The organism is Clostridium oryzae (genome assembly GCF_002029235.1).
Taxonomy (GTDB): Bacteria; Bacillota; Clostridia; order Clostridiales; family Clostridiaceae; genus Clostridium_AE; species Clostridium_AE oryzae.
The window spans coordinates 1-57671 of record NZ_MZGV01000019.1 but is presented as its reverse complement, the minus strand read 5'-3'; the positions used below and the strand labels follow the sequence as shown (position 1 = coordinate 57671).

Here is a 57671-nt window from a genome sequence, read left to right as displayed (position 1 = left end):
ATCAATTTTCCAGCTTGTAAGTTTTGCTGCCAATCTTACATTCTGTCCTTCTTTACCGATAGCTAATGAAAGTTGGTTATCATCTACAACAACCTTAGCAGCTTTAGCTTCCTCATCAATGCTTACATCAATTACCTTAGCAGGGCTTAACGAATTCGCAATATACTCTTCAGGAAGTTTATTCCACTTTATTATGTCTATTTTTTCATTTTTTAATTCATTTACAATATTCTGAACTCTTGCTCCTTTAGGACCCACACATGCTCCCATAGCGTCCACATTCTCATCATTGGAATATACTGCTATTTTAGTCCTCGAGCCAGCTTCTCTAGCTATACTCTTGATTTCTACAACTCCTTCATATATTTCCGGAACTTCAAGTTCAAATAATCTTTTAACGAGTCCCGGGTGAGTTCTCGATACAACTATCTGTGCTCCCTTTGTTGTATTCTTTACTTCAACGATATACAGTTTCAATTTTTCATTGAAGTTATACTCCTCCCCCCTCATTTGCTCTGAAGATCCCAATACTGCTTCTATCTTTCCTAAATCTACAAACACGTTACCTTTGTCTTTACGAATTACAGTTCCAGTTATTATATCAAATTCTTTTTCAACAAATTCATTATATATTATATTTCTTTCAGCTTCTTTTATTCTCTGAACTACCACCTGTTTAGCTGACTGAGCCGCTATTCTCCCAAAAGATTTTGGTGTAACTTCTATATCCACCATATCCTCGACTTCATATTTTTTGTTTATTTCCTTAGCATCTTCTAAAGATATTTCATTTACACTATCCTGTAATTCTTCTACTACCTTCTTTTGTGAATAAACATGTATTTCACCTGTATCCCTATTTAAACTAACTCTCACATTTTGAACTGCTCCATTATTACCTGCATAATTCTTCTTATAGGCAGCCACTAGTGCATCTTCTATAGTTGTAAATAATAATTCCGCGCTAATTCCTTTTTCTTTAACTATTTCCCTTAATGCAAGTATAAATTCCTCATTCATTGGTAATCTCCTCCTTTAAACTCCCCTCTAAACTTATTTTCCTTATCTTTTTTCTGTCAATCTTAATTATTGAATTTTCTTCTTTAATATATATGTCTGTTTCGTCAAAACCATCTAGAATCCCAGATATTTTTTTTCTGCCTTGCGCTTCTGGTTTCAACCTTACCACCACTGGATAACCTGTATACTTTTTCATATGTTCTTCAGTATACAAAGTTCTGAACATTCCTGGAGAAGATACTTCTAAATAATAACTTTCCTCAATAGGATCCTCAACATCTAACATATCACTTATAGGTCTGCTTACTTTTGCACAATCATCAAGAGATATCCCGTCATTGTTATCAATATACACCCTTAGATAATTTTCCCCATCTTCTTTTACAAATTCTATGTAATATAGTTCATAGCCCAAGTTATCAACTATAGGTTTAATAAGCTCATTAATTTTTTTTAGTTCTTTTTCATTTTTCAAAATATTACCTCCGATTACGTTGTAGATTAACTATAATATAAACGTTGATATTTATCTATTTTTAGCAATTAAAAACGCAACATACGTTGCGTCAAAAGTTAAATAGAAAGAGCGGGTATTACTAAATCCCACTCATAAAAAGTTAAAGTATACAGATTCATCAAGGATATTCTAACATAGCGAAACATAAATTACAAGAAAAAATTCCACTATACTTGTAAACTGCTAAAATAATGTAAGCTGCTTATTCTCTGTCAAACTGCTATAAGCAGTTATAGTTTTCGATATTTCAATTACAGATTTATATTATTTTTATCTAGCACGATTTAATAATCTTTTATCATTCTTAATTATATTATCCCCCGTAATATTAAGTTCATCCATTTTTTCATTGGATAATTTGTTATTAGATAGACAAATAAATCAACTAATAAACCTATTTGAAGGTTAAAGAAAACTTCTCCTACATTTTTTCTATCTCTGCCATCAATGCATCTATAAGTTCGTTCTCTTTTACTTTTTTAATAATTTTTCCTTTTTTGAATATTAATCCTTCACCTATACCTCCAGCTATACCAATATCAGCTTCTCTAGCTTCTCCTGGTCCATTAACTACACAACCCATTACTGCTACTTTAATATCCTTATTTATACTGTCTAAGCGTGTTTCTATTTCCTTAGCCAGTTTAATCAGATTTATCTGAGTCCTTCCACAAGTAGGACAGGAAACCATATTTACGCCGCCCTTAACATATCCAAAGACTCTCAGGATTTCCTTACCTGTTTTCACTTCTTCCACCGGATTATCTGTAAGAGAAACCCTTATCGTATCACCTATACCCTCAGCCAACAGTGTGCCAATACCTATACTTGACTTGATTGTTCCCCTCCATGCAGTACCTGCTTCTGTAACTCCTAGATGAAGAGGATAATCCACTTTGTCCGAAACAAGTCTATAGCTTTCTATCATCTGCATAACATCTGAAGATTTTATCGATATTACGGTATCATAGAAATTCATCGATTCCAATATTTTAACATGTGAAAGTGCACTTTCTACAAGAGCCTGTGCAGTAACTCTACCATACTTATCTAAAATGTGCTTCTCAAGTGAACCACTGTTTACTCCAACTCTTATAGGTATTGATTTATTCTTTGCAGCTTCTACAACTAACTTTACTCTGCTGATATCCCCTATATTTCCTGGATTTATTCTTAACGCTGAAACTCCATTTTTAACAGCTTCTAAGGCTAGCCTATAATCAAAATGTACATCTGCTACTACTGGTATAGATACAGCAGAAGTTATGTGCTTAAGTGCCTGAGCAGCTTGCATGTCCAATACTGCACATCTAACAATATTGCAACCAGCAGATTCTAACTCCTTTATCTGCATAATAGTAGACTTTTCATCCCTAGTATCAGTATTTGTCATAGATTGAACTGTTATCGGAGCATTCCCTCCAATAAAAATATTTCCTATTTTTATCTTTCTTGTACTCACTCTATTCATTTATATCAACTCCTACAATTTTACAGGGAAAAATATATCTTTCATAAATACTACTACCATTAAAACCATTAGTAATATAAAACCAATATAATTTACAACTGCTACCTTTTTATCATCTATTTTTTTTCTGCTGATTATTTCAAATAAAAGCATGAAAATCCATCCTCCATCCAATGCAGGGAATGGTATAATATTAAATATAGCAAGCTGTATACTAAAGAAAGCATATACTAGCATAAATGTCCATACACCTGACTTAGCAGCTTGAGACGATAGCCTTATCATCGTGACAGGTCCACCTACATCGTTAGCTGACATTTTTCCTTGGAATAGTGTGCTTAAAGCTATAAAAGTCTGTTTAACAAAAAATATGTTTTCTCTATAACCGTAAGTTATTCCCTGACTTAAAGAGGGTTTCTCTATATAAACCGGATATATTCCTACCATATACCTATTGGTTTTTTTATCAAAAGATGGAGTAAGAACGTATTTTTTTTCTGCATTATTTCTTTTTATTTTTATATCTAATGGCTTATTTTTATTATTTCCAACAATTATAGATATATCATCCCAAACTTGTACTTTTTTATTATTTATACTAACTATTTGATCACCATGTTTTAGTCCAGCCTTTTGAGCGGCGGAATTATTTACAATTCTATCTACAGAAGTAGACGCAAATCCTCTGCCCATACCTATTATAGTAAAAAGCAATACTGCTAAAATTACATTCATTAGTGGACCAGCAACTATTATGCTTAGTCTCCTAATAGCAGATTTGCTTGAAAAAGACCTCGGATCATCTACACTTTCTTCTTGACCCAACATCTTTACATATCCGCCTATAGGAAAAGCTTTTACAAGATATGTAGTTTCTCCCCCTTTTATGCCGACTATTTTAGGTCCCATTCCTAGAGAAAATTCTTCCACCTTAACTCCGTTAAGCTTTGCTAGTATAAAATGTCCAAACTCATGCGCTATAATCAATACACTAAGACCAAGTAAAGCAATTATTATATACACCATACAATCCTCCTCATATAAATCTAATTTCAATCCCTATTTATATTTTTTTATAATATAATCAGTAACTTTGCTTTGCATATCTAATATGTTATCAAGATTCACCTCCGCAGATGAAAAGAACTTATCTAGGCATTCTTTTACTATATAACTTATTTGACCAAAATTTATCTTATTATTTAAATACAAGCTGACAGCTGTCTCATTAGCAGAATTTAATATTCCTGGCATGAGACCTCCCTGCTTTCCTGCTGCAATTGCAATACCAAGGCAAGGAAAATTCTCCATATCGGGCTTTTCAAATGTAAGCTTACCTATCTCTGTTAAATCTATTTTGTTAATTACGCATTGCTTCCTATAAGGAAAATTCAACGCATACTGTATGGGTAAACGCATATCTGCAGATGCCATCTGGGCAATTATGCTGCCATCCTTATATTGTACAGCAGAATGTATTATGCTTTGCGGATGTACTACCACTTGAATATCTTCATAACACTGATTGAATAACCAATGAGCTTCTATTACTTCAAGTCCTTTGTTCATAAGCGTTGCTGAATCTATTGATATTTTACTTCCCATATTCCACTTAGGATGATTTAACGCTTCCTCTACAGGTATATTAGCTATATCATTAAACTTTCTGCCTCTAAAAGGCCCACCTGACGCAGTGAGAATTATTTTATCCACATCTTTTATATTATTCCCTTGTAAGCATTGAAAAATTGCACCATGTTCTGAATCAACAGGTAAAATGCGCACATTATTTTTCTTTGCTGCCTCCATTATTATTTCTCCTGCTACAACCAGTGTTTCTTTATTCGCAAGAGCTATATCCTTTCCATGATTTATAGCCTCAAGTGTAGGTTTTATTCCTATCATCCCAACAACAGCAGTTACTACAATGTCTACATCCTCTAATGTGCTTATATCTATAAGTCCATTCATACCCAGCAGAACTTCTGTATTTTTATTATACATCCTGCAGTAGTTACTAACCTTCTTATAAGCATTTTCCTCCATAAGAACTGCAAATTTAGGTGAAAACTCTTCTATTATTTCTATTAGTTTATCCCAGTTTTTATTTGCAGATACTGCAAACAGCTTGAATTCCTCATTTTGTCTACGTATTACATCCAAGGTTTGAGTGCCAATGGAACCTGTTGCCCCAAGCAAAGTTATATTTCTCATATTAACCTCCATTTATAAGCATTGAAAGCTCATATGAAATTCATACAAGCTTTTCTTTACTCTCCTATACATTGAAAATTTCTTTTATATGCAAAGGTAGTTTTATTATTTTATTGAACATATACTTATAGCTTCACAATAAACGTTAAATAGTAATAGATTGTAACTGAACTATACAATATACTATCGAATCTGTCAAGTATTCCACCATGTCCAGGTATAAGATTACTAAAATCTTTTATGCCCGCATATCGCTTCATTGAAGATGCTACTAAATCCCCAAATTCTGATAAAAAACTTGCTATAAGTCCTAGAATCGCATAGTGATATAATGGCATTATGTAAGTTATATTAGCCTGAATTACAGCTCCAAAAATTACTGTTAGCAGTGCACTTCCGATACATCCTCCAATGGAACCCTCTAAAGTTTTATTAGGACTTATCTTCGGACTAAGCTTTCTTTTTCCAAAATTCTTACCTATATAATATGCAAACGTATCACATCCCCAAGATGTCAAGAAAACAAGCCACACAAGTATATTACCATGTTCTTTTAGGTTAACTGATGCAATAAAGCTAAAAAATATAGGTACATAAATCAATCCCAGTATTGTTATAGCTACATCAGTATAATTATATTTACTCTTTATGATTGGTAGACATAATAATAATAATGTAGCTATTATTATCATAGGAGACAAAAATTCAGTATTTCTATATTTTATAAAAAGTAGATAATATACTACAATAAAAATAAACGCTGCAGAATTTACAGGCTTATACCCTTTATTCTTAGCAACCTTGAAAAATTCATATATTCCAATTATTGAGAGTAGCAAACATAAAGCCTGTAAGAACCATCCGCCAAGAAATACAAATACAATTAAAGGTGAGATTATTAGTGCGCCTATATATCTATTATTCATATCTAATCACCACAATCCTCATTATTTAATTCCTCCAAAACGCCTATCTCTTTTCTGATAGTCTTTTATAGCATCTTGTAAATCTTTTGGAGAAAAGTCCGGCCAATTTATATTAGAATACCAAAACTCTGAATAAGCACATTGCCAAAGCAAAAAATTACTTATTCTTTTTTCACCACTAGGTCTTATTATCAAATCTGGGTCAGGAATGCCAGCAGTAAAAAGAAATTTGTCAATCATATCTTCATCAATCATATCTATGCTCATTTGTCCATTTTTAACCCTAGCACATATTTTTTTTACTGCATAAATTATTTCATCTCTTCCTCCATAATTTAATGCTAAAGACATTACTACACCTTTATTGTTTTTAGTTTTCTCATAGGCTTTTTTCAACTCGATTTGGCACTTTTCAGGCAATTTTTCTATATTACCTATACTATTTACTACGACATTATTTTTATGTAATTCATCCACTTCTTTTTTTAGATATTCCAAAAGAAGTGACATCAAAAGATCGACTTCTTCTTTAGGCCTTTTCCAGTTCTCTGTGGAAAAAGCATATAGTGTAAGATACTTAACACCAATTCTGTTGCATTCTTTAACTATGTTTCTAATTGCCTCAACACCAGCTTTATGTCCCATAAATCTTGGCAAATTTCTACTTTTTGCCCATCTTCCGTTTCCATCCATTATAATTGCTACATGCTGAGGTATATTTTCTTTAATCTTTACCTCTTTGTCTGTATTTTTATTAAAAAATTTAAATTTCAAATTAATCACCCTGTTCTGTGATTTAGTTTTATGTAAATTAATTATATATATACATAATTAATTTGTAATTTTATAATTAAAACCTGCTTAAAGCAGGTTTTTAAAAGCCTATATAAAATAAATAACTTCAATCTATTTTATTCTTCACAGCATCACCAATAACTAGATTCTTTACATATCCATAGATCTAACAATTACATAATAAAAACTTGTACTCCACCTTAGGCAATGTCATTCTATTATATAGCCTTAAATTGCCATAATTTCTTTTTCCTTTGCTTCAATTATCTTATCTACGTCTTTTATAAACACATCCGTCTTTTTCTGAATATCGTCTTCAGCTTTTTTAGACTCATCTTCAGATAGCTCGTTTGATTTCTTCATAGCTTTAATTCTATCATTGGCATCTCTTCTTATGGATCTTATTGCTACCTTAGCATCTTCGCCAGTCTTTTTTACTTGCTTTACAAGATTTCTTCTAGTTTCCTCTGTAAGTTCAGGTATTATAAGTCTTATTACTGTTCCATCACTAGATGGGTTTAAACCTAAATCAGATTTGAGTATAGCTTTTTCAATAGCTTTTACAGCCGCCTTTTCCCATGGTTGTATAAGCAATACTCTCGGTTCAGGAGCCGACACATTAGCAACTTGGTTTATTGGAACCATACCACCATAATATTCAACCTCTACTCTGTCAAGTATAGTTGGATTAGCTCTACCTGCTTTCATAGTTGAGAGTTCACTTTTCATAGCAGTTACTGATTTAGACATTTTTGCCTCTGCATTTTTCAAAATATCTTTAACCATAATTCCCCTCCATATTATTTTGAAATTAAAGTACCTATTTTCTCACCTGTTATAGCCTTCTTTATATTTCCCGGATTGTCCAAGCCGAATACTAATATCGGAATATTATTATCCATACACAAAGAAGTTGCTGTAGAATCCATAACTTGAAGACCTTTTTCTAGTACATCTATATAATTCAAATTATCATATTTAACAGCATCTTTATATTTATGAGGATCTTTATTATAAACACCATCAACTTTTTTAGCTAAAAGAATCACATCTGCTTCAATTTCAGCAGCTCTCAGTGCAGCCGTAGTATCAGTAGAAAAATAAGGATTTCCAGTACCTGCAGCAAAGATGACAACTCTTCCTTTTTCGAGATGACGCATTGCTCTTCTTCTAATATATGGCTCTGCTACTTCTTTCATTTCAATGGCAGTTTGAACTCTAGTCATTATACCCATAGATTCAAGTGAGTCCTGTAATGCTAATGCGTTAATGCAAGTAGCAAGCATACCCATGTAATCAGCAGTAGTCCTGTCCATGCCTTCACCGCTTCTGCCTCTCCATATGTTTCCTCCTCCAACTACAGCTCCAACTTCTACTCCCATGTCTACTAGTTCCTTAATTTCAAGGCTTATTCTTTTAGCGACCTCAAAATCTATACCGTAGCCTTTGTCTCCAGATAAAGCTTCACCGGATAGCTTTAACATGATTCTTTTATACTTAGGTTCCATATAAGATTCCTCCATTACGAATATTCATTTTTATTTTTTACTTTAAAAAAGAGAACACGCAGTGTTCTCTAATTTCTATTTAACCTGCTGCATTTGTTTTTTAACTTCTTCAGCAAAGTCCTCTTCAACCTTTTCTATGCCTTCGCCTCTTTCAAAACGAACAAATCCAGTAACTGTTATTGGGCATCCAGCTTCCTTCGATTTCTTATCAAGATATTTCTTTATAGTCAAGTCTGAATCTTTAACCCAAACTTGTTCTACAAGACAAACCTCTTTATAATACTTCTGAATTCTACCCATAACCATTTTTTCAACTATCTTTTCAGGTTTTCCTTCATTTAAAGCTTGAACTCTATATATTTCTTTTTCTTTTTCTATAGTATCTGAATCCACAGCACTTGTATCAAGAAATAATGGGTTTGCAGCCGCTACCTGCATAGCTAAATCCTTAGCAACTTCCTTAAGGATGTTAGTGTCAGCTTCGCTAGCAATCTCAACTAATACTCCTATTCTTCCATTACCATGTATATAACTCTGAACAACACCCTTATCTACAGAAAACTTCTTAAATCTTCTAAGATTCATGTTTTCACCAAGTTTAGCAATAAGTGCCGTAACAGCATCTTTTACTGTAACATTAGCATCTGCTATATACTTTTCTTCTACTAACTCTTCAACAGTTTTAGCTGGTGTAGTTGCAACCTGCTTAGATAAATTAGCAGCAAGTGTTTTGAACTCATCATTTTCAGCAACGAAATCAGTTTCGCAATTAAGTTCTACTAATCCTCCATTTTTAGAATCATCAGAAATATATGCACTGATAACTCCTTCTGCAGCTACTCTTCCAGCTTTTTTAGCTGCTGCTGCTAAACCCTTTTCTCTTAATACTTCTATAGCTTTATCCACATCTCCATCAGTCTGTGTCAAAGCCTTCTTGCAGTCCATCATTCCTGCTCCAGTTCTTTCTCTTAACTCTTTTACAGCTTGTGCAGTAATCATGAATTAATCCTCCCTATGCAAATTTAAAAATATTTTGATGACTATTCAGCCAATTGTTCTCCCTGTCTTCCTTCTATTATAGCATCAGAAATTTTAGAAGTAATCAATTTAACTGCTCTTATAGCATCATCGTTTCCTGGTATTACGTAATCAACTTCATCTGGATCACAGTTTGTATCAACTATAGCAACAACAGGTATTCCAAGTATTTTTGCTTCTGATATAGCATTTTTCTCTTTTCTTGGATCAACTACAAATAATGCTCCGATATTGTTATCATTCATATTTTTAATTCCACCAAGATTTTTTTCAAGTTCTTCTTTTTCATGTTTAAGTTTAATTACTTCTTTCTTAGGAAGTACATCAAACACTCCGTCTTCTTCCATTTTGTTAAGTTCTGCTAACTTGTTTATTCTTGTTTTGATAGTTTTAAAGTTAGTTAGCATTCCACCTAACCATCTATTTTTAACATAATGCATACCAGCTCTTTCTGCTTCTTCACCGATAGCTTCCTGAGCCTGCTTCTTTGTACCAACAAATAATATGTCTTTACCTTCAGCAGAAACGCTCTTTATGAACTCATAAGCATCCTCTATTTTCTTTACAGTCTTTTGAAGGTCTATTATATAGATACCATTTCTCTCTGTAAAGATATATGGAGCCATCTTAGGATTCCATCTTCTTGTTTGGTGTCCGAAATGTACACCTGCTTCTAATAATTGTTTCATTGATATTACTGACATTTTATTCCCTCCTAGGTTTTCCCTCCACTGCCTTCATACCTACAGAACACCTTAAAAGGCACCTTTCCATAGATTGGGCAATGTGTGTATTTTTTATCACTTTTAGTAGTATATCATAAGGAAAGTATTCCTTCAATGCTTTTTTTATATTTCTATATATAAAATACTATTTTCAGTAAATTATATCTTTATCTATCTTATTTTTTTTAATTCATCCATCAGTTTATCATTAAGTATTTTTATATGCGTGCCTTTCATTCCAAGTGATCTTGACTCTATTACGCCAGCACTTTCAAATTTTCGCAAAGCGTTGACTATAACCGAACGAGTGATTCCCACCTTATCGGCTATTTTTGATGCTACTAAAAGGCCCTCATTTCCATCAAGTTCATTAAATATATGTTCTACTGCCTCGAGTTCAGAATAAGACAGTGTGCCGATTGCTAATTGTACAATAGCCTTACTTCTAGCTTCCTGTTCTATTTCATCACTTTTCGCCCTCAATATTTCAAGTCCAACGATTGTGGCACTATATTCAACTATTACTAAATCATCATCAGTAAAAGGCTCACCAAATCTAGCCATTAGAAGTGTACCTATTCTTTCTCTATTTCCCATTATAGGTACAATAGTAGTAAGCTTATCACTATATTCGTCTTTATCTTCATTTTCAAAAACGTACATACCGTTTCCTGTAAGGTTTGCTTTAGTTTCTGTAATATTTAGAAGGTTTGTATTATAACTGCTTGGAAATCTCATTTCTCCATCAACACTATCTTTAGGAATTTCATACTCTAAATCTCCCGAAAAATTATACCCTAATATTTTGCCTTTTCTGCTAACTATATATACATTGCAGTTTAATACTTCCCCCAATAATTTGCAAATATCATTAAAAACTACCGGTTCCTTACCAGATTTTTGAATTATCTTATTTAGTTTTCTCGTTTTTTCCAATAAAGTAGACATTTATTTTATCTTCCTTCCATTAATAATTATTACTTTAACTGTGCTTCCATACTTGCGAAGATTCGTTATAATATTTTAAAATTTCAGAATTGTTCTTCCAATAAGTTATGTTAGCATATCGCCTACTTTTTTTCAACTGATTTGTCACTCTCTATTTTTTCTTCATATTTACATTCGTTATTCGAGCACAAAATATATTCGCCTTTAGTCTTACTATATTTTTTAACCATATAGCTTCCACAGTTAGGACAACTTTTATCTACAGGTTCAAACCAGCTGACAAAGTCACAATTCGGATAATTACTGCATCCAAAAAACTTATTACCTTTTTTGCTTCTTTTAGCCACAACCTGACCTCCGCATTTAGGACATTTTGCATCTATTTCTTCTACAATGGCTTTTGTGTTCTTACATTCAGGGTATCCAGGACAAGCTAAGAAGTCACCGAAACGACCATGTTTTATTACCATCATTTTACCACATTTCTCACATTTTACGTCACTTACCTTATCTTCAATGGTAACCTTATTAATTTCTTTCTCTGCTATATCTATAACTTCCTTAAGCGGCTCAAAAAAATCATTAACAATTTTCTGCCATTTTTCTGTTCCCTCTTCAACTCTATCAAGTTTATTTTCCATATCTGCAGTAAATTCAACATCAACAATACTCTTAAAATGTTCGCACATTATATTATTTACTATATTACCGAGCTCTGTTGGTGAAATTATCTTTTTTAATTTTTCTACATATTTTCTGCCTAGGAGAGTAGATATTATTGGAGCATATGTACTAGGTCTTCCTATACCATTTTCCTCTAATGTCTTTACAAGCGATGCTTCAGTAAATCTAGCTGGAGGTTGTGTAAAATGCTGTTTCCCATCTATTTTATTTTTATCTAGTATATCTCCCTCTTCAACCTTAGGTATATTAGTAGCATTTTCCTCCTCTTCAAGCGTATAATCATATATTTTCATAAAACCTTCAAAGTCTACTATAGAACCGTTAGCTTTTAGTATATATTGACCATTTTCAATTTCTATAACTGTAGCATTTAATATACATGAAGCCATCTGACTAGCTACGAACCTCTCCCAAATAAGTCTATATAATTTCAGTTGATCGTTACTAAGACTTTCACTAAGTTCTGCCGGTGATAACGCTGTATAAGTCGGTCTTATTGCTTCATGAGCATCTTGTATATTCTTCTTGCCCTTATAATTTCTTATCTCCTTCGGTACATACTCTTCTCCATATGTATTTTTAATGAAGTCTCTCGTATCTTTCTGTGCTTCTTCAGATACACGAACTGAATCTGTTCTCATATAGGTTATAAGTCCTACAAATCCTCTTCCCTTTACTTCAATACCTTCATATAGCTGCTGTGCTATAGACATTGTTTTCCTAGTAGGAAAATTCAGTTTTTTGTTGGCATCCTGTTGAAGTGTACTAGTTGTAAAAGGCGGTAACGGATTTTTTGTCTTCTTGCTTTTCTTAATGCTCTTTACCTTAAACTCTCCATTTTCTAATTGCGAAATAATATCGTTGCATTGCTGCTCGTTTTCTATTTCTATTTTCTTTCCATTCTTTGAAAATAGCTTTACCTGAAGAGTTTCTTTTTTACCATGTTTTTTTAATAAACACTCTACAGTCCAATATTCCTTAGGCTCAAATTTTTCAATTTCCTTTTCTCTATCACATATCATTTTCAGCGCTACGGATTGCACTCTTCCTGCACTTAGACCCCATTTTACCTTTTTCCACAGTATTGGACTTATTTCATATCCCACAAGCCTATCTAAAATTCTCCTTGCCTGTTGAGCATTGACTAGGTTTTCATTAATTTTTCTAGGGTTCTTTATTGCGTTTTTTATTGCATTCTTAGTAACCTCGTTAAATTCTATCCTGCAGGTAGCATTTCCATCTATTTTTAATATATTAGCCAAATGCCAGGATATAGCTTCGCCTTCTCTATCAGGGTCTGTAGCCAAAAAGATTTGATCGCTTTTTTTTGCAGCCTTTTTTAGTTTATCTAAGAGTTCACCTTTACCTCTTATTGTTATATATTTAGGAGCGTATCCGCTTTCTATATCAACTCCCAATTGACTTTTGGGAAGATCTCTCACATGTCCCATAGATGCCTCTACGATATAATTGGCACCCAAGTATTTTTTTATCGTCTTTGCCTTTGCAGGTGACTCAACAATCACTAATTTTTGTCCCATTGCATCCCTCAGCATCACTGCTGAAGTTTCACCCCCTACCTTAATATTTTATATATCATTTACTTTAACATAGTAATCTCCTGAAACGCATCTGACTAAATCATCAAGTTGCATTTCCAATAATAACTCATATAATAATGTAATGTCAATGTTAACAATCTTTAATATATCATCTATATGCATTGGATTGTCCGATAATATATCATATATTTTTTTCTTGGATTTACCTTCTATTCTATTGACACCGCCTAATGAATTTATATTTTTGGACGGCAACCCTAATATTGGAAGTATATCATCTATTTCTGTAACTGTCAAAGCTCCATCTCTTATCAGCTTGTTACATCCAGCGCTGCTCTTAGAAAAAATTGATCCTGGAACAGCTCCCACATCTTTCCCCATTTCCAATGCTAATGATGCTGTGATCAATGATCCGCTCCTCTCAGCAGCTTCTACTACTAGAATATAATCACTAAGTCCACTTATTATTCTATTTCTTATAGGAAAATTATACGAAAGTGGTCTTGTTCCCGGAGGGAACTCCGAAATTAAGCATCCATTACGCTTTATATTATCGTATATATTCTTATTTTCTGCTGGATATACTGTATCTATACCACATCCAAGAACAGCAGTAGTAAAACCATTGTTTTGTAAAGTCGTTTTATGGGCTACTGCATCTATTCCCCTTGCTGCTCCGCTTACTATATTGATTCCATTCTTACTAAGTTCTCTTGAAAAAAAGGCAGCTGTGTCTATTCCATAATTAGTACACTCTCTAGCACCCACGATTGCCACTGATTTTAGCCTATTAGCTGTAATAATATCCCCATAATAATATAACATATATGGATAATCTGTTAAATTTCTTAATTTATCAGGATATTGTATATCATTTACCGTTACAGTGTTAATATCATTTTTAACTAGATAATCGTATAACTTATTCAACCTGTTTAAATTCCAAGCTTTATAAAGTTTATCTATTATATCGCTTTTCTCTCTCATATCTATATTCTGCTGCATAAGCTTAAATATTCTAACTACACTGCCGTATTCATTAAGCAGCTTTGCTTTTGTATTGTTATTAATATAGGCTGTATTAAACCATATATCATATATATTGATAAAACATCACATCCTTTTATTGTTTATTTTTTCATTATTTCCAACAATAAAATCCTTATGCATAGTTTAAAACAATTAATTATGTCAATGATTATAGTTATAGACCTCTGTCTAGCTTAAACTAACGAACTAACTCATCCTACAGCGAATATATATTTTATAAATATCATAAAGGAGTGCATTCTATGGCAATAAAACTTATAAGTTCTACCCTATTAGGTATTTCTGGTATGCTTGTCTCTGTTGAGATTGATATAAGTAAAGGCCTTCCTTCATTTAATATAGTAGGTCTTCCTGATACCTCTGTTAAAGAAGCTAGGGCAAGAGTTTACTCTGCAATAACAAATTCTGATTACAGTTTTCCATTGGGAAGAATAACAGTAAATTTAGCTCCAGGAGATATACGCAAGGCAGGTACATTATTTGATTTACCAATAGCACTAGGTATTCTATTAGCTACTGACCAAATATTCATGGATAGTAGGGAAGATTACTTAATAATTGGTGAACTATGCCTTGACGGAAGTATAAATAGGGTAAACGGCGTACTTCCGATAGTTATGGAAGGATATGAAAATAACATAAATAACTACATAATACCTTACGACAATGCTAATGAAGCAAGCATTTTAAAAAGTGTGAATATATACCCATTTAAAAATCTAAGAGAAGTAGTTAACTTTCTATACTACAAGGATAAGAAGCCCTACAAATGCGATGAAAAACCAGTTCAAAATACCTGCGATATAGATTTTTCAGATGTAAAAGGACAGGAAAGCTGCAAAAGAGCTTTAGAAATAGCTACTGCAGGAAATCATAATACGATTCTATTCGGTCCTCCTGGCTGTGGAAAGTCTATGATGGCAAAACGGATATCTACAATAATGCCTTCACTTTCTGAAATTGAAGCATTAACAGTAACTAAAATATACAGTGTTTCGGGTCTTTTAAATCCATCGGGAGATATAATCAGAACACCTCCGTTTAGAGCCCCCCATCACAGCATAACTAAAGCAGCTCTTATTGGGGGCGGAGCAAAATTGTATCCTGGTGAGATTTCTTTGGCCCATAACGGTATATTGTTCTTAGATGAATTATCAGAATTTGATAGAAGCACACTAGAATTATTAAGAGAACCACTTGAAGAAAATACTATAACTATTTCTAGATCCACTGGTACAGTAAAATATCCAGCAAACTTCTTATTTATCGCAGCGATGAATCCATGTCGCTGCGGATACTATCTTAGCGGTGTAAAACAGTGTCACTGCACCGAACCAGAAAGGAAGAGATATATAAATAAGTTTTCAGGACCATTTTTAGATAGAGTAGATATATTTTCTTTTGCCCACCCTAATAAGTACAATGAACTTGTTTCAGATTCCCATGAAGAAAGTTCAAAAGATATAAAGAAAAGAGTTCAAACCGCTAGAGATATACAGGCTCAACGTTATATCAATGAGAACATAAACTATAATGGTAATTTAAATGAAGCACAAATAAAAAAGTACTGCAAAATTAGCCAAAGTTCTTTAAGAATTCTAGAAAAATATTTTAATAAATATAATATCAGCGCAAGAAGCTATAATAAAATTTTGAAAGTTTCTCGTACTATTGCTGATTTAAATGGAAGTGAAGCAATTAAAGAGGATCATCTAGCAGAGGCAATTCAATATAGACAGTTTATAGACACAGTGTCTACATAGAGGTCTACAGCTATGATAAATAACAAAACTATAGGCAGCTACGGCGAAATGTTGGCAGAACTATATCTAACTAATAAAAATTATAAGATTGTAACTAAAAACTATCGAACAAGATTCGGTGAGATAGACCTAATTGCTGAGAAAAAAGATCTGCTTATTTTTTTCGAAGTCAAAACCCGCTATTCTACAAATTATGGTAAACCATTGCAATCCATTGATATAAAAAAAGTTCAATCTATAATTAAAAATGCCAAATTATTTATAATGGAATGCAGATCATTTAATAAAAATATACGATTTGATGTGTTAGAAGTCTTCCTTAATTATAAAGATGATAAATATAAAATCAACCACATAAAGAATGCGTTTCAATTAACATAGTAAAAATAGAAAAGGTAATTTTTTCTCAGTTATAGAGTACAAAACTCTACAAATTCCTTTACGCAGAAAAAGCGGGCGTTTTGAAAGAACTACTAATTTTCTTTCAAAATGCCCGTTAAAAAACTTCTTCTATGTATAGGTGTTACACCATATTTTTTAATAGCCTGTATATGACCTTTGCTGCCATAACCTACATTACTTTCAAAGGCATACTCAGTATACACATTAGAGTATTGATGCATAAGTCTATCCCTATATACTTTTGCAATTATTGAAGCTGCTGCAATAGCTGCACTTTTAGTATCACCCTTAATAACATGTATGTTTTTAACTTTATCGTAATCCCTTATAGGATAACCATCAGTCAAAACTAAATCTGGTGTGACTTTTAGTCCTTCACAAGCGTCAATAAAAATTTCATTATTACATACAGCTATTCCTTTATCATCTATTTCAGTATTCTCCCTAAGTGCAATCGAAAAACTCAAAGCCTTTTCAATAATTTGTTTTTCTAAAAGTTCTCTCTTTTCTGGACTAAGCTTTTTTGAATCATTTAGTCCCAATATAATGTCGTCATCACTTATAGGTTCTTTTAATATTACAGCTGCAGCTACAATTGGGCCTGCAAGGGGACCGCGTCCTACTTCATCTATTCCAGCTATAGTAGTATGTTCAGCAAAACTATGATCAAAGTTATACATCTTTAATACTCTGTTCTTCTCTGTAACGTATATATTATAATTTCTAATAAGTCTCTCGCCGAGCTTTTTAACATTATTCCGTTTATCATTATTAAGAAGCTTTGATAGATTTCTAATATTATTTTCATTCCTTATGTAAATTTTATCCAATTTATCTATATACATTTTTATATCATTATACTTTAGTTTTGATAATTCACTATATTCATAAATTTCCAAATATGAAACCTCATTTTTCCGGAAGTTCAATACATATTCTTCCAATTTTACCCGCCCTAAATTCATCTAAGATAATATTACCTATTCTGTGGTAATCTACTGCTCCTCCAGAAATAACTGCCCCTCTCTTAATTCCTATATTATATAAGTTCTTCTCAGCATCATCGCTTAATTCTGTTAGCTTGTATCTTTCCATAAGCTTATCTGGACATATTTCTGAAAGTCTTTTTACTAATTCATAGGCTAATTCTTCTACATCAATTATTTCATCTTTTATAGCTCCAGTAAATGCTAAATTAAGTGCTACATTCATATCGTCAAACTTAGGCCATAAAACCCCTGGTGTATCCAAAAGTTCCAAGCCCATTTTAGTTTTTATCCATTGCTTATTCTTAGTAACACCAGGTCTATCTCCTGTTTTAGCTATGTTGTTTTTAGCCATCTTATTAATAAATGACGACTTTCCCACATTAGGAATACCAACTACCATAGCTCTTGTAACGATATTTACTATGCCTCTATTTTTCTGTCTCAAAATCTTTTCTTTCATTATCTCATCTATAGCACCTTTTATTCCATTTAACCCCTTGCCTGAAACACAGTTAACGGGGATAGCATCTATATTATTAGATTTAAGATTATTACACCATTTCCTCACTATTGATTCTTCACATAAATCACTTTTATTCAGCAAAATGAGCCTAGGCTTGGATGAACACAGCTTATCTATATCTGGATTTGCACTGGCCTTAACTATCCTAGCATCTCTTATTTCTATAACTAAATCTACAAGTTTTAAATTTGCCTGTATTTCCTTTTTAGTTTTTAGCATGTGTCCTGGAAACCAATTTATATTCATATTTAACCTCCTCCACGTTAATAAATAATAATTATGCTCGTGTTCATTAAATCCAATTTCCCGCCGATAAGAATATAATTATGTTCACTTATAAGTATTCGCTTTAAAAGCAATGTTTATCCTATACAGTAAAAAATAGGACCCTATGCGGTCCTATTTAAAAGCATCTTAAGCTCTAAAAACAATTTTAGATTAATTCTTTTACTTTTGAAGCTTTTCCTACTCTGTTTCTTAAATAGTAAAGTTTAGCTCTTCTAACTTTACCTCTTCTAACAACGTCAATCTTATCAATTATTGGTGCGTTAAGTGGAAATGTTCTTTCAACACCAACTCCATAAGCTACTCTTCTTACAGTAAATGTTTCTCTAATACCGCCATTTTGTTTCTTTATAACAGTACCTTCAAACACCTGTATTCTCTCTTTGTTGTTTTCTTTAATTTTTACATGTACTTTTACAGTGTCTCCAACACCAAACTTAGTAAGATCACTGCGAAGCTGCTCAGCTTCAATAGCTTTTATTAATTCGTTCATGTGCATTCCCTCCTAATAATAATTAACGTTCATACCATTATATTAACGATAGCGGAACGTCCGTAATAGCACATAGCATATTATACTATAAAAAACTACCATAAACAATATTTTTTATCAAATTTATAATTTATCGCGAAATTCTTTGATTATCTTCTTTTCCTCAGCTGATAATTGATATTTTTCCAGTAAATCTGGCCTTCTCTGTTCTGTTATCTCAATTGATTTATATTTTCTCCATTTTCTGATATTTTCATGATGACCAGACATCAATATCTCTGGGACTTTCATTCCTTCATAATTTAACGGTCTCGTATACTGCGGGTATTCCAGAAGTCCATCATAAAAAGATTCATCTTTAAAACTCTCACTGTTGGACAATACCCCGGGAATAAGTCTACATATACAATCAACTATGGGGATACAAGCAGCCTCTCCACCCGTAAGCACAAAATCTCCTAGAGATATTTCTTCATCTATGTATTCATATATTCTCTCGTCAATTCCCTCATAATGACCGCACAAAAAGATTAGTTCTTCTTCAGAAGATAAATCTTTTGCCATATTCTGGTTAAAAGTTTTCCCTCTAGGCCCAAGAAATATAACCTTTCCTTTATTTTTCTTCTTAACATGCTTAATACAATCTACTACGGGCTGAGCAGCCATAACCATACCTGCCCCTCCTCCGTAAGGATAATCATCAACCTTTCTATGTTTATCCAACGTAAAATCTCTTATATCAAAAAGTTCTAAATCAATAATCTTATTAGTAATAGCTCTTCCCATAATACTATGATTAAAAACGTTAAACATATCAGGGAATAATGTAAGTATGCTAATCTTCATAATTCCATACCTCTACAGGCTTAATAGTGATAACGGAATTTTCAATATCTATATTTTCTACTACTGATTTAATTGCCGGCACCATAAGTTCTTTTTCGCCTTTTACCCAATATACTTCATTGCTTCCTGTAAATATTACATTACTAACATCACCTAACTTTTTACCGTTAGTATCAACAACTCTACAGCCAACAATATCCGCTACATAATAGCTGCCTGTGGGCAACTTGGCTGCGTTCTCCCTATAAATTTCTAATTTTTTTCCTTTTAGTCTTGCCGCTGCATCCATGGTATCTATACCGTCAAGTTTTAAAATAATTTTATCGTTTTGAAGTTTGCACCATAATACATCTCTTTCTTCGCCATCCAGTAAAACCTTTTTGATCTTTTTAAATTTCTGAGTATTATCAGTAAGAGGAAACACTTTAAGCTCTCCCTTTACTCCATGAGTATTTATGATTTGGCCTATTGTAAGCGTCTCTTTCACGTTTAGAAATCACTTCCTTTATAAGAGTTTAAAATTTAATAAAAGGAGCATCTCAGAAAGATGATATCCCCAATTAATAAAAGAGCTAGGAAAAACCTAACTCTAAATCATATAATTTCAACTACTACTCTTTTATTTTCTTTAATAGCAGCTGCCTTAACAACAGTTCTAATAGCTTTTGCTATCCTTCCCTGCTTACCAATTACTTTTCCCATATCCTCAGGTGCTACTTTTAATTCAAGAATAGTTGACTGCTGACCAGCAACCTCATTTACAGTTACCATATCAGGGTTATCAACTAAAGCTTTAGCTATTATTTCAACTAATTCTTTCATTGATATTCTGCATATAGTCATATACTGTATGCAGAGTTCACCTCCCTATCATTACTTTGATAGTTTTCCAGTAATACCAGCATTATCAAATAATCTCTTAACTATATCTGATAATTGCGCACCATTTTTTATCCACTGTGTAGCCTTTTCCTCATCAACTTTTACAAGTACAGGCTCTACAAGTGGGTTATAATATCCTATTTCTTCGATTACTCTTCCATCTCTTGGAGATCTGGAATCAGCAACAACTATTCTATAAAATGGAGATTTCTTAGCACCCATTCTTCTTAATCTTATTTTTACCATTAATTTCACCTCCTTTAACGTTATACTATTTATCTAATGAAAGGAAACTTACCTAACATGCCCTTTTTAGAACCTTTTTGCAAGCCCTTCATCTGCTTCATCATTTTCTTCATAGAGTCATACATCTTTAATACTTTATTAAGCTCCTGAATAGTAGTACCAGAACCATTAGCAATTCTTTTTTTTCTTGAAGTGGATCCAGCTACAAGTGAAGGATTCTGTCTTTCTTTTTTCGTCATAGACTGGATAATTGCTTCTACTCTTTTCATTTCACTTTCACTTTTGCTTAAATCTAACCCTTGAAGTTGTTTTGAATTAACACCTGGAACCATTTCAATAAGTTTACCTAAAGGTCCCATCTTTTTCATCTGAGCCGTCATTTGAAGAAAATCTTCTAAATCAAGCTCCTGATTCATTACTTTGTTGCTCCATTCTTTAGCTTGTTTCTCATCAAATGCTGTCTGAGCTTTTTCTATTAGCGATAGCACATCCCCCATACCAAGTATTCTGGATGCCATTCTATCTGGGTGAAATACTTCAAAATCATTCATTTTTTCACCAATGCCTACAAATTTTATAGGCTTTTTAGTGACTTCTTTTATTGATAATGCAGCACCACCTCTTGTATCACCATCTAACTTAGTAAGGATAACGCCACTTAGGTCTAGCTTATTATTGAAATCTTCTGCAACATTTACTGCATCCTGACCGGACATAGCATCAACTACGAGAAGAATCTCATTAGGGTTCGTATTATCCTTAATACTCTTAAGCTCTTCCATTAATTCTTCATCTATACTTAATCTACCAGCTGTATCTACAATGACTACATTGTTTCCTTCACTTTGGGCATGTTCAATAGCAGCCTTAGCAATATCTACTGGATTCACTTTGTCTCCCATTGTAAATACTGGTATATCTATTTGCTTTCCAATTACCTGAAGCTGTTTTATTGCCGCAGGCCTATATATATCACAAGCTACTAATAAAGGTTTTTTATTAGTTTTTCTGAAATGAAGTGCCAGCTTACCAGCCATAGTAGTTTTACCTGCACCTTGAAGACCTACAAGCATAATAATAGTTATATTATTACCAAACTCAATTTTGCTCTCAGTACCACCCATAAGAGTGACTAGCTCATCATTTACAATTTTTATAACTTGCTGACCAGGAGTTAGACTTTCCAAAACTTCATTGCCCAAGCATTTCTCACTTACAGAATTTATAAAGCCTTTAACAACTTTAAAATTAACATCAGCCTCTAAAAGAGCAAGCTTAACTTCTCTCATAGCATCTTTTATATCTTTTTCGGAAAGTTTCCCCTTACCTCTAAGCTTTTTTAAAGTTTCCTGTAATCTTTCGGCTATGCCCTCAAAAGCCATAATATGCCTCCTATAAATCTCTCATAATTTTCTCTCTAATATTAGAAATAATACATATAAGTTCCTCTTTACCGTTAGCCTTTTCAGCTTCATCTAACTGCTGAATAATATCCTTTTTAACTTTTTCTCTTTTCCATAAGTTATCTTTCAAGTTCAGCTTTTTTTCATAATCATAAAGCTGCTTATTACAGCGTTTAATCAAATCATAAGTTGCTTGCCTGCTAGTATGCATAATCTCAGAAATCTCTGTAAGTGAAAGATTTTCATAATAGTACATACTCATTATATTAAATTGCTTTTCTGTAAGCAGACAACCATAGTTATCCAAAAGCATTGATACTTCAATAATATCTTCCATAACTCGCCTCGCAACATAGAATATATTATCAGATATATTATTTGGTGTCAAGTATTTTTACTTAACACCAAATAATGCATCTACATAAAGCTTTGCATCAAATTCCTGTAGATCGTCTATGCCTTCTCCTACCCCTATAAACCTTACCGGAATATTTAACTCCTTCTGTATAGAAATAATGACTCCGCCCTTTGATGTACCATCTAATTTAGTAAGTATAATACCATCTAAAGGGCATATCTCACTAAATTGTTTAGCCTGCATAACAGCATTTTGGCCTGTGGTTGAGTCTAACACCAAAAGAGTTTTTTTATTAGCTCCTACGCTTTCTCTATCTATAACCCTATTTATTTTAGCCAGTTCATCCATAAGATTTTTCTTATTATGAAGCCTGCCAGCAGTGTCACAAAAGAGTATTTCAGTATTTCTGGATTTTGCGGCTTGAAGTGCATCAAATACCACCGCTGCAGGGTCTGCACCTTCTTGCTGCTTAACTATATCAACACCACTCCTCTTGCTCCATACATCCAATTGCTCTATAGCCCCAGCTCTAAATGTATCTGCCGCAGCCATCAAAACTTTCTTTCCTTCTTCTTTATACTTATGTGATAATTTGCCTATAGATGTGGTCTTTCCGACACCATTAACTCCAACTATTAGGATTATATTTTTTTGACTATCAGAAATAATACTGTCTTTTGGAACTAAGAGCATTTCCTCAATAACCTGTTTCAAACATGGCTGCACCATTGATGTGTCCTTTATACCCTCTTTTTTAATTTTTGCTTTAAGGTTATCGATTATTTCGATGGTTGTATTCATACCTATATCAGCAGTAATAAGTATCTCTTCTATTTCATCATACAATTCATCGTCAATAACTAAATGAAGTTTTAGCACTTCACTTATCTTATCAGTAAAAGAATTTTTTGTTTTTGAAAGTCCATTTTTTAGTTTTTCGAAAAATCCGGAAAACATAGATATACACCCCTATCATTTGTCTATTTTTTTAAATCTACAGACACTATTTTAGATACGCCTTTCTCTTCCATCGTGACACCGTACATCACATCACTAGCTTCCATAGTTCCTTTTCTGTGTGTAATTACTATAAACTGAATGTTATTTGAAAAAGTCTTTAAAAATTCAGCATACCTTATTACATTAGCATCGTCAAGTGCAGCCTCTATCTCGTCTAATATACAAAATGGAGTAGGCTTCATCTTCAATATAGCAAATAAAAGTGCTATTGCTGAAAGAACCTTTTCTCCTCCCGACATTAAATTTATGTTCTGAAGTTTTTTACCAGGCGGCTGTACATTAATTTCTATTGGTGCGACAAGTTCATCTCCTTGTCCCAATATTAAGTCCGCATTTCCGCCTTTAAACAGCTCTTTAAATGTTTCATTGAAGTTTTCTCTAAGTTTTTTAAAGTTTGTGTTAAAAACATCCTTCATTTTTTGCGTCATTTCATTTATAACTTCTACAAGTTCAGTTTTAGCTTGAATTAAATCATCCTTTTGACTTTTCATAAAGCTGTATTTTTCGGCAGTCTCCTTGTATTCTTCTATAGCACCTAAATTAATAGTTCCAAGGGCGCTTATTTGAGTTTTTAGCTTGTTAATATGCTTTTTCATTTCATTGATATCTGCTATCTCAATTTTTATATCTTGAGCTTCTGCTAAAGTAAGCTTATATTCTTCATTTAATTTGTGATAAAAATTTTCAGTTTCAGTACTATTTTTAGCTGCATCAATATCAAATATATGTTTTTCCTCTTCAATAGCTTTAAGCTGCTGCTGAATATTCTCAAGTTCAGTATTTTCTTGGTTGATGATGTCCTTAATATGAATTCTCTCTACTTCACTCTTTTTAAACTGCTCATCATAGCTTTTCAATTTTGCATCTATTTCTTTAGCTATACTTTCATTTTTTTCTATATTCTCGTTACTCAGCGCTATATTCTTTATAGCTGTATCTAACTCTGAAACAATACTAGAAAGTCTAGTATTAGCTTCATCAAATGATTCCTTTATCCTTGTTAAATTCACCTTTCGATTTAGTACTACCTCATCCATTTTTGCTTTATCAACATTAAGCTTATTAAATTCATTTTTCAACTCTTCTAGACCTGATTTATTTTCTAATAGATACTTTTGAATATCCTCTACTTGCTGCTTATTATCACTCTCTGCCTTTTCAAGTTCACTTTTCTTATTTGTCAATGAACCTATATCTGCTCTTAAGCTTCCGGCCTTTTCTTCTATAAGATTTACTTCTTCCTTAAGTGTGCTTACATCATTACCCAGCCTATTTATTTCATCACTTAATGATTCTATTTTACTGTATAACTTCGTAATTTCTATTTCATTAAAGTGTATATTGTCTCTTATATTTAGTATAGTATCATCTAAATTCTTTGCTTCTGCCTTAAGCTTATCAATGTTCACTTCTTCTAAAACAATACTATTTTTTAAATCACTGAGTTTTTCTTTGGTTTCTTCTATCTCCCTCTTCCTACCAATAACATTAGAGCCCTTCTGCTGTATGCTTCCTCCTGTCATAGAGCCACCAGCATTTACCATTTCACCTGTAAGTGTAACAATTCTATAACTAAAATCGGTTCTTTTAGCTATGTTTAGTGCGTTGTCTATATTATCGCATATTATTGTTCTGCCAAGCACATAGTCAATAGCAGTTGTAAACCTATCATCATATTTTATTAATTCGCTAGCTATACCAATGTACCCATTTAAATTATTTACCTTTTGATGCAAATCAATTCGTTTACCTTTTATTATGTTTAAAGGAAGAAATGTAGCTCTCCCCAACCTATTTTTCTTCAAGTATTCAATAAGTACTTTTGCTACTCCATCATCACTAGTTATAATATTTGACACTGCACCGCCCAATGCAATTTCAATTGCTGTTTCCAACCTTTTTTCTACACTAATAATATTACCTAGCACAAAGGCTTTTTCTGAAGCCTTCTGTATTTTATTTTGCTCAATATCCTGCATAAGCATCTTCACAGATCGATTGTAGCCTTCATAATGCTTTTCTAAATTCTCAAGTGCTAGATAATTAGCCTCTAGCTTATTAAAAATATTTATTTTTTCCTTGTGGCTCTTCTCTTGTTCAAAAATATTGCTATTTAATTGAGTAAGTTTCCTCTTCTTATCTTTTATATCTTGTTTCTGGGTTTCATTCTTTATCGTTAATTCTGTCTGCTGAGATTTCAAATCTTGAATTGTAACAGATTTTACTTTTATAGAGTTATGGTTGTTCTCAATAAATTGATAAATCTGCTGTTTCCTCTTTTCAATTGTTTCCAAATTTATATTTATTGAATTAATGTCATTATTAATAGCAGTAATTTTCCTTACCAATTCTATCTGAACATTTTTCCCCTCATTAACAGCGTTCTCTTTGTTTATAAGTTCCTTATCTTTTTCTTGTATCTTATTTTCGAACTCCTGCAATTTATCAATAACCTGCTTCTGATCTTTTATATAATTAATAAGTTCATCGTCATTAATTTTTCTTTCACTTTCAAGTTTTCCCATCTGAGCTTCAATCTGTTTCTTTTCATCTTCATATTTTTTAATATTTTCATTTAGATTATTTATTCTTTCCTGAAGCACATTGTTTTTAGAAACAAGGTCTTGCCTTTCGTTTAAAAAACTATAATATTTTTCTTTATCACTAGCTGATCTATTTTCATTTTCTTCTACTTCATCATATAGTTTCTTTATTGACAGTTTCTTCTGCTCTCGTTTATCAATTAATACTTCCATCTTAGATTGAAGCTTTCGAGCCGCTTCAGTAAATTCCTTTACCTTTTTTTCATTCTCGTTAATAAAATGAACAATTACTGATACTTCTTCTTCCTTAAGTGTTTCTGAAAGTTCGAGAAATTTCTTAGCCTTTTCATTTTCTATCCTTAATGGCTCAATCCTGTCTTCATAAGTAGATAAAATATCAAATATTCTAAGAAGATTCTGTTCAGTATTATCAAGCTTCTTTTCAGCTTCCTCTTTTCTGCTTTTATACTTAACAATTCCAGCAGCCTCTTCTAATAGATTTCTTCTTTCTTCTGGTCTTCCACTTAATATAGCATCGATCTTACCTTGACCAATAATTGAATAGCCTTCTTTACCTATACCTGTGTCCATTAACAATTCCTGTATATCTTTCAATCTGCATTGTGTATTGTTTATATAATATTCACTATCACCAGATCTGTAAAGTCTCCTTGAGATGGTAACGCTTGAGTAATCTATAGGCAATTCATAATCTAAGTTATCAAGTGTTATAGCCACTTGTGCTAACCCAACCGGTTTTCTATACTCCGTGCCTGCAAAAATAACATCCTCCATTTTGCCTCCACGTAAACTCTTTACGCTTTGCTCACCCAATACCCATCTAACTGCATCAGAAATATTGCTTTTTCCGCTACCATTCGGACCGACAACTGCAGTAACTCCATCTTTGAATTTTAGTTCAGTTTTATCTGCAAATGATTTGAAACCTCTTATTTCAAGTGTTCTTAAAAACATTTAAAATCTCCTATCTATAAAAATATTACAATAAAGCATGCGAGAAAAAACTTATTATCGATGCTAAATCTATTTTATATCAAACAAGAGGATAAGCTCTATATAGAAGAACCTTATTACTTCTCATACAATCTTCTTAGCTCATAAAGGAAGTTATAAAAGTCGCTAAAAATGAAATCATAACAATTCCTATTATTACTCTCATTATTATATTTCTAGTTTTAACATTCATAAAACCGCCTCCATACATAATTAATGATATTTATACTTTTATAGTTTATATTAATTTTACTAATTTATCAATTCAATGTAAGCAAAAAAACGGATTTAAAAATCCGTTTTTACATCACCTAAATATTAAAGTTGTCATACATTGAACCAAGATCCTTTTATCTTGGCTCCACAATAAACTTTATTGCCGTGCGTTCTTCACCTTCAATAGTTATCTCGGAGAACGCTGGGACAACTACTAAATCGATTCCATTGGGTGCTACAAAACCTCGTGTAATAGCTATAGCCTTCACTGCTTGATTTACTGCTCCTGCACCAACTGCCTGAACTTCAGCTGCTGAATTTTCTCTTAGAACTGCTGCTAATGCACCTGCGACAGACTTCGGCTGAGATTGTGCTGATACTTTTAAAACTTCCATAACTTAATTCCCCCTATAATATTTGATATAAAGAATGTACACCTCTTATATTCTATAAATGTTTTGTTATTCCTTCTTTATAAAATATAAGCATTTAATCAAATATCGACAAATTCAGGCTCTTATCGCCATATTGAAGCATTATGCTTCCTCGTTCTACGTTTTCATCTAGGGTTATCTTTAAGTTACTAGTAATAAGCTGTTTTTTCATGTCAACAAAAAATTTCTTTCTATTGCTATACAGTTTAGATATGTCTTTAGGATTAATTCGAATTTCAAGATTATCTTTTATAAAAGCAGCATTATTTGCTATTTTATCACAATATAATTTTCCCTCTATAAGTTCCCTAAACGCTGAATGAAATGGACCAGCTATTATATCCTTACCTGGTGCTATATCATCGTTAGTTTGTAGTCCCACTCGTATTATCTTTATATTACTCTTATGAAGATCTAGATATATTTTCTTAACAACCTCTAAAGCTTGATCTAATGTATATGGCTTATATTCACCATTTCGATACATCTTCTCCATGGGAGTATTTCTAAGTACAAGAGCCGGATAAATTCTACATATACTTGGTTTAAGCTTTATAATTTCACTGCATGTCATTAAATCACTAGCTTCATCAGCTCCAGGAAGTCCTGGCATAATCTGATGTCCTAACATAAAACCATATTGCTTTATAAGTTTAGAAGCCTCTATAGTATCCTTTCTTGTATGCCCTCTTCCTGCTAGCTTTAATACCTTATCATCCATAGATTGTACACCCAATTCTATAATATCTACAGAATACTTTTTAAGCCTAGTAAGTACTTCATCATCTATATAATCAGGTCTTGTTGATAACCTTATATAATCAATCCTGTGCTCCTTCTTATAGTTGTATGCAACTTCAAGTAGTTCCTCTTGTTTTTGAGCTTTTATAGCAGTAAATGTTCCACCGAAAAAAGATACTTCTATAACACTATTTTCCGCATCCATAGTCTTAAGATAACTCTCTATAATATTTATAGCATAATCATGGTCAACGACCTCTTTCTGACCAGTAATAGTATCTTGATTGCAAAAAACGCAATTATGAGGACAACCTTCATGCGGTACAAAAATTGGTATTATATAATGTCTTTCTTTCAAAGCTTCTCCTCCATTTCCTCTAAAGCCATTTTAGCAGCTTCCTGTTCAGCTTCTTTTTTACTATAGCCTACTCCCTCACCTGTTTGAACATCATTTACATTAAGATTAGCAAAAAATTTTCTTCTGTGTGGAGGTCCTTCATATTTTACTATATTATATTCTATTTTAACTTCTCCATCTTTCTGAAGTACTTCCTGAAGCTTCGTCTTATAATCCATTACTATTTTGTTCTTAAGGGCCTTATCAATAATATTTTTAAATATCCTTAATATAAAATCCCTTGCATACTCAAATCCTTTATCCAAATAAACTGCAGCAATAATTGCTTCTACGCAGTCTGCCTGAATGGATACTCTGCTTCTTCCTCCTGTGAGCTCTTCGCCTTTGCTCATATATATATATTGTCCAAGGTTCCATCCTCGCCCTACCTCATACAACGAGTTTTCACAAACAATAAGTGCTCTTAGCTTAGTCAAATCGCCTTCAGTTTTTCTTTTGTATTTTTTATATAGATATTCAGTTATTGTTAATTGTAAAACAGAATCACCTAAAAACTCCAGTCTCTCATTAAACTGGACACCATTTTTTTGATGAGCAAACGAACTATGAGTAATTGCTACATTCAATAATTCATTATTTTCAAAGATAACTCCAATAGTTTTTTCTAGTTCCTTTAAAACGTCTTTATCGTAATTCATTAACTTACCTCTTCTATGCAATAATAGATTTTATTTAGAATTTACCAATTCTATATTTTTACTAAGAAAATAACGACTACCCGGCATTATTTTTTTAGTGAAAACAGTCTGATAAAATACAATTTATTTTAATAATCTAAAAACCCCGTTTAAACGGGGTCTTTAATCTTATTCTTCACTGTGGGCTCTTATGTACTCTACTATATCTCCTACAGTACTTATTTTTTCAACTTCTTCGTCAGGAATCTCAATGTCAAACTCATCTTCAAGAGCCATAATAAGCTCAACTATATCAAGAGAATCCGCTCCTAAATCATCTATAAAGGATGATTCCATACTTATCTCATCTTCTTCTAAACTTAGCTTATCAGCTAATATTTCCTTAACCTTATCAAATATCATAAACTCACCTCCTAAAGAAATCTTCAATTAGATAATATTATATAACTATTATAACGTCAATATTAAAATGATATTTAATTACTATAATATTAACTTTCAGTGCTTAAACTCTCTGTTATACTCTCTTTTATTTTATCAATAATCTTTTTATCAAATAATATTTTTGCTTGTCTTATAGCATTATAAATCGCCTTGGCATCAGAACTTCCATGTGCTTTTATACATATTCCATCTATACCTAAAAATGGTGCTCCGCCAATTTCTTTATAATCAAATCTTTTTTTGAATCTGCTAAATACAGGTTTTAATATAAGTCCGCCAATAGTTCCTCTCAAGGATGATTTTATTTCTGTTTTCAAAATAGAAAAAATTGTAGAAGCAACGCCTTCATAGGTCTTTAAAAATGTATTTCCAACAAATCCATCACTGACTAACACATCCACATCGCCATTAGGTATGTATCTTGGCTCAACATTACCAATAAAATTAAGCTTGCTTTCTTTAAGAAGCTTATATGCACTTTTGGTAAGTTCATTGCCTTTTTCTTCTTCTGCGCCAATATTAATTAGACCTATAGATGGTTTCTCTATACCCATTACATCTTGCATATATATATTTCCCATAATTCCAAATTGAAGCAAGTTACTTGGTTTACAATCTACATTTGCTCCAACATCGATTATGATAAAGGATTTATTCTTTCCTGGAAGCATAGGTGCAATAGCAGGTCTTTCTACACCTTCTATACGTCCAATTTTAAACAGACCACCAGCCAAAATTGCTCCTGTACTGCCAGCAGATATTACTGCATCACTTTTTCCATTTTTCACACAGTCAAGTGCTATATTGAGGCTTGAATTTTTTTTCTTTCTAATCGCCATTACAGGATGTTCATTAGTACCAATAACTTCTGGTGCATCTAATATCTCTATTCTGCTTTTATCGTAATCATATTTAGATAGTTGTTCTTGTAATAGCGATTCTGGTCCTGTAAGTATTATATCTATATCAGTGCTTTTAATTGCAGCAATACAGCCTTCTATTACAGCCTTAGGCGCATTATCTCCGCCCATAGCATCTACAGAAATCTTCAATATAATCATCCTTCCTTAAAATATTTTAACATTGAAAGAGAACATATTTAAATTAATATCCCCCAATTAAACGAAATGGGACAATACCTAAAGGTAATGTCCCAAATAAGAGAAGGCATACAGACTTCCTTTATTTTTCAAGAGCAACTATTTCTTTTCCCTTATAATAACCACAATTCTTGCAAACTCTATGAGCGAGCTTCAATTCATGGCATTGAGGACACTCTACCATTCCTGGTACGCTAAGCTTAAAAGTCTGAGCTCTTCTTGAATCTCTTCTTGCTTTAGAAAATCTTCTAGCTGGGTTTCCCACTATAACACCTCCTTAATCAGTAAAAAACATGTCTTTCAATTTAGACAGTCTAGGGTCTATATTCTCACTATTACAATTGCACGTACGGTGATTCAAATTAGTGCCACAGTGCTGACATAACCCTTTACAATCATCACTACACAATTTCTTCATTGGAAGTGACATTAAAATATTGGTTTCAAATATATAGATAAAATTAATTTTATCACTATCAATGAAAATAGTAGAATCATCTTCATTGTTAGGAACTAAAGAAAACTTTTCTTGAATCTCCAAATCTAAATGATAAGGAAACTCTTCCAAGCATCTAGAGCAAGTAAGCATTAGGTCGCCAGAAAGTTTACCCTCCAGATTAATGGTTTCACTAGCAGCGTAAAGTTCACCAGAAAAATTAAGGTCATTCTTTGCTCTGACTTCGCTTTCATTCTTAAATATATCTTGTGGCTTTACACAAATACTAATATCTTTTTTTGATGTCTTTCTTGAGATAATATCTTCGATATCAATAAACATTTTAGCCAAGTTATACCCATATGTATAAATGCACCCACACTGGAATAACTTATTACTCACTCCTTATATTAACTTTTAATTACAGTTGCCACAATCAATTATATAAATTACCTTTTAAAAAGTCAAGATAAATTAGGCATATTCAAAAAATAACTAATAACCATGCTATACGATTTACATTTTACTAGAGAATAAAACCTATGGATAGCCTTAGCTGCCCACATTGTTTTTTCTGAACTTAAATAGAAACCTTATCACTCTCTAGGATTTCTATTTATATATACTAAATAAGACTTACTGTATCTCTAGCTATCATAAGCTCTTCATCTGTAGGTATAGCTAGTACCTTTACTCTAGAGCCTTCAGCTGTAAAATCTACAGCAACTCCTCTAACTCTGTTCTTCTCTTTATCTATTTTTATACCTAAGTATTCCATATTCTCGCATACTCTTTCTCTTATCTCATATGCATTTTCTCCAATACCTGCAGTAAACACAAGACAATCTAACCCGTTCATAGAAGCTACATAGGAGCCTATAAACTGCTTTATCTTATATATGTAAACCTTAAGCGCTAATTTACAACGTTCGTTGCCTTTCTGTTCTCCTGCGTTTATATCTCTAAAATCACTGCTCTCTCCAGAAAGACCAAGAAGACCAGATTTTTTATTCAAGATATTATCTAACTCTTCAGTAGTATATCCTTCTTCATTTATAAGATAAGTTAATATGGCTGGATCTATATTTCCACATCTTGTTCCCATTACGATTCCCTCAAGTGGTGTAAAGCCCATACTAGTATCAATAGATTTACCATTTTTAACAGCTGTAATGCTTCCGCCATTTCCAAGATGGCAGGTTATCATTTTTAAATCCTCTGCTTTCTTACCAAGCATCTCTGCAGCTACTTTTGAAACATATTTATGAGATGTTCCATGGAAACCATATCTTCTGATTTTGAACTTCTGATAAAATTCATATGGAAGGGCATACATATATGCCTCCTCAGACATAGTCTGATGAAATGAAGTATCGAAAACTGCAACCATAGGAACATTAGGCATAAGAGCTTGACAAGCCTTTATGCCAATTATATTAGGTGGATTGTGAAGAGGAGCCAACTTTATACACTCCTCCATAGCTTTCATAACTTCATCATCGATAAGTACGGATTCTGCATACTTTTCCCCACCATGAACAACTCTGTGTCCTACTGCAGATATTTCACTCATATTACCTATTACACCATTGTTTTTATCAGTAAGAGTGTCTACAACTAATTTTATAGCATCCTTATGGTCTTTAAGTGGTCTTTCAACTACATAGTTTTCTCTTCCACTTACTTTTTGAGTTAGATTTGAGCCTTTATTTCCTATTCTTTCTACTAGACCTTTTGCTAATACTGATTCATCTTCCATATCAAAAAGTTGATATTTAAGTGATGAACTTCCACAATTGATGACAAGTACTTTCATTTAATCATCTCCATATTCTAAATTATTTAGCACAATTTTGGGCCTGAACTACGGTTACTGCAACTACATTTACAATATCCTCCGAACTGCATCCTCTAGATAGGTCATTTATTGGTCTTGCAAATCCTTGACATATTGGTCCAATAGCTTCAGCCTTTGCAAATCTTTGAACTAATTTGTAACCTATATTTCCAGCTTGCAAATCAGGAAATACTAGAACATTTGCCCTTCCTGCGACATCACTATCAGGAGCCTTCTGATCAGCAACCTTTCTTACTATAGCAGCATCTAACTGTAATTCACCATCGATTAATATATCTGGTCTCTTTTCTTTTACAATATTAGTAGCATTTCTTACTTTGTCTACCATCTCATGATCTGCACTTCCCATAGTTGAAAATGAAAGCATTGCTACTCTAGGTTCAAGACCACATAGATTTTTAGCTGTCTCAGCTGTAGCTACAGCTATTGAAGCAAGCTGATCCTGATTAGGATTAGGATTAACTGCACAGTCTGAGAACACAAGCATTCCGTCTTGTCCATATTCACAATCTGGAACTTGCATAATGAAAAAGCTGGAAACAACAGATACACCAGGAGCAGTTTTTACAATTTGAAGACCAGGCCTTAATAAATCACCTGTAGTATGAATAGCACCTGATACCATTCCATCTACTTCACCTGTTTTAACAAGCATAGTTCCAAAATATAACGGATCTCTAACTATTTTGTCGGCTTTTTCAAGAGTCATTCCTTTGTTTTTTCTAAGTTCATAGAAAGTTTCTGCTAATTTTTTTGTCTTATCACTAGTTTCCGGATCTTCTATATTTATTCCTTCAATATCGGCACCTATCTCTTTTGCTTTATTTCTAATTTCTTCTACATTACCTACAAGTATTATTTCTGCAATACCATTATCTCTGATGCTCTTGCAGGCAAGTAAAGTTCTCTCCTCATTTCCTTCTGGCAGAACTATCTTTTTTCTGTTTTCTCTTGCTAGCTGCCATATTTTTTTCATTAATTCCATGTTCATTTCTCCTTTCGAAAATTAAAGCATACCTAAAGATATACAATTCTGTCACTAACTTAGAAACTAGAAAAAATCATCAGACACAAATTATTCTTTTCTAAAAGTTAGTTTTCTCTATGCCATATCTATTTATAAATGCATATCAATAATAATATACTCCTCACAGTAGGTATTTTTCAACATAAAATTTCAAAATACATGTTTAGTTATGAAAAAAATCAATTTTTAATTTTTCCAATTACCCATTTGGCATTTCTAATTGATCTGATTAGCAATATTTACTTTGAAGATTACTTATACTATAGTTATTATATATATTTATCAAAGTACGAGGTGATTGACTATGATAATATCAGCAATAATAAGTGAATATAATCCTCTTCACAATGGACATAAATATCAAATAGAAAAAACAAAAGAGCTTACAAATTGCAGCGGGCTTATTTGCATAATGAGTGGTAACTTCGTACAACGAGGTGAACCAGCACTAATTGATAAGTGGAATCGAACTTTAATGGCACTAAAATCTGGAGTGGATCTGGTTCTTGAATTACCTTCACTATATTCATTAAGTTCAGCTGAATACTTCGCTAATGCTGCGGTAAGTATTCTAAACAGTTTAAGCATAGTGAACTATTTATCTTTTGGGAGTGAACTTGGAGAGGTAAAAACACTTAATAAAATAGCATCGGTATTATTTGATGAACCAATTGAATTTAAAGCAAACATAAAAAAATATATAAAGGCAGGATATGATTTTCCAACCGCAAGAGCTTTGACAGTTCAAAACTATTTTTCTGAAGATCCTAAAACTAACTATAATGAAATTCTTAATAATCCTAATAATATATTAGGGATAGAGTACTGTAAAGCACTCATTAAATGTAAATCCACCATTGAGCCTTTTACAATTAGAAGAGTCGGAGGAAGCTATAATAGTTTAGCTTTAAGTGATACTTTTTCAAGTGCTAGTGCAATAAGACATAACCTAATGAATAATGACGATTTAAACTCATTGTTATCCCATTTGCCTGAAGGCAGCTCTAATACTATGAAAGAATTAAAACAGAGCAATTATAATTTTATTTTTTCAAAAGATATGTTCAGCTATATAAAATATAAGCTAATAACAGATTCGTCAAAAGATATCCTAAATATTTTAGACTGTAATAATGATTTATTGAATAGAATGATGAATTTTATCGGCAATAGTTCATCCCTTGACGATTTCATAAAGAAGGTTAAGACAAAAGGCTATACTTATACACGGATAAGCAGAATATTAGCTCAATATTTCATCGGCTTTGAAAAATATTCACTGGATTCCGTAACAAAGCTTCCAATTGAATATATCAGGGTGCTTGGATTGAATTCTATAGGTGCTGAAATATTGAAAAGAATAAAAAATACTTCATCTATACGAATTTATACGAAGCTGCCCAAATACATTACAGACCCACTGCTAGACATGGATGTATTGAGTACTAATGCATATAGTATTTTAAATGATAAAATTTCCTATAAACAGGATTACATAAAAAGCCCGATAATAATTTGATTTTTGTAATATTTCTTCCAGTTTAAATTATAAATATATATATAATTAGAATTCATAAAAAATATTAACTGGAGGAACATATGATAGATACTATTTTTCTTGTGTCCTTTATTTTACTGTTTACTTTTCTTGTGTCATTCATATTTAAGAAAATCAATCTCAATTACATAGTTGTGTTCCTATGCAGCTGCACGATAATTTTTTTTGTACTATTTCCAAAGCTGTGCATGGAATCTACATTAGCAGGAGCTAAATTATTTTTTACTTCAGTGTTTCCATCATTATTTCCATTTCTAATAATCTGTAATCTATTAATTGAATATAACGGTGTAAACATATATGCTAAATATTTAGGTAGACTTCTCTGTAAACCTCTGCATCTACCTACAAGCAGTAGTATTGTTGTAATAATAAGCATGCTATGCGGTTATCCCCTTGGTGCAAAATATTCGTGCGATCTATATGAAAAGGGAACAATAGATAAAGAAACTTGCCAGAGGATGCTTAATATAGCCTCCAATGCAAGTCCAATTTTCATCATAGGTACTTTAGGAAATTCAATGTTTAAAAATTCTACTATTGGTTTCATTATATTATGCTCAAACTATCTAAGTTGCATATTGATGTCATTCTTTATAAGTCCACCTGTTTCTTTTACATACATACCAGCACATAGCGAAAAAAATATTAATACTCCAAATATAGGAAGTGCCATAAAAAAGAGTATTGAAAATGCTATAAGGAGCTCAATCTCCATAGGCGGATACATAATATTTTTCGCAGTACTTATAGATATTATTAACTATAACTTCTTTCTAGATTTTTTCATTATGAAATTTTCATTTAACTCACATGTATACATAGTTTTGAAATCTCTTATACTTGGTTCCATAGAATTTACAAAGGGCTGCAAAATGATATCATTAATAAACATGGCAATAGAATATAAATGTGTGCTGGCAAGTTTTTTAATGTGCTTCAGCGGACTATCCGTAATATCGCAAGTATACTCATTTATGTATGTCTTTCCTGAGCTATCTATATCAAAATACATAAAACGTAAATTCATCCAAGGATTATTTGCATCACTATGCTCTGCAGTATTATTAATAATAAATAGCTATGTACATATATGTATATAAATTATTTCATACTTCTTAGTTCTTTTATATTACCTCGTATTTTTGTGGAATTATCTTTTACCTCTTTAGCAACAGATTGAATATAAGTTTCCATACTCTGTTTCATTGTCACGAGCATTTTATTAGTTTTATCCTCAATCTCTCTATCAAGCTCAGACAGAACTTCATCGGCATAGTCCCGTGCGCCAAGTCTTATAGTCTTAGCATCTCTCTGAGCTTGTGCTATAATTTCCTGGGCTTTTATTTGGGCTTCCTTAGTTATATCATGATTTTCTACCTGCTTTTTCATCATTTCCATTGTTTCTTTTTTTACTGATTCATACTGCTTGTTAGCTTCATCTAGTATTCTTTCTTTTTCTGTCAAAAGCCATTGAGCTTTTTTAAATTCATCTGGCAAATAGTTAACAATCTGGTCTACAATGTCCATTACTTCTGCTTTATCTAATAGAATTTTGCCAGTTATAGGTACCTTTGATGCACCTTCAATAAGTTCTTGAAGATATTCCAATAATTGAATAACATCCATTACTTCATCTCCTATTTCCTACTTTTTTTATTACATCATTAAGTATTTCATCTGGAACGAGTCCCTTTATACACCCTCCAAACATAGCTGTCTGTTTAACCGCTGATGAACTCAAAAAAGAATATTCCGTATTGGTCATCATAAAAAGAGTTTCAACTGATGAATCCAATTTGTTGTTGATAAGAGCCATTTGAAATTCATATTCAAAATCGGACATTGCCCTTAGCCCCTTAATAATAACCTTAATATCATGAGTCTTCATATAGTTTATAACAAGGCCGTCAAAACTTTCTACCTTTACATTCGCATAAGGCTTCACGACTCGTTTAATCAATTCGACTCGCTCAGGTATATCAAAGAGTCCCTTTTTATCCGGATTCACTGAGACAACTACAATTAATTCATCAAAAACCTTAGCTGCTCTCTTTATAATATCTTCATGACCTTTTGTAATTGGATCAAAACTTCCTGGGTATACTGCTACTTTCATTGTGTTCCTCCATCAATATAAACTGCTATTATTCTGTAATAAAATTTTATCTACTCATACTCGTAAAAGCATACTATTGTGTGTCCATAACGTCTGTTATCACTCAAGCGTAACTTTTCAAAACCTTCATATATATCCTCTTTTGAATCTATTTTGGTAACAATTATTCCGTGACTTTGAAGCAGTTGATACTGATACACTAATTCAATAGCTTTTGGAATCATATTTTTTAAATACGGCGGATCAATAAAAATAATATCAAACTTATTGCCGTCTTTATAAGCCTTCTTGAGAGCTTCATAGGAGTCCATATTAAGACACGTACATTTATCCTTAAAGCCCAAACTTTCAACATTTTTTACTAGTGCATTAAACGTATCCGGGAACTTATCTACTAGTATGCAGCTTTCTGCACCTCTGCTGACAGACTCTAATCCGAGACTTCCAGTACCTGCAAATACATCTATCACTTTTGCTCCGTAAACCCTATTCTGAATTATATTAAACATAGCTTCTTTTACTCTATCTAAAGTAGGTCTTGTTTCCATACCAGAAGGTGGTATGAGTTTTCTTCCTTTTGCAAGACCCGCAATTATTCTCATATGTACTCATTCCTTCCTGTCGTCATTTCCCTATTATTTTAGCACATTGTGAATTTACATACAATTAATGTTTAATTTTTTAGTTAAAACAGATATATTTTGACGAATTATTTATTTCTTCCGAAAGTTCTTTTATAATATTACTGTATTTATCCTCTTCATTTATAAGGTTCCTAGCTTCGTAATTCGCAGCCTTCAATATGGACATATCCTGATATATATTGGAAAGTATTAGTGCATTATCTCCATGCTGATTAAACCCAAATACATCTCCTGCACCTCTTATTTTCATATCTTCCTCTGCTATTTTAAAACCATCACTGCTATTTTTTATCACTTCAAGCCTCTTTTTGGTTATTTCGCTTTTAATATTAGCTAATAATATACAATAAGATTTATATTCTCCTCTCCCAATTCGACCTCTCAACTGATGCAGCTGTGAAAGTCCGAATCTTTCAGCATTTTCTATAACCATTACTGATGCATTAGGTACATTTATTCCAACCTCTATAACTGTAGTTGAGATTAGGATCTTAATTTCCCCATTTTTATATTTTTCCATAATCTCTTCCTTATCTTTGGGACTTAACTTGCCATGCATCATTTCAACTGAGATATCCTTAAAAAATGACTTCTTTAATTGTTTATATAAAGTCTGCAAAGAATTTAAATCAAGCTGCTCGTTTTCTTCAATCAATGGACATACAATATAACCCTGTCGGCCTTTCTTTACTTCATCCACCATCATATTATATACCCAGGCGCTCTTATTTATTTCTACCACCATTGTATCAATTTGCTTTCTTCCTGGCGGCAATTCATCAATAATAGAAAGATCCAGATCCCCATAAAGAAATAATGAAAGGGTTCTCGGTATAGGTGTAGCACTCATTACTAGCACTTCCACATTCTCACCTTTATTTAATAGCTGTGCCCTCTGATAAACTCCAAATCGATGCTGTTCATCAGTAACTACCATACCTAGTTTATAGAATTCTATATCATCCTGAATAAGAGCATGAGTTCCAATAGCTAAGTGAATTTCACCACTTTTAAGCTGCTCCTTAACTTGTTTTTTTTGCTTATTTGTCATACTACCTACTAGTAATGCAATATTTATATTGAATTTTTCAAAGAGCTTCTTAGCTTCACTAAAATGCTGATTTGCCAATACTTCTGTAGGCACCATAAGACATGCCTGATAACCATTTTTTATAACATTAAAAATTGCAATAAAAGCTACTATGGTTTTCCCGCTGCCTACATCTCCTTGAAGCAATCTATTCATCGTTTTTTGACTCTTTTCATCAACCAATATCTCTCTAATAACCCTGTTTTGTGCCTCAGTTAGCTTAAAAGGTAACGCTTCTTTTAATTTAACTAACTCACTAGATATTTTAAACATGATACCATCACCCTGTTTAATTCTATTTTCCTTTTTTATTAATTGGAGCTTAAGGGAGTACACAAACAGTTCTTGAAATTTTAGACGCTTTATTGCTTGCATAAGATTTTCTCTATTAATAGGAAAATGTATATTTCTTACTGCAAAATCCAAACTGCACAAACTATACTTCTCTAATATATGTATTGGCATATTTTCATTTATTTCTATTTGCTCAAGAAGTGTCTTAACTATTTTTTCTATGCTGCTGGATTTAACTGCATTATTTACAGCATATTTAGGTACGAATGGCGGTATATCCTTGTTATTAGCAATGATTTTACCATTCACCATAATTTTATTCCCTTTGTATTCACTTATTTTTCCGTATAACCTATATTGTTTTCCAATAACAAAAGAATTTTTTATATATGGCTGGTTAAACCATTGAGCATGAATAGCACTTTTTTCTGTATTAAATAATATTTTAGTCAATCTCTTACCTGTATTAGTTATAATATCCGCTTCTATATGTTCAACCGTCCCACAAATTACAGACATTCCCTCTGTGCCTATATCATTTACCTGATCATAATCTCTCGGAAAGTATAGAAGAAGATCTTTTACAGTAATTATTCCTAGACCATTTAATGCTTTTTTTAGCTTAGGTCCAACTCCTTTTATATAATCTATTTCATTATTTAAATTCATGAATATAACTCCTCATTCTATATAGAAAATATTAAGCTTAGTTTTATCTATAAAAAACTAATACGCAAGATTTCAGTGCAGCAAGTTCAATAAATGAAAAATTTTATCCAACTTATAAATAAAAAAAGCCTAAAGGCTTTTTTATTTACATTACTCTAATACTTTTTGCTACTCAATAGATGCTATAAAATAGTATAACGGTTGACCTCCATTATAAAATTGAACATCTATATCCTTATATTTTCCTTCGAGTTTCTTATTAAAGTTTTCTACATCAGTCTCATTACAATCTTTTCCGTAAATTACTGTAATAAGCTCACTATCCTCATTAATGCAATCCTCAATAAGTTTCTCAGTAACATCATATAAATCTGTCCCAACTTCAGTTATCTTACCTTCAGCTATTCCTAGGATGTCCCCTTCTTTTATCTGTTTTCCTTCAGCCTCTGTATCTCTTACAGCATATGTAACCTGTAATGTGTTTACTGTCCCTAGGGCATCAATCATGCTGTTCTTATTGGTCTCTGTATCTAAATCGGTATTAAATGCTGTCAAAGCTGTAATACCTTGAGGAATGGATTTTGAGGGTATAACGACTATTTCCTTTTCAGTAAGCTCTACAGCCTGATTAGCTGCCATTACTATATTTTTATTATTTGGTAATACAAAAACAGTTTCAGCATTTACTTCATTTACTGCCTCAAGAATATCCTGAGTACTTGGATTCATAGTCTGACCGCCTTCTATTACCTTATCAACTCCAAGATCCTTTAATATATTAAATATACCTTCTCCCATAGCTACTGATACTATACCATATTTTTTTGTTTCTTCATCATGGTACTGTTCTTCTATTTCAGCCTCTTTAGCACTAGCTACAGATTTATCATCAACTAAAAGATGTCTATGTTGCTCTCTCATATTTTCAATTTTTATCTTTGATAATTCCCCATGAGTTACAGCTTTTGACAAAACCATACCTGGATCATTGGTATGTATATGAGTCTTAATAACATCATCATATCCAACTACTATAAGTGAATCACCAAGTTCTTCTATTTCGTTTCTAAAAGTTTCACTATTGCATTCAGCTGATAATATTATAAATTCAGTACAGTACCCAAACTTAATTTCTTCTAAATTCAATGCTTTTGCAGCATTGTTATCCAAACTTGACGGAGAAACATCTTTTACTTCTGCTTTCATATTTCCTTTTAATGCATCAAGCATACCATTTAATACAACAAGGTATCCCATACCACCTGAATCAACTACTTTTGCTTTTTTCAAAACTGGAAGCATTTCTGGAGTTCTATTAAGCACATTCCTAGAATGTTCACAAACTTCTTCCATTAATTTAACTATATCTTGCTGCTCTGATTTTTTAGCACTATCTCCTGCTGCTCTAGTTATAGTTAAGATTGTTCCTTCCGTAGGTCTCATTACAGCCTTATAAGCACTTTTTGAACCCTCCATAAGACTATCAGCAAATTCCTCAGCATTTATTTCAACTTTACCTTCAAGACTTCTTGCCATTCCTCTTAATATCTGTGAAAGTATAACACCTGAGTTACCTCTTGCTCCCATAAGAGCTCCTTTAGCTAACGCTTTTGAAATAGCACCTACGCCTTCTGCTTTCATATCTCTAATCTCTTCAACGGCTCCCTTTAATGTCATTGACATATTAGTGCCTGTGTCTCCGTCCGGGACAGGAAAAACGTTTAGAGAATTCACAAATTCCTTCTGCTCCTCAAGACTGTTACTTGCGTTCACTAACATATTATGGAAAGTCTCGCCGTTTATTTTTAATAAATTCATTTTGTCCTCCCCCTTAGACTCTTACACCTTGTACGTTTACCGTAATAGTTGATACTTTAATTCCTGTAAACATTTCTATATTATATTTTATCTTTTGAATAATATTATTTGCTATAACAGATATTTTAGTACCATATTCAACTACTACATATAACTCTATAGCTAATTCATTTTCTTTTAAATTTATTTTAACCCCTTTGCTAAGGTTTTCTCCTCTTAGTAATTCCCAAAAACCGTCAGCAGCTCTTCTTGAAGCCATGCCAACTACACCATAGCATTCCATCGTAGACAGACCAACTATATTTGCCATGGTATCTTCTGAATAACTTATGGAACCATATTCGTTAGTTATATTAATCATCACTATTCCTCCTCGATTATTCCCATATAGTTTATTTTATATTAATTAATAGATATATTCAAGAACATAATATTATTTCTTTAACATATGATGGTAATATAAAGCTAAAAAAATCTTATAATTTGATATTTATGTTGCATATTTTATACTCAATATGATACAATATTATTTGTTTGAAAATGCAGTAAATTTTTTGAAGCAACTAAGGAGGTGGATTTAATGTCAAGAAAATGTGAAATTTGCAATAAAGGTGTAACTTTCGGTGTACAGTTCAGCCATTCTCATCGTCAATCAAAGAGAAGATGGAATCCAAATATAAGAAAAGTTAAGGCAATTGTTAATGGGACATCAAAAACAATTAATGTATGTACTAGATGTTTACGTTCCGGAAAGGTACAGCGTGCCGTATAATCATTTGTTTGAATTTAATAGCAAATAAAAAAATGCAGTTGATTTTACAATTGCATTTTTTTATGTTCCAGAATTATTTTCTGATAAAAAATCGTATTATTGAAGATAAAAATTTAGGAAGCTTAATTGCCATTATCTTCATATATCCTCCTTAAATAATTGCTTACATACTAATGTCTTGACATGTAAATGCCTAAATATATAAGTGAAACGCCACCAACGGCAATCCACCCCCAAATAGGAACCACCACAGTAAGTATAATTCCAGCTCCTACCCATATAATAATTCTGCCGAAGCCTTTTCTAAATTTTCTAGTTACCTTGCACAACAGCATCACACCTAAACATATTTCCTATACCTATTATATTAATATACACGCACAATGATACATGCTATTTTTAATCTTTACTAAATATAACAATTAAAATTCCGCTTTTAAAATCTATTTTGACTGGTGATAAAGTGAACTCGTTTGATACAGTTCTTGAACTGCTTATGTCTAAATTATAGTTGTCAAGTCCATATTTAGCTCCTTCTATTGAAAGTCCTTCAACCGCGCCTCCAAATGGAATCAAGGAGAAATAATTGCCTGCAGTACCTTTAAACGTTGTAGGTTTGTTAATCATAAATATTGTATTATTATCATCCTTTATATATGCTTCTTTTCCAGCTTGTAAATACTCATACAATAATCCAACGTTGCTTAATGTATGATCTAACCTACCTCCAACGCAGCCAAGCATCACTACAGCATCAACTTGAAGTTCAAGTGATTTAACAACCGCTAATTTCGTATCAGTATAATCCTTCTCTGGTGGATATTCAAGGATTTTAATTCCCAGGCACCGATAGTCATTTAATTTTTCCTCATTTATAGAATCAAAGTCTCCTACCATTAAATCAGGTTTTTGTCCGCATTCAAAAATATACTCTGTTCCTTTATCTACTCCAATTATGTAATCACTGTTCTCAGCTTCCAAGACTAAAAGTTCTTTAGATGGCTTGCTGCCTCCAGCTACAATTAAAATCTTCATGCCACACCACTTCTCTAATCATATAATTTCTTTTTCGATACTTCTTCTACTATACTTAGATAAGATTCGTATCTGATCCTTGCTATCTTTCCGTCATCAACAGCCTTTTTCACTGCACAGCCTGGTTCTCTATCATGATTACAGCCTCTAAATTTGCAATTGTCAGCGTAGTCCTGAAATTCTCTGAAAAAATATTTCACATCATCCTTATCTATTTCAGATAAATCTAGAGAAGAAAAACCTGGAGTGTCAACAACTAATCCGCCTTCAACTTCTATTAGTTCGCAATGCCTTGTTGTATGCTTACCACGCTTAAGCTTCTCACTAATATCACCTGTTTCCATTGCTCTGTAACCACATAGCGAATTAGTTAATGTGGACTTTCCAACTCCGGAAGGTCCACACACAACTGTTACATTATTATTTATATATTTTTTCAGTTCATCTATTCTATTATTTTCTTTTGCCCCTATAAGACAATACGGATATCCAATTAAACTCAGATATTCAGTAATTTTATTCAGTTCAGACGGTTCAGCTAAATCTATTTTATTTACGCATACAACTATATCTAACTCCTTGCTTTCACATAAAACCACAAATTTATCTAACCAATAAAAGTTTATATCTGGTTTTTTAGTAGAGAACACAATAAAGGCTTGTGTTACGTTTGCCACATTAGGTCGCATCAGCATAGAACTCCTAGGCAATATATCTTCTATAACACCTTTTTTATTATCTACACTTATCTTGACTTTATCTCCCACCATAGGACTTATTTTGTTATTTCTAAACTTTCCTCTAGCTTTGCATTCTACTACTTCGCCATTTTCTAATTTGATATAATAAAAACCACCTATTCCTTTTATTATAGTTCCAGTCATATTTCCTCCAACGTTATCAATTATTCAGCATCATCTTCTTGCATAGGATTCTGATCAGTATCAGGTACTTTAGCAGTTATTGTTATAGAGTCTCCTTTATATAACGTACTTGAAGGTGCTGTTACGCTTTGTACAACAGCATTACCAGTGGTATCCCCTTCTATATTTACTGTAATACCATTCTTCTGATATTGTCTAATTTGAGATTTTATTGAAGCTAATGTCTTATTTTCCCAATTGGGAGCGCTATATCCTTTTTCTGCAACACCATACTTAACTTTTATAGTCTGACCTATTTCTATTTTTGTATTCGCATCTATGCTCTGTTCGAATACTTTACCTACCTTATCTGGTTCCTCCGATGGATTAACTTCAACTGGGATTTTTACAATCTTCAATTTTGCATCTTCTACCTTGACCTCTGCTGCATCAATAGTCATATTCACCAAATTAGGTACTACAGTTGTTTGTATTTTAGGTCCTAGACTTACCACAAGATCCACTGTGCTTCCCTTTTGAGCTTCTTCCCCGCCATTTGGAGTTTGCCTTATTACACGATTTTCTTTTACATTGCTATATTCTTTTTCTACTTTACCCACTTTAAATCCGCTATTAGTTATAAGTGTCTCTGCTTGACTTAAGTCATAGTTCTTAACTTCCGGAACTTCCTGACTAGCAGGTCCTGAACTTACTCTTACTCCTACTTCACTATTCTTTTTGACTTTTGTTCCAACATCAGGAAAAGTTTTAATAATTGTACCTTTCTTTTTACTGCTATTTACCTCATCTCTTACTACATACACAAGACCCTTGCTCTCTATTTTATCTTTTGCATCATCCTGAGATAAGCCTATTACATCAGGTACTTTTACTTCCTCATTCTTCATATTATCAGTAATTCCAGTACCTCCGCCTGCAAACAGACTGCCAATTCCTCCACTGGCTAAAACTCCTACAGCAACTCCTGCCAATATAACAAACAGAGCTGCTATAGCTATTAATAAAATCTTTTTTCCGTTTCCACTACTCTTTTTCCTACCTCTTGTCTTAACATCATCATCATCTTCATCAAATATATCATCTTCATCTGTATCAGCTGCATCCGCCATCTTTCTTTTCACATCATCAGTGCTCATTACTCTCGTATAGTCTGTATCACTGTTTGACATTTTTACTTCATAATCCAAATTTTGTCTTATGTTCAATAGATCGTTTAACATTTCTCTTATGGTTTGATATCTCTTATTGGGATCTTTCTGTATTGCCTTTAAAATTAAGGAATTTAGACTATTAGGGATTGCTATATTAAGCTGCTTCGGTGGTACAGGCTCATCCTGTATATGTTTTAATGCTATAGTAACAGGACTTTCAGCGTCAAAAGGAACCTTGCCAGTTATCATTTCATATAATACAATTCCAAAAGAATATATATCTGTACGTACATCAACAAAGTTGCCTCTTGCCTGTTCTGGGGACAGATAGTGTGCTGAACCTATTATTTTATTAGAATTCGTTATAGTAACGGAACTAGATGCTTTAGCTATACCAAAATCCGTGACTTTTACTACTCCTTCGTCAGTAACCAGTATGTTTTGAGGTTTAATATCCCTATGAATTATATTATTCCTGTGAGCACAATCTAACGCTCTTGCTATCTGTACACCTATGTCAATCGTTCTTTCGTAGCTAAGTCTTGTGTTCTCAACGATTATCTGCTTAAGTGTCTTACCTCTAACATACTCCATAACAATATAATTTATATCATCTTGGCTTCCTACGTCAAATATATTAACTATATTATTATCAGAAAGGTTAGCTATAGCCGTAGCCTCTCTTTTAAATTTTTCAACGACATCAACATCGTTGTTATAGTCCTTCTTCAATACCTTAACAGCATCATATCTATTAAGTTTATGACATTTTGCTTTATAAACTACTGACATTCCGCCTTCGCCTATCTTTTCAAGTAACTCATAACGATTGTTCAGCATAGTACCTATCATATTAACACTTCCCTTCTATAACCATTACAGTTATATTATCTCTACCACCGTTTTTTTTAGCTAACTCTACAAGTTCCCTACAAGCTTGCATATTGTCTGAGTTACTTTCATCTAATATTCTGCTCATATCGTCTAATTCTATTTCGTTTGTTAATCCATCTGTACATAAAATTATCTTTTCTAAATTATTTGTATCAAGCTCAAATAAATCCACTTCAATATCACTTCCCGTACCTACTGCTCTAGTTATAATGTTTTTATTTGGATGATTTTTACCTTCGTCTTCAGTTATACTTCCTTCGTCTATAAGCTGCTGCACAAGAGAATGATCCTTTGTGACTTTAATTAGTTTCTTATCAGCTAATACATAGCAGCTCGAATCCCCTACATTAGCTACAATATAATTGTCTCCATCAGTTATACACGCTGTGATAGTTGTCCCCATTCCATTCAATTGATCATCCTGTTGAGACAACTTATTTACTTCGTCGTTAGCATAAATGATAGCTCTTTTTAATAAATTACCAATATCAGAAATCTGTTCAGCCTTCTTTACATATTCTATGACAGACTCAACTGCTGTTTTGCTGGCAACTTCGCCAGCATTATGGCCTCCCATACCATCAGCTATAATATAGATATTCAAACTATCACTTGTATAGCTAGCCATATAATCCTCATTCAATTCTCTTGTATTACCTACATCAGATAGTGCTCCTATCAAAGCAATCACCCCTTCCAAAGTATTATCTGAATCTTTCTACTTTTTCTCATAATCCATATAATTTTTCCTAAGCTGTCCGCAAGCAGCATTTATATCTGCACCTAACTCTCTACGCACAGTAGTTTGAATTCCATTTCTTTCTAATATAGTTTTAAAAGTATGGATTCTATCCTTTGAAGATTTATGATACTCTCTTTCTCTTACGTTATTTACTGGAATTAAATTTACATGACATAAAAGGCCTTGCAGCAGTTTAACAAGATTTTCTGCGTCTTCATTACTATCATTCACATCACTAATCAACGCATATTCAAAAGTTATTCTTCTGCTAGTCATATTTATATAATACCTACAAGCTTTTATTACTTCATCAATTGAATATTTATTAGCTATAGGCATAATCTCTTTTCTTTTTTCATCTGTACTAGCATGAAGTGAAATGGCCAATGTTATCTGATATTTCCTATCTGCCATTTGAATTATCTTGGGAACTATCCCACAAGTCGATATTGTTATTTTTCTTTGACCTATGTTTAGTCCATGCTTAGAATTAGCTAAATCTATAAATTTTATTATGTTATCATAGTTATCCATAGGTTCTCCACTGCCCATTATTACAATATGTGAAATACTTTCCTTAACAAAATCTTCAGCACAAAGTATCTCAGATATCATTTCTCCAGCAGATAGATTCCTAACCATTCCATCTATTGTAGAAGCACAAAACTTGCAGCCCATTCTGCATCCAACCTGAGAAGATATACAAATCGTATTACCATGTTTATACTTCATTACCACAGCTTCTATTATGTTGCCATCACTAAATCTATACAACAATTTCACTGTTTCGTCAAGCTGAGATACAAGGGACTTTACTATATTGGGAATTTCAATGTAGTATTCTTTCTTTAAGTCATTAATCAGAGATTTAGGTATATTGGTCATATTATCAAAATCATACACTCTCTTATAAATCCATTGAAATATTTGAGCAGCTCTAAATGAACTCTGTTTATGCTCCTTCATCCATATTTCTAACTCATTTATATTTAAATCTAGTATGTTTTTCATTTCTTTCTCCTCAACTTTGCAATAAAGAAACCATCCATGTCACTAGGCAATATGGTGACCATCCCATTATCCCCATAAATAAAATTACGATTATTATTAAAATTAATTTCATCTAAGACAAAATTTTCATTATTCTTCAAAAAATCATCTATGTTCTTTTCATTCTCATTTTTATTCAATGTACATGTAGAGTATACAAGTACACCGTTAGGTTTTACATATTTAGCTGCACTATGTAAAATATTTCTTTGAATTTTAATCAATTCATTTAAATCTTTTGACTGTTTTGACCACTTAATTTCTGGCTTTTTTCTTATTATACCAAGGCCAGAACATGGAACATCTGCAAGTACTCTATCAAATCTATCAACAAACTGTTCATTTATTTTTTGGGCATCACTTAATTCTGTGTTTATTATATCTAAGCCTAATCTAGATGCTGCTTCGTCAATAAGCTTAAGTTTATGTTCATACATATCACAGGCTATTATACTTCCAGTATTGTTCATTAACTCAGCTGTATAGGTAGTTTTTCCGCCTGGAGCTGCACATAAATCGAGGACTTCCATATTTTCTTTCACATCTAAAGCTTCTACTGCGAGCATTGCACTTTCATCCTGAACAGTTATGCAGCCGGCTTTGAAAATTGGATTTTTATCGATAGAACTTCCTTTAACTATTTTCAAAGCATTTGCTGAAACATTAGATTTCTGTACATTATAGCCAATATCTATGAGTTCGTCAAATACAGCAGATGAGTCTTTAACAATGGAATTAACTCTAACTGTAACCACTGGGGTTGAGTTAAGACCCTCCATAATCCTCTCAGCGTTCTCTTCGCCATACTGTTTTACAAACAATTTTACCATCCAATTTTCAAATGAGTATTTAAAACTTAATTGTTCTATAATACTTTGATTTTTTACATACTGCTTTTCTTTATTTCTTATGTAATTTCTCAGTACACCATTTACAAGCTTACTAGCGCCTATGGATTTAGTTTTTGCTAAATTAACAGCTTCATTAACTATAGCATAATCCGGAACCTTATCCAAATACATCATCTGATATACTGAAATTCTAAGAATATTTAATATCATTTTATCAAGTTTGCTAATAGGATTTTTTATAAAGCTGCTCAAAATTTTATCTATTGTATATTTATATTTGATTGTACCATATACAATTTCTGTTACCAAAGCTCTATCATTATCCTTAAGCTCCGATGAGTGTAGTCGATTTTTAAGTACTAAATTTGAATATGCTCCTTTATCTAATATTTCTCCAATTACTTCTACAGCCAATTTTCGTGTATTCATTGTTTACCTCTAATCTAATATTAGTCCCTCTTCAATATTGTTTCCCCTTATGTAATCAGATACTTTCATCCTTTTGCCATTAGGAAACTGTATTTCTTCAATTAGTAATGCTTTTTCACCTGTCGCTACTAATATTCCTTTATTATCAACCTTAAGTATACTTCCAGGAGTCTTATTTGTTTCTATATTAACAACAGCTGTCTTAAACACTTTCAGACTTAATTCATTATAGTTAGTATGTGCTACGGGCCATGAATTCAAACCTCTAACTAAGTTATGTATATCTTTTGCAGAAGCTTTCCAATCTATTTTAGCCTTTTCTCTGCTAAGCATAGGGGAATTGCAGCTCAATTCATCTACTTGAGGAACAGGTGTAAGTTTATTCTCAACCACTGCCTGTATAGTGTCTACTACTAGTTTTCCTCCATCTTCCATAAGCTTATCATGTAGTTCATCTGCTGTTAAATCCGGATCGATTGCAACTTTGCTCTGCATTAAAATATCTCCAGTATCTATTCCTGCATCCATTTTCATAGTTGTATTTCCACTCTCTGTTTCTCCATTTATTATGCACCATTGTATTGGGGCAGCCCCCCTGTATTTTGGAAGCAGTGATGCATGAAGGTTTATGCAATAATACTTTGGTATATCTAATATTTCTTGTGACAGTATTTGTCCATAGGCTACGACTACAATAAAATCAGGATTAATAGCTTTCAAAGCTTCTATGCATTCTCTGTCATTTTTCAGTTTTTCAGGTTGATAAATTTTTATTCCATGCTTTACTGCTACCTCTTTAACTGCACTGAAAGCAAGTTTCTTACCTCTGCCCTTTGGTCTATCAGGCTGAGTAAAGACTGCCTCAACCTGATGATTCAAAATAAGGCTTTCAAGAGTTGGCACTGCAAATTCAGGAGTTCCCATGAAAACTATCTTCATTGTATCAATCCTCACTTCTTACAAGCTTATCTATAAATAAAATTCCATCGAGGTGATCAAGTTCATGACAAACAGCTCTTGCCATAAAGTCTTCAGCTTCCATTGTAAACTCCTCACCTTTTTCATTCATTGCTTTTACCTTAACCTTAGTCGGTCTTTCAACTTCTCCCTGTCTTCCAGGAATGCTCAAACATCCTTCAATGTCTACACCACTGCCTGAGCTTTCTAAAATTACTGGATTTATAAACACATTAAGGCCTTCACCTATATCTATTACCACTATTCGTTTTAATATACCTACCTGAGGTGCAGCGAGACCAACTCCATTTTCAGCTTCATACATGGTTTCAGCCATATCCTTCACAAGTGTTACTATCTTTTCATCAATTTTTTCTACTAGCCTGCTTTTCTTTCTAAGAATTGGATCTTCTTCTGTTCTTATATTTCTTAATGCCATAATATCACTCCTATTATATCAATGTGTTCGGATTTACATCTAAATTTAACTTAATATCATTATATACAAATTTCAAATTATCATAAACAACTTTTTTTATTCTTTGCTTTGTGTCAATGTCAAACTTACCCTTTAATATTATCTGCCATCTGTATAATTCTTTTATTTTAGAAATACTGCAAGGACACGGCCCAAGGATATGTACGTTTTTGTCATGCTGAAATAGAATCTGTAAATCGTCATATACCTTTCTAATCGTATCAATAAGAAGTTTTTCATTCAAACTATTCAAATTAACATTAATAATATCATTAAACGGTATGTATTCCATGGACTTCCTAATGCCAATTTCCTCATTATAAAATTCTTCATAATTACTATGAGCTGAGCTCACTATGCTGTAATGTTCCGGCGAATAAGTCTGAACAACAACCTTTCCTTCCTTACTGCTTCTTCCAGCTCTTCCAGATACCTGAGTAATAAGCTGAAAAGTTCTCTCTGCTGATTTGTAGTCAGGTAAATTAAGAGTAAGATCTGCAGCTAGTATACCTACTAACGTAACATTAGGAAAATCTAATCCTTTTGATACCATCTGAGTTCCTATCAAAACTTGAGCTTCTCCTTTTTTAAAGGCCTCATATATATTAATGTAGGAATCTTTTCCTCTCGTAGTATCCATATCCATCCTAAGTGTTTTAACACCTGGAAAATATTTTTTCACCGCTTCTTCAACCTTCTCTGTTCCTATTCCAAAGTACTTAATATATTTACTGCCGCATTTCGGACAAGTATTTTTAGGTCTTTCTTTATAGCCACAGTAGTGACAGTGCAGCATATTATCCTCTCTATGATAAGTTAGCGAGATATCACACTGTCTGCATCTATATACAAAACCACAGCTTCTGCAGGATACAAATGGCGAAAAGCCTCTCCTATTTAAAAAAAGTATTATTTGATTACCTTGCTCTATATTATTTCTTATATCCTCATGCAGCTCTCTGCTAAATATAGATCTATTATTACTTATAAGTTCGTCCCTCATATCAACTACAGTAACTTCTGGGAGTTTTGCATTGTCCGCTCTTGAATTTATAGATAATAATCTTACTTCACCCTTCTTAGCTCTATAGTAAGTCTCCATAGAAGGTGTTGCAGTACCATACACTACTTTTGCCTGATTATTTCCGGCCACAAACTCTGCAACTTCTCTGCAATCATATTTAGGATTGCTTTCAGATTTATAACTTCCATCATGCTCCTCGTCTAATATAATAAGTCCTAAATTATTAAACGGTAAAAAAATAGCTGACCTAGCACCTATAGCAAGCTTTGTTCTGCCTTCCTTTACCCTCATCCATTCGTCATAACGTTCTCCCTCTGACATTCTACTGTGAAATACACTTATATTATTTCCAAAACGCCCCTTAAACCTTTCAAGCATCTGTGGAGTGAGTGAAATTTCTGGTACAAGTACTATACAATCTTTATTCTCTTTAAGGTTCTTCTCAACAAGCTGTAAATATATTTCTGTTTTTCCGCTGCCAGTTATCCCATGAATTAAATATTTATCTTCACGTCCATTACATATTGAATCATAGACAATCTTTTGGTTATTATTAAGCTTTCTAGCTTCATATCGTTCATAGATTTTATCAGAAACTCTGTCAATTTTCTGTTGTTTGACAATTAAGATCTGATGCTTTATTAACGTATTTATCGAGCTTAGCGAAAACCCAAATTCGTTTGAAAGTCTGTTTTTATTATATAACCCCTCATTATGTTTAACAGCTTGATATATGTTTACATAATTTTTCTTATATAAATTTCCTTCTGGTGCTTTTGCCGTATATAGTCTCTGTTCTAATTTACTAGCCATATTTTTAAGAATACCACTCGGAAGCATGACTCTTATGCAATCTAGATAGCTGCATAAGTATCTTTCCTTCATAAACTTTATAAGCTTAACTTGTTTTTCTCCAAAAAGAATATTTGCGCTAACTATAGAATCAATGTATTTTAACCTTTGTATATTATCAGAAGCATTTTCATATAATTCAATAACATATCCATCTATCTTTTTATTGCCTTTTCCAAAGGGAACCTTTACCTTACTTCCTATATTAACATGATTGACTAATCCTTCAGGTATGCCATATGTAAACACCTTGTCAACCATTATTGATTCATTATTTACAATAATACCTGCGTAATTGAACACTATGTCGCCTCCTGAATAAATAATGAAAGGGGATACATCTTATTAGGAAATTAGGCTTACATCTTATCAGATGCTGCCCAATTATATTGATGTCCCCCATTATGCTGATGTCCTAATTAATTGAAAAAAGCGCTTTAGCGCCTTTTCTCAATAACATCAAATATTTTAGCTGCTACCTGCAGTTTAGTCATTTTTTCTACATGAAGCTCAGTTTCCTTGTCAATAATAACTACTCTGTTATCATCTGATGCAAAACCTGTATCTTCAGCGGATATGTCATTAGCCACTATAAAATCCAAATTTTTCTTAAGTAGTTTACCTCTTGCGTTTTCTATCACATTTTGGCTCTCTGCAGCAAAACCAACTAATATCTGATTTTCTCTTTTCTTGCTTCCTACTTGCAGCAATATATCATTATCAATAACAAAATCTATAGATAATTTGTCACTGTTTTTTTTAATTTTTTGGGAACTGTATGCTTCCGGTTTATAATCACTAACTGCTGCACTTTTTATTATTATGTCACTTTCGTGCATATTGCTCATAACTGCATCTAACATTTCCTGATTCGTATTGACTCTTATTAAATCTGCCCCATACGGAACATCAATACTTGTAGGACCACTTATAAGTATAACATGGGCGCCTCTATTCAATGCTTCCTCTGCAATTGCATAACCCATCTTTCCAGTAGATCTGTTAGTTATATACCTAACAGGATCTATTGGTGCTATAGTAGGACCTGCTGTTACGAGCACTGTCTTGCCTATAAGTTCCTTTTTCTGATATAATTTTCGCGTAATGACTTTTGCTATTTTGTTAATATCCTCCAACTTACCTATGCCTTCATCACCACAGGCAAGTCTCCCTTTAGCTGGTTCAATAAATTCGTAATTTAACGTCTTAAGCTTGTTAATATTTTCCTGAACAATTACATTGTTATACATATTAGTATTCATAGCAGGTGCAAAAATCACCGGAGCATTTGTAGCCATTATCGTAGTGGAAAGCATATCATCAGCTATACCATTAGCAACCTTCCCAATGATATTAGCTGTTGCTGGTACAACTGCTAATAGATCTGCTTTTTTTGCTAATGATATATGCTGAATCTCCCATGCTCTTGGTTCTTGAAACATATCGAAGATTACATCATTTCCAGATATACTTCTAAAAGTAAGCGGAGATACAAACTCCGCAGCATTTTTAGTCATTATTACTTCTACATTAATATCTCTTTTCCTAAGATAACTAACTAAATCAATAGCTTTGTACGCAGCAATTCCGCCAGTAACGCCAAGAACCACTGTCTTACTTTGCTGCATTATTTTATTCCCTCTTTTACAGTTTCATAGACTATTGCACCACTATTTACTTCGTTTATAGCTACTGTTAATGGTTTTGTTGCATCTATTCTTATAAGAGGCTCTTCACCATCTATAAGCTGTCTAGCTCTTTTAGCAGTAACTGTTACTAATGAATATCTGTTTTCCACCTTGCCTAATAAATCTAATATTGATGGACTAATCATAGAGTTGTTCATGAATTAAACCCTCCTTAGAATCTAAAATTTCTTCTTTTATTCTATCTACTCTACATTTTTCTGCAGCCACAATGGACTGTATCTTTTTAACAGCATTTTCTACAGTGTCATTCACCACTGCATAATTGTACTTAGAAACATAGTTTATTTCATGGTAAGCAGACTTAAATCTTATCATTAGAGATTCAGGAGTCTCACTGCCTCTTCCTATTATTCTATTTCTAAGTTCCTCCATGGAAGGTGGTAATATAAATATAAACACTCCTCCAGGATAGTTCTCCTTTACTTTAAGCGCACCTTGAATATCGATTTCTAATATCACATCACGGCCGCTATCTATAACTTCCATAACATGTTCTTTTGGAGTACCATAGTAGTTTCCATAGACCTCAGCATATTCAAGAAATCTGTTGTTTGCAATTTCTTCTTCAAACTTATCTTTTGTTAGAAAAAAATAATTTTTACCATCAATTTCACCATTCCTTGGACTTCTAGTAGTAGCTGAAACAGATAACCAAAAGTCTTCTTTTTCAAGGAGAGCCTTGCATATTGTACCTTTTCCAGCACCAGAAGGTCCTGATAATACAACCAATACACCCTTTTCATTCATTATTCATCTACCTCATCAATGTCTTCTTCACCTTTAGATGACAGCCTATGTGCTACTGTTTCTGGCTGAACTGCTGATAAAATAACATGGTCACTATCTGTTATGATAACTGCTCTCGTTCTCCTTCCATAAGTAGCATCAATAAGCATACCTCTATCTCTTGCTTCCTGAATAATTCTTTTTATAGGTGCGGACTCTGGACTTACAATTGCAATAAGTCTGTTAGCAGAAACTATGTTTCCAAATCCTATGTTTATAAGTTTTATCCCCATTTTATTCCTCCTGAATTACTCTATATTTTGTATTTGTTCTCTGATTTTCTCTATCTCATTTTTTATATTTAGAGCATATCTAGTTATTTCTAAATCATTTGATTTAGATGCTATTGTATTTGCTTCCCTGTTAAGTTCTTGAACAAGGAAATCGAGTTTTCTACCTATAGGCTCAGTTAAATCAACTGTTGAGCTTATTTGAGAAATGTGACTTTTAATTCTAGTGATTTCTTCATCAATACAACATCTATCAGCATATAATGCTAATTCCATATTTAACCTGTTTTCATCTATAACTGAATTATCTGTTAGTATCTCTTTCAATCTATCAGTAAGCTTTTGTTTATACTGAAGTATATGTTCTTTTGAACGGTCTTCTATTTTTTCTACATCCGATCTTATTTTATCGCATTTTTTTAATATATCATCATGAAGTTTTTCGCCTTCTGCCTTTCTCATATCCTTTAATACATCGATAGCCTGTATAATAGGTATTTGCATTTCCTGCCATATGGTTTCCATATTTTCTTCCTCTTCTTCAAGGTATATGACATCAGGAAATTTTGATAAGAGGCTCAAAGAAACATCTTCCTCAATATTATACCTTTCCTTTAGTTGAAGAAGGCACTGATAATAGCTATCACTGAGTGTCGTATTAAGTTTAGCCTGAACGCCGAGTTTCTCTATGTTATTATAATTTATAAATACATCTATTTTACCTCTGCTTAAGTTTTCACTTACTAGCTTTCTAACTCGGTCTTCTAGACTTATTATTGTTCTCGGAATTCTAACATTTATATCCAAGAATCTATGATTTACGCTCTTTATTTCAATGGTAAAACTTTTTTTGCCTTCAACTTCATATGCTGCCCTTCCAAAACCAGTCATGCTGGAAACCATTCAGTACATCTCCAATCTTTATTAAACTCCATAGTTCCTATTATACATAAAATAATAGTAAAAATTCAAGCTTTTTTATCGTATACACGATTATATTCTCATAATCTCCTGCTTTCTTTATCTTTATAATATGTACAACATACATAATTATTAAACAATATATTATTCAAATACTGCATATAATGTAATCAAATT

General features: G+C 32.6%; 61 protein-coding genes (1 of these 61 running past the window's edge). 5 read left to right on the top strand and 56 right to left on the bottom strand.

Annotation, left to right across the window (positions count from 1 at the left end):
* The 14 genes from nusA to dprA all read right to left on the bottom strand — a co-directional run.
* Positions 1 to 1020 carry the 5' portion of a transcription termination factor NusA gene (nusA, locus tag CLORY_RS10575; protein WP_079424060.1) on the bottom strand. Its footprint begins 36 nt before the window's first position, so 1020 of the gene's 1056 nt are visible here — the first part of the coding sequence; the start codon lies at positions 1018 to 1020; its stop codon lies off the left edge, out of view.
* Positions 1013 to 1495: a ribosome maturation factor RimP gene (gene rimP, locus CLORY_RS10570; RefSeq protein ID WP_079424058.1), complete on the bottom strand. Its 483-nt coding sequence runs from the start codon at positions 1493 to 1495 to the stop codon at positions 1013 to 1015. The genes nusA and rimP overlap by 8 nt, the downstream gene beginning before the upstream one ends.
* Before the next feature lie 463 nt (positions 1496 to 1958).
* Positions 1959 to 3008, bottom strand: coding sequence for a flavodoxin-dependent (E)-4-hydroxy-3-methylbut-2-enyl-diphosphate synthase (gene ispG / locus CLORY_RS10565; protein ID WP_079424056.1), 1050 nt, complete (start codon positions 3006 to 3008; stop codon positions 1959 to 1961).
* Positions 3009 to 3020: 12 nt separating this feature from the next.
* Complete coding sequence (gene rseP, locus CLORY_RS10560; protein WP_207652197.1) at positions 3021 to 4034, bottom strand: RIP metalloprotease RseP; 1014 nt, start codon at positions 4032 to 4034, stop codon at positions 3021 to 3023.
* Positions 4035 to 4067: 33 nt separating this feature from the next.
* Complete coding sequence (locus tag CLORY_RS10555; protein ID WP_079424054.1) at positions 4068 to 5222, bottom strand: 1-deoxy-D-xylulose-5-phosphate reductoisomerase; 1155 nt, start codon at positions 5220 to 5222, stop codon at positions 4068 to 4070.
* A gap of 125 nt (positions 5223 to 5347) precedes the next feature.
* Positions 5348 to 6148, bottom strand: a complete 801-nt coding sequence (locus CLORY_RS10550; RefSeq protein WP_079424052.1) for a phosphatidate cytidylyltransferase — start codon at positions 6146 to 6148, stop codon at positions 5348 to 5350.
* 21 nt (positions 6149 to 6169) lie between these two features.
* Complete coding sequence (locus CLORY_RS10545; RefSeq protein ID WP_079424050.1) at positions 6170 to 6931, bottom strand: isoprenyl transferase; 762 nt, start codon at positions 6929 to 6931, stop codon at positions 6170 to 6172.
* A 240-nt stretch (positions 6932 to 7171) separates the two neighbouring features.
* Positions 7172 to 7729 (bottom strand): ribosome recycling factor, encoded by a 558-nt coding sequence (gene frr, locus CLORY_RS10540; RefSeq protein ID WP_079424048.1) that lies wholly within the window; start codon positions 7727 to 7729, stop codon positions 7172 to 7174.
* 14 nt (positions 7730 to 7743) lie between these two features.
* Positions 7744 to 8451: a UMP kinase gene (gene pyrH / locus CLORY_RS10535; RefSeq protein WP_079424046.1), complete on the bottom strand. Its 708-nt coding sequence runs from the start codon at positions 8449 to 8451 to the stop codon at positions 7744 to 7746.
* Between the two features lie 75 nt (positions 8452 to 8526).
* Positions 8527 to 9450 (bottom strand): translation elongation factor Ts, encoded by a 924-nt coding sequence (gene tsf, locus CLORY_RS10530; RefSeq protein WP_079424044.1) that lies wholly within the window; start codon positions 9448 to 9450, stop codon positions 8527 to 8529.
* 41 nt (positions 9451 to 9491) lie between these two features.
* Positions 9492 to 10193 (bottom strand): 30S ribosomal protein S2, encoded by a 702-nt coding sequence (rpsB, locus tag CLORY_RS10525; RefSeq protein ID WP_079424042.1) that lies wholly within the window; start codon positions 10191 to 10193, stop codon positions 9492 to 9494.
* A 192-nt stretch (positions 10194 to 10385) separates the two neighbouring features.
* The gene (gene codY / locus CLORY_RS10520) at positions 10386 to 11162 is read right to left on the bottom strand and encodes a GTP-sensing pleiotropic transcriptional regulator CodY (RefSeq protein WP_079424040.1); all 777 of its coding nucleotides are present in this window, start codon (positions 11160 to 11162) and stop codon (positions 10386 to 10388) included.
* Between the two features lie 122 nt (positions 11163 to 11284).
* Complete coding sequence (gene topA, locus CLORY_RS10515; protein ID WP_079424105.1) at positions 11285 to 13387, bottom strand: type I DNA topoisomerase; 2103 nt, start codon at positions 13385 to 13387, stop codon at positions 11285 to 11287.
* A gap of 48 nt (positions 13388 to 13435) precedes the next feature.
* Positions 13436 to 14395 (bottom strand): DNA-processing protein DprA, encoded by a 960-nt coding sequence (dprA, locus tag CLORY_RS10510; protein ID WP_242954393.1) that lies wholly within the window; start codon positions 14393 to 14395, stop codon positions 13436 to 13438.
* A gap of 305 nt (positions 14396 to 14700) precedes the next feature.
* On the opposite strand from dprA, the gene CLORY_RS10505 reads away from it, so the two are divergent.
* Together CLORY_RS10505 and CLORY_RS10500 are read left to right on the top strand one after the other, a co-directional pair.
* Positions 14701 to 16221: a YifB family Mg chelatase-like AAA ATPase gene (locus CLORY_RS10505; protein ID WP_079424036.1), complete on the top strand. Its 1521-nt coding sequence runs from the start codon at positions 14701 to 14703 to the stop codon at positions 16219 to 16221.
* A 12-nt stretch (positions 16222 to 16233) separates the two neighbouring features.
* Positions 16234 to 16602, top strand: a complete 369-nt coding sequence (locus tag CLORY_RS10500; RefSeq protein WP_079424034.1) for a YraN family protein — start codon at positions 16234 to 16236, stop codon at positions 16600 to 16602.
* A 92-nt stretch (positions 16603 to 16694) separates the two neighbouring features.
* On the opposite strand, the gene CLORY_RS10495 is transcribed toward CLORY_RS10500, so the two are convergent.
* From CLORY_RS10495 to pta, 20 genes are all read right to left on the bottom strand, one after another.
* Entirely contained in the window at positions 16695 to 17468 is a 774-nt protein-coding gene (locus CLORY_RS10495; protein WP_423236519.1) for a ribonuclease HII, read from the bottom strand.
* Positions 17469 to 17532: 64 nt separating this feature from the next.
* Complete coding sequence (ylqF, locus tag CLORY_RS10490; protein WP_079424030.1) at positions 17533 to 18381, bottom strand: ribosome biogenesis GTPase YlqF; 849 nt, start codon at positions 18379 to 18381, stop codon at positions 17533 to 17535.
* 187 nt (positions 18382 to 18568) lie between these two features.
* Complete coding sequence (gene rplS, locus CLORY_RS10485) at positions 18569 to 18913, bottom strand: 50S ribosomal protein L19 (protein WP_079424027.1); 345 nt, start codon at positions 18911 to 18913, stop codon at positions 18569 to 18571.
* 123 nt (positions 18914 to 19036) lie between these two features.
* Positions 19037 to 19759 carry a tRNA (guanosine(37)-N1)-methyltransferase TrmD gene (gene trmD / locus CLORY_RS10480; RefSeq protein ID WP_079424025.1) on the bottom strand — a complete coding sequence of 241 codons (723 nt, stop codon included), beginning with the start codon at positions 19757 to 19759 and terminating at the stop codon, positions 19037 to 19039.
* Complete coding sequence (gene rimM, locus CLORY_RS10475) at positions 19749 to 20246, bottom strand: ribosome maturation factor RimM (RefSeq protein ID WP_079424023.1); 498 nt, start codon at positions 20244 to 20246, stop codon at positions 19749 to 19751. Before rimM ends, trmD begins: the two co-directional genes overlap by 11 nt.
* A gap of 107 nt (positions 20247 to 20353) precedes the next feature.
* A complete protein-coding gene (locus CLORY_RS10470; protein WP_079424103.1) occupies positions 20354 to 20581 on the bottom strand; it encodes a KH domain-containing protein in 228 nt (75 codons plus the stop codon).
* Positions 20582 to 20632: 51 nt separating this feature from the next.
* The gene (rpsP, locus tag CLORY_RS10465; RefSeq protein WP_079424021.1) at positions 20633 to 20887 is read right to left on the bottom strand and encodes a 30S ribosomal protein S16; all 255 of its coding nucleotides are present in this window, start codon (positions 20885 to 20887) and stop codon (positions 20633 to 20635) included.
* 29 nt (positions 20888 to 20916) lie between these two features.
* Positions 20917 to 22269 carry a signal recognition particle protein gene (ffh, locus tag CLORY_RS10460; protein ID WP_079424019.1) on the bottom strand — a complete coding sequence of 451 codons (1353 nt, stop codon included), beginning with the start codon at positions 22267 to 22269 and terminating at the stop codon, positions 20917 to 20919.
* 10 nt (positions 22270 to 22279) lie between these two features.
* Positions 22280 to 22627, bottom strand: coding sequence for a putative DNA-binding protein (locus tag CLORY_RS10455; protein ID WP_079424016.1), 348 nt, complete (start codon positions 22625 to 22627; stop codon positions 22280 to 22282).
* A 57-nt stretch (positions 22628 to 22684) separates the two neighbouring features.
* On the bottom strand, positions 22685 to 23605 hold the full coding sequence (gene ftsY, locus CLORY_RS10450) for a signal recognition particle-docking protein FtsY (RefSeq protein ID WP_079424013.1): 921 nt from the start codon (positions 23603 to 23605) through the stop codon (positions 22685 to 22687).
* A gap of 23 nt (positions 23606 to 23628) precedes the next feature.
* Positions 23629 to 27186, bottom strand: coding sequence for a chromosome segregation protein SMC (gene smc / locus CLORY_RS10445; RefSeq protein WP_079424011.1), 3558 nt, complete (start codon positions 27184 to 27186; stop codon positions 23629 to 23631).
* 389 nt (positions 27187 to 27575) lie between these two features.
* Positions 27576 to 27836 (bottom strand): stage V sporulation protein S, encoded by a 261-nt coding sequence (locus tag CLORY_RS10440; protein ID WP_021655065.1) that lies wholly within the window; start codon positions 27834 to 27836, stop codon positions 27576 to 27578.
* A 94-nt stretch (positions 27837 to 27930) separates the two neighbouring features.
* The gene (locus CLORY_RS10435; protein WP_079424009.1) at positions 27931 to 28974 is read right to left on the bottom strand and encodes an elongator complex protein 3; all 1044 of its coding nucleotides are present in this window, start codon (positions 28972 to 28974) and stop codon (positions 27931 to 27933) included.
* A complete protein-coding gene (rnc, locus tag CLORY_RS10430; protein WP_079424007.1) occupies positions 28971 to 29672 on the bottom strand; it encodes a ribonuclease III in 702 nt (233 codons plus the stop codon). The genes CLORY_RS10435 and rnc overlap by 4 nt, the downstream gene beginning before the upstream one ends.
* A gap of 168 nt (positions 29673 to 29840) precedes the next feature.
* Positions 29841 to 30074 (bottom strand): acyl carrier protein, encoded by a 234-nt coding sequence (gene acpP / locus CLORY_RS10425; protein ID WP_079424004.1) that lies wholly within the window; start codon positions 30072 to 30074, stop codon positions 29841 to 29843.
* An 89-nt stretch (positions 30075 to 30163) separates the two neighbouring features.
* On the bottom strand, positions 30164 to 31168 hold the full coding sequence (gene plsX / locus CLORY_RS10420) for a phosphate acyltransferase PlsX (protein WP_079424002.1): 1005 nt from the start codon (positions 31166 to 31168) through the stop codon (positions 30164 to 30166).
* A 130-nt stretch (positions 31169 to 31298) separates the two neighbouring features.
* Complete coding sequence (gene rpmF, locus CLORY_RS10415) at positions 31299 to 31481, bottom strand: 50S ribosomal protein L32 (RefSeq protein ID WP_079424000.1); 183 nt, start codon at positions 31479 to 31481, stop codon at positions 31299 to 31301.
* Between the two features lie 12 nt (positions 31482 to 31493).
* On the bottom strand, positions 31494 to 31994 hold the full coding sequence (locus tag CLORY_RS10410; RefSeq protein ID WP_242954395.1) for a YceD family protein: 501 nt from the start codon (positions 31992 to 31994) through the stop codon (positions 31494 to 31496).
* Between the two features lie 283 nt (positions 31995 to 32277).
* Positions 32278 to 33468, bottom strand: a complete 1191-nt coding sequence (locus tag CLORY_RS10405) for an acetate/propionate family kinase (RefSeq protein WP_079423996.1) — start codon at positions 33466 to 33468, stop codon at positions 32278 to 32280.
* Positions 33469 to 33490: 22 nt separating this feature from the next.
* Positions 33491 to 34495 carry a phosphate acetyltransferase gene (pta, locus tag CLORY_RS10400; RefSeq protein ID WP_079423994.1) on the bottom strand — a complete coding sequence of 335 codons (1005 nt, stop codon included), beginning with the start codon at positions 34493 to 34495 and terminating at the stop codon, positions 33491 to 33493.
* Positions 34496 to 34841: 346 nt separating this feature from the next.
* Here pta and CLORY_RS10395 point away from each other — a divergent pair, with 346 nt between their 5' ends.
* Positions 34842 to 36056, top strand: a complete 1215-nt coding sequence (locus CLORY_RS10395) for a nucleotidyltransferase (protein WP_079423992.1) — start codon at positions 34842 to 34844, stop codon at positions 36054 to 36056.
* 80 nt (positions 36057 to 36136) lie between these two features.
* Positions 36137 to 37198: a sporulation integral membrane protein YlbJ gene (gene ylbJ, locus CLORY_RS10390; protein ID WP_079423990.1), complete on the top strand. Its 1062-nt coding sequence runs from the start codon at positions 36137 to 36139 to the stop codon at positions 37196 to 37198.
* Position 37199: 1 nt separating this feature from the next.
* Here ylbJ and CLORY_RS10385 read toward each other — a convergent pair whose 3' ends face one another.
* The 6 genes from CLORY_RS10385 to CLORY_RS10360 form a co-directional block, all read right to left on the bottom strand.
* A complete protein-coding gene (locus CLORY_RS10385) occupies positions 37200 to 37724 on the bottom strand; it encodes an ATPase (protein WP_079423988.1) in 525 nt (174 codons plus the stop codon).
* 4 nt (positions 37725 to 37728) lie between these two features.
* On the bottom strand, positions 37729 to 38214 hold the full coding sequence (gene coaD / locus CLORY_RS10380; RefSeq protein ID WP_079423986.1) for a pantetheine-phosphate adenylyltransferase: 486 nt from the start codon (positions 38212 to 38214) through the stop codon (positions 37729 to 37731).
* A gap of 50 nt (positions 38215 to 38264) precedes the next feature.
* Positions 38265 to 38816: a 16S rRNA (guanine(966)-N(2))-methyltransferase RsmD gene (gene rsmD, locus CLORY_RS10375; RefSeq protein WP_079423984.1), complete on the bottom strand. Its 552-nt coding sequence runs from the start codon at positions 38814 to 38816 to the stop codon at positions 38265 to 38267.
* A 79-nt stretch (positions 38817 to 38895) separates the two neighbouring features.
* Positions 38896 to 40911 carry an ATP-dependent DNA helicase RecG gene (recG, locus tag CLORY_RS10370; protein WP_079423982.1) on the bottom strand — a complete coding sequence of 672 codons (2016 nt, stop codon included), beginning with the start codon at positions 40909 to 40911 and terminating at the stop codon, positions 38896 to 38898.
* Between the two features lie 168 nt (positions 40912 to 41079).
* A complete protein-coding gene (locus CLORY_RS10365; protein ID WP_079423980.1) occupies positions 41080 to 42729 on the bottom strand; it encodes a DAK2 domain-containing protein in 1650 nt (549 codons plus the stop codon).
* 13 nt (positions 42730 to 42742) lie between these two features.
* The gene (locus CLORY_RS10360; RefSeq protein WP_423236518.1) at positions 42743 to 43090 is read right to left on the bottom strand and encodes an Asp23/Gls24 family envelope stress response protein; all 348 of its coding nucleotides are present in this window, start codon (positions 43088 to 43090) and stop codon (positions 42743 to 42745) included.
* Between the two features lie 219 nt (positions 43091 to 43309).
* On the opposite strand from CLORY_RS10360, the gene rpmB reads away from it, so the two are divergent.
* Positions 43310 to 43501: a 50S ribosomal protein L28 gene (gene rpmB / locus CLORY_RS10355; RefSeq protein WP_079423976.1), complete on the top strand. Its 192-nt coding sequence runs from the start codon at positions 43310 to 43312 to the stop codon at positions 43499 to 43501.
* 73 nt (positions 43502 to 43574) lie between these two features.
* Here the strand turns inward: rpmB and spoVM are convergent, their stop codons facing one another.
* From spoVM to CLORY_RS10285, 16 genes are all read right to left on the bottom strand, one after another.
* The gene (gene spoVM, locus CLORY_RS24210) at positions 43575 to 43643 is read right to left on the bottom strand and encodes a stage V sporulation protein SpoVM (protein WP_139376015.1); all 69 of its coding nucleotides are present in this window, start codon (positions 43641 to 43643) and stop codon (positions 43575 to 43577) included.
* A 28-nt stretch (positions 43644 to 43671) separates the two neighbouring features.
* Complete coding sequence (locus CLORY_RS23275) at positions 43672 to 43830, bottom strand: hypothetical protein (protein WP_169911587.1); 159 nt, start codon at positions 43828 to 43830, stop codon at positions 43672 to 43674.
* Positions 43831 to 43900: 70 nt separating this feature from the next.
* On the bottom strand, positions 43901 to 44536 hold the full coding sequence (locus CLORY_RS10350; RefSeq protein WP_079423974.1) for a thiamine diphosphokinase: 636 nt from the start codon (positions 44534 to 44536) through the stop codon (positions 43901 to 43903).
* Positions 44537 to 44550: 14 nt separating this feature from the next.
* Positions 44551 to 45420 carry a ribosome small subunit-dependent GTPase A gene (rsgA, locus tag CLORY_RS10345; RefSeq protein WP_079423972.1) on the bottom strand — a complete coding sequence of 290 codons (870 nt, stop codon included), beginning with the start codon at positions 45418 to 45420 and terminating at the stop codon, positions 44551 to 44553.
* A gap of 20 nt (positions 45421 to 45440) precedes the next feature.
* Positions 45441 to 47423 (bottom strand): Stk1 family PASTA domain-containing Ser/Thr kinase, encoded by a 1983-nt coding sequence (pknB, locus tag CLORY_RS10340; RefSeq protein WP_079423970.1) that lies wholly within the window; start codon positions 47421 to 47423, stop codon positions 45441 to 45443.
* Position 47424: 1 nt separating this feature from the next.
* Positions 47425 to 48156: a Stp1/IreP family PP2C-type Ser/Thr phosphatase gene (locus tag CLORY_RS10335; protein WP_341456641.1), complete on the bottom strand. Its 732-nt coding sequence runs from the start codon at positions 48154 to 48156 to the stop codon at positions 47425 to 47427.
* 27 nt (positions 48157 to 48183) lie between these two features.
* Positions 48184 to 49218 (bottom strand): dual-specificity RNA methyltransferase RlmN, encoded by a 1035-nt coding sequence (gene rlmN / locus CLORY_RS10330; protein WP_079423965.1) that lies wholly within the window; start codon positions 49216 to 49218, stop codon positions 48184 to 48186.
* Positions 49215 to 50537, bottom strand: a complete 1323-nt coding sequence (rsmB, locus tag CLORY_RS10325; protein WP_079423963.1) for a 16S rRNA (cytosine(967)-C(5))-methyltransferase RsmB — start codon at positions 50535 to 50537, stop codon at positions 49215 to 49217. Before rsmB ends, rlmN begins: the two co-directional genes overlap by 4 nt.
* A gap of 9 nt (positions 50538 to 50546) precedes the next feature.
* On the bottom strand, positions 50547 to 51476 hold the full coding sequence (fmt, locus tag CLORY_RS10320) for a methionyl-tRNA formyltransferase (protein ID WP_079423961.1): 930 nt from the start codon (positions 51474 to 51476) through the stop codon (positions 50547 to 50549).
* 4 nt (positions 51477 to 51480) lie between these two features.
* Positions 51481 to 51933, bottom strand: a complete 453-nt coding sequence (gene def, locus CLORY_RS10315) for a peptide deformylase (RefSeq protein WP_079423959.1) — start codon at positions 51931 to 51933, stop codon at positions 51481 to 51483.
* Between the two features lie 13 nt (positions 51934 to 51946).
* The gene (gene priA / locus CLORY_RS10310; RefSeq protein WP_079423957.1) at positions 51947 to 54151 is read right to left on the bottom strand and encodes a primosomal protein N'; all 2205 of its coding nucleotides are present in this window, start codon (positions 54149 to 54151) and stop codon (positions 51947 to 51949) included.
* Between the two features lie 134 nt (positions 54152 to 54285).
* On the bottom strand, positions 54286 to 55476 hold the full coding sequence (gene coaBC, locus CLORY_RS10305) for a bifunctional phosphopantothenoylcysteine decarboxylase/phosphopantothenate--cysteine ligase CoaBC (protein WP_079423955.1): 1191 nt from the start codon (positions 55474 to 55476) through the stop codon (positions 54286 to 54288).
* Complete coding sequence (rpoZ, locus tag CLORY_RS10300) at positions 55476 to 55694, bottom strand: DNA-directed RNA polymerase subunit omega (protein WP_079423953.1); 219 nt, start codon at positions 55692 to 55694, stop codon at positions 55476 to 55478. The genes coaBC and rpoZ overlap by 1 nt, the downstream gene beginning before the upstream one ends.
* Positions 55675 to 56304 (bottom strand): guanylate kinase, encoded by a 630-nt coding sequence (gene gmk, locus CLORY_RS10295; RefSeq protein ID WP_079423951.1) that lies wholly within the window; start codon positions 56302 to 56304, stop codon positions 55675 to 55677. The genes rpoZ and gmk overlap by 20 nt, the downstream gene beginning before the upstream one ends.
* A complete protein-coding gene (remA, locus tag CLORY_RS10290) occupies positions 56304 to 56576 on the bottom strand; it encodes an extracellular matrix/biofilm regulator RemA (protein ID WP_079423949.1) in 273 nt (90 codons plus the stop codon). The genes gmk and remA overlap by 1 nt, the downstream gene beginning before the upstream one ends.
* 15 nt (positions 56577 to 56591) lie before the next feature.
* A complete protein-coding gene (locus CLORY_RS10285; protein WP_079423947.1) occupies positions 56592 to 57476 on the bottom strand; it encodes a YicC/YloC family endoribonuclease in 885 nt (294 codons plus the stop codon).
* Between the last annotated feature and the right edge of the window lie 195 nt (positions 57477 to 57671).

What these genes read in the sequence shown, in the direction of transcription:
- rsgA (WP_079423972.1), bottom strand. Translation starts at nt 45,420, where the DNA reads ATGACTGGAACTATAATAAAAGGAATAGGTGGTTTTTATTATATCAAA.
- codY (WP_079424040.1), bottom strand. Translation starts at nt 11,162, where the DNA reads ATGTCTACTTTATTGGAAAAAACGAGAAAACTAAATAAGATAATTCAA.
- CLORY_RS10470 (WP_079424103.1), bottom strand. Translation starts at nt 20,581, where the DNA reads ATGAAAGAATTAGTTGAAATAATAGCTAAAGCTTTAGTTGATAACCCT.
- pknB (WP_079423970.1), bottom strand. Translation starts at nt 47,423, where the DNA reads ATGATAGGTACTATGCTGAACAATCGTTATGAGTTACTTGAAAAGATA.
- CLORY_RS10455 (WP_079424016.1), bottom strand. Translation starts at nt 22,627, where the DNA reads ATGGAAGATATTATTGAAGTATCAATGCTTTTGGATAACTATGGTTGT.
- CLORY_RS10285 (WP_079423947.1), bottom strand. Translation starts at nt 57,476, where the DNA reads ATGGTTTCCAGCATGACTGGTTTTGGAAGGGCAGCATATGAAGTTGAA.
- CLORY_RS10360 (WP_423236518.1), bottom strand. Translation starts at nt 43,090, where the DNA reads ATGATTAATATAACTAACGAATATGGTTCCATAAGTTATTCAGAAGAT.
- rnc (WP_079424007.1), bottom strand. Translation starts at nt 29,672, where the DNA reads ATGAATTACGATAAAGACGTTTTAAAGGAACTAGAAAAAACTATTGGA.
- acpP (WP_079424004.1), bottom strand. Translation starts at nt 30,074, where the DNA reads ATGATATTTGATAAGGTTAAGGAAATATTAGCTGATAAGCTAAGTTTA.
- gmk (WP_079423951.1), bottom strand. Translation starts at nt 56,304, where the DNA reads ATGAATGAAAAGGGTGTATTGGTTGTATTATCAGGACCTTCTGGTGCT.
- CLORY_RS10350 (WP_079423974.1), bottom strand. Translation starts at nt 44,536, where the DNA reads ATGAAGATTTTAATTGTAGCTGGAGGCAGCAAGCCATCTAAAGAACTT.
- rpoZ (WP_079423953.1), bottom strand. Translation starts at nt 55,694, where the DNA reads ATGAACAACTCTATGATTAGTCCATCAATATTAGATTTATTAGGCAAG.
- CLORY_RS10500 (WP_079424034.1), top strand. Translation starts at nt 16,234, where the DNA reads ATGATAAATAACAAAACTATAGGCAGCTACGGCGAAATGTTGGCAGAA.
- smc (WP_079424011.1), bottom strand. Translation starts at nt 27,186, where the DNA reads ATGTTTTTAAGAACACTTGAAATAAGAGGTTTCAAATCATTTGCAGAT.
- rpsP (WP_079424021.1), bottom strand. Translation starts at nt 20,887, where the DNA reads ATGGTAAAAATAAGATTAAGAAGAATGGGTGCTAAGAAATCTCCATTT.
- CLORY_RS10410 (WP_242954395.1), bottom strand. Translation starts at nt 31,994, where the DNA reads ATGTTTATTGATATCGAAGATATTATCTCAAGAAAGACATCAAAAAAA.
- CLORY_RS10395 (WP_079423992.1), top strand. Translation starts at nt 34,842, where the DNA reads ATGATAATATCAGCAATAATAAGTGAATATAATCCTCTTCACAATGGA.
- tsf (WP_079424044.1), bottom strand. Translation starts at nt 9,450, where the DNA reads ATGATTACTGCACAAGCTGTAAAAGAGTTAAGAGAAAGAACTGGAGCA.
- ylqF (WP_079424030.1), bottom strand. Translation starts at nt 18,381, where the DNA reads ATGAATATAAATTGGTTTCCAGGACACATGCTAAAAACTAAAAAGGAA.
- pyrH (WP_079424046.1), bottom strand. Translation starts at nt 8,451, where the DNA reads ATGGAACCTAAGTATAAAAGAATCATGTTAAAGCTATCCGGTGAAGCT.
- CLORY_RS10495 (WP_423236519.1), bottom strand. Translation starts at nt 17,468, where the DNA reads ATGTATATAGATAAATTGGATAAAATTTACATAAGGAATGAAAATAAT.
- ispG (WP_079424056.1), bottom strand. Translation starts at nt 3,008, where the DNA reads ATGAATAGAGTGAGTACAAGAAAGATAAAAATAGGAAATATTTTTATT.
- CLORY_RS10405 (WP_079423996.1), bottom strand. Translation starts at nt 33,468, where the DNA reads ATGAAAGTACTTGTCATCAATTGTGGAAGTTCATCACTTAAATATCAA.
- CLORY_RS10385 (WP_079423988.1), bottom strand. Translation starts at nt 37,724, where the DNA reads ATGGATGTTATTCAATTATTGGAATATCTTCAAGAACTTATTGAAGGT.
- fmt (WP_079423961.1), bottom strand. Translation starts at nt 51,476, where the DNA reads ATGAAGATAGTTTTCATGGGAACTCCTGAATTTGCAGTGCCAACTCTT.
- rsmD (WP_079423984.1), bottom strand. Translation starts at nt 38,816, where the DNA reads ATGAGAATAATTGCGGGTCTTGCAAAAGGAAGAAAACTCATACCACCT.
- rpmB (WP_079423976.1), top strand. Translation starts at nt 43,310, where the DNA reads ATGTCAAGAAAATGTGAAATTTGCAATAAAGGTGTAACTTTCGGTGTA.
- ftsY (WP_079424013.1), bottom strand. Translation starts at nt 23,605, where the DNA reads ATGTTTTCCGGATTTTTCGAAAAACTAAAAAATGGACTTTCAAAAACA.
- rseP (WP_207652197.1), bottom strand. Translation starts at nt 4,034, where the DNA reads ATGGTGTATATAATAATTGCTTTACTTGGTCTTAGTGTATTGATTATA.
- rlmN (WP_079423965.1), bottom strand. Translation starts at nt 49,218, where the DNA reads ATGAAAAACATACTAGATTTAAATATAAATGAGTTAGAAATATGGATG.
- CLORY_RS10365 (WP_079423980.1), bottom strand. Translation starts at nt 42,729, where the DNA reads ATGAATTTATTAAAAATAAACGGCGAGACTTTCCATAATATGTTAGTG.
- frr (WP_079424048.1), bottom strand. Translation starts at nt 7,729, where the DNA reads ATGGTTAAAGATATTTTGAAAAATGCAGAGGCAAAAATGTCTAAATCA.
- trmD (WP_079424025.1), bottom strand. Translation starts at nt 19,759, where the DNA reads ATGAAGATTAGCATACTTACATTATTCCCTGATATGTTTAACGTTTTT.
- pta (WP_079423994.1), bottom strand. Translation starts at nt 34,495, where the DNA reads ATGGAATTAATGAAAAAAATATGGCAGCTAGCAAGAGAAAACAGAAAA.
- ylbJ (WP_079423990.1), top strand. Translation starts at nt 36,137, where the DNA reads ATGATAGATACTATTTTTCTTGTGTCCTTTATTTTACTGTTTACTTTT.
- recG (WP_079423982.1), bottom strand. Translation starts at nt 40,911, where the DNA reads ATGAATTTAAATAATGAAATAGATTATATAAAAGGAGTTGGACCTAAG.
- CLORY_RS10555 (WP_079424054.1), bottom strand. Translation starts at nt 5,222, where the DNA reads ATGAGAAATATAACTTTGCTTGGGGCAACAGGTTCCATTGGCACTCAA.
- rsmB (WP_079423963.1), bottom strand. Translation starts at nt 50,537, where the DNA reads ATGAATACACGAAAATTGGCTGTAGAAGTAATTGGAGAAATATTAGAT.
- CLORY_RS10440 (WP_021655065.1), bottom strand. Translation starts at nt 27,836, where the DNA reads ATGGAAGTTTTAAAAGTATCAGCACAATCTCAGCCGAAGTCTGTCGCA.
- def (WP_079423959.1), bottom strand. Translation starts at nt 51,933, where the DNA reads ATGGCATTAAGAAATATAAGAACAGAAGAAGATCCAATTCTTAGAAAG.
- dprA (WP_242954393.1), bottom strand. Translation starts at nt 14,395, where the DNA reads ATGAGAGAGAAAAGCGATATAATAGATAAACTTTATAAAGCTTGGAAT.
- topA (WP_079424105.1), bottom strand. Translation starts at nt 13,387, where the DNA reads ATGGGACAAAAATTAGTGATTGTTGAGTCACCTGCAAAGGCAAAGACG.
- CLORY_RS10505 (WP_079424036.1), top strand. Translation starts at nt 14,701, where the DNA reads ATGGCAATAAAACTTATAAGTTCTACCCTATTAGGTATTTCTGGTATG.
- ffh (WP_079424019.1), bottom strand. Translation starts at nt 22,269, where the DNA reads ATGGCTTTTGAGGGCATAGCCGAAAGATTACAGGAAACTTTAAAAAAG.
- rplS (WP_079424027.1), bottom strand. Translation starts at nt 18,913, where the DNA reads ATGAACGAATTAATAAAAGCTATTGAAGCTGAGCAGCTTCGCAGTGAT.
- coaBC (WP_079423955.1), bottom strand. Translation starts at nt 55,476, where the DNA reads ATGCAGCAAAGTAAGACAGTGGTTCTTGGCGTTACTGGCGGAATTGCT.
- coaD (WP_079423986.1), bottom strand. Translation starts at nt 38,214, where the DNA reads ATGAAAGTAGCAGTATACCCAGGAAGTTTTGATCCAATTACAAAAGGT.
- CLORY_RS10550 (WP_079424052.1), bottom strand. Translation starts at nt 6,148, where the DNA reads ATGAATAATAGATATATAGGCGCACTAATAATCTCACCTTTAATTGTA.
- rpsB (WP_079424042.1), bottom strand. Translation starts at nt 10,193, where the DNA reads ATGTCAGTAATATCAATGAAACAATTATTAGAAGCAGGTGTACATTTC.
- remA (WP_079423949.1), bottom strand. Translation starts at nt 56,576, where the DNA reads ATGGGGATAAAACTTATAAACATAGGATTTGGAAACATAGTTTCTGCT.